At 75.2% G+C, this 57,076-nt stretch carries 53 protein-coding genes, 2 pseudogenes and 1 riboswitch (2 of these 56 only partly in view); of the genes and pseudogenes, 18 read left to right on the top strand and 37 right to left on the bottom strand.

All coding sequences use genetic code 11. The features are described 5' to 3' along the window. A protein-coding gene (locus tag ACI782_RS04850) for a SpoIIE family protein phosphatase (RefSeq protein ID WP_456906649.1) crosses the window boundary here: on the top strand, positions 1-680 show its end. Its footprint begins 1,012 nt before the window's first position; the window shows 680 of its 1,692 coding nt (coding positions 1,013-1,692); its start codon lies off the left edge, out of view; it ends in the stop codon at positions 678-680. Positions 681-807: 127 nt separating this feature from the next. After that, positions 808-1,266 carry an ATP-binding protein gene (locus ACI782_RS04845; RefSeq protein ID WP_456906647.1) on the top strand — a complete coding sequence of 153 codons (459 nt, stop codon included), beginning with the start codon at positions 808-810 and terminating at the stop codon, positions 1,264-1,266. 431 nt (positions 1,267-1,697) lie between these two features. Here the strand turns inward: ACI782_RS04845 and ACI782_RS04840 are convergent, their stop codons facing one another. The 6 genes from ACI782_RS04840 to ACI782_RS04815 form a co-directional block, all read right to left on the bottom strand. Further along, positions 1,698-2,189, bottom strand: a complete 492-nt coding sequence (locus tag ACI782_RS04840; RefSeq protein WP_456906645.1) for a hypothetical protein — start codon at positions 2,187-2,189, stop codon at positions 1,698-1,700. A 79-nt stretch (positions 2,190-2,268) separates the two neighbouring features. After that, on the bottom strand, positions 2,269-2,631 hold the full coding sequence (locus ACI782_RS04835) for a response regulator (RefSeq protein ID WP_456906643.1): 363 nt from the start codon (positions 2,629-2,631) through the stop codon (positions 2,269-2,271). A 17-nt stretch (positions 2,632-2,648) separates the two neighbouring features. Next, positions 2,649-3,116 carry a chemotaxis protein CheX gene (locus ACI782_RS04830; RefSeq protein ID WP_456906641.1) on the bottom strand — a complete coding sequence of 156 codons (468 nt, stop codon included), beginning with the start codon at positions 3,114-3,116 and terminating at the stop codon, positions 2,649-2,651. After that, entirely contained in the window at positions 3,113-3,496 is a 384-nt protein-coding gene (locus ACI782_RS04825; protein WP_456906639.1) for a response regulator, read from the bottom strand. The genes ACI782_RS04830 and ACI782_RS04825 overlap by 4 nt, the downstream gene beginning before the upstream one ends. A 1-nt stretch (position 3,497) precedes the next feature. Further along, positions 3,498-4,322: a CheR family methyltransferase gene (locus ACI782_RS04820; RefSeq protein WP_456906637.1), complete on the bottom strand. Its 825-nt coding sequence runs from the start codon at positions 4,320-4,322 to the stop codon at positions 3,498-3,500. Continuing rightward, a complete protein-coding gene (locus ACI782_RS04815) occupies positions 4,319-5,443 on the bottom strand; it encodes a protein-glutamate methylesterase/protein-glutamine glutaminase (RefSeq protein WP_456906635.1) in 1,125 nt (374 codons plus the stop codon). Before ACI782_RS04815 ends, ACI782_RS04820 begins: the two co-directional genes overlap by 4 nt. Before the next feature lie 382 nt (positions 5,444-5,825). Here ACI782_RS04815 and murJ point away from each other — a divergent pair, with 382 nt between their 5' ends. Both murJ and ACI782_RS04805 read left to right on the top strand, forming a co-directional pair. Next, entirely contained in the window at positions 5,826-7,349 is a 1,524-nt protein-coding gene (gene murJ, locus ACI782_RS04810; protein ID WP_456906632.1) for a murein biosynthesis integral membrane protein MurJ, read from the top strand. Positions 7,350-8,429: 1,080 nt separating this feature from the next. After that, positions 8,430-9,608, top strand: a complete 1,179-nt coding sequence (locus ACI782_RS04805; protein ID WP_456906630.1) for a glucose-1-phosphate adenylyltransferase family protein — start codon at positions 8,430-8,432, stop codon at positions 9,606-9,608. A gap of 146 nt (positions 9,609-9,754) precedes the next feature. On the opposite strand, the gene ACI782_RS04800 is transcribed toward ACI782_RS04805, so the two are convergent. The 11 genes from ACI782_RS04800 to ACI782_RS04750 all read right to left on the bottom strand — a co-directional run bounded on the left by ACI782_RS04800 (position 9,755) and on the right by ACI782_RS04750 (position 24,647). Then, positions 9,755-10,633, bottom strand: coding sequence for a hypothetical protein (locus ACI782_RS04800; RefSeq protein ID WP_456906628.1), 879 nt, complete (start codon positions 10,631-10,633; stop codon positions 9,755-9,757). 276 nt (positions 10,634-10,909) lie between these two features. Beyond that, entirely contained in the window at positions 10,910-11,356 is a 447-nt protein-coding gene (locus tag ACI782_RS04795) for a chemotaxis protein CheW (protein ID WP_456906626.1), read from the bottom strand. Between the two features lies 1 nt (position 11,357). Continuing rightward, positions 11,358-13,922, bottom strand: coding sequence for a chemotaxis protein CheA (locus ACI782_RS04790; RefSeq protein ID WP_456906624.1), 2,565 nt, complete (start codon positions 13,920-13,922; stop codon positions 11,358-11,360). Positions 13,923-14,032: 110 nt separating this feature from the next. Continuing rightward, positions 14,033-15,646 (bottom strand): methyl-accepting chemotaxis protein, encoded by a 1,614-nt coding sequence (locus ACI782_RS04785; RefSeq protein ID WP_456906622.1) that lies wholly within the window; start codon positions 15,644-15,646, stop codon positions 14,033-14,035. Positions 15,647-15,988: 342 nt separating this feature from the next. Continuing rightward, a complete protein-coding gene (locus tag ACI782_RS04780) occupies positions 15,989-17,596 on the bottom strand; it encodes a methyl-accepting chemotaxis protein (RefSeq protein ID WP_456906620.1) in 1,608 nt (535 codons plus the stop codon). Between the two features lie 460 nt (positions 17,597-18,056). After that, positions 18,057-18,800 (bottom strand): trehalose-phosphatase, encoded by a 744-nt coding sequence (gene otsB / locus ACI782_RS04775; protein ID WP_456906618.1) that lies wholly within the window; start codon positions 18,798-18,800, stop codon positions 18,057-18,059. Beyond that, positions 18,797-20,212: an alpha,alpha-trehalose-phosphate synthase (UDP-forming) gene (locus ACI782_RS04770; RefSeq protein WP_456906616.1), complete on the bottom strand. Its 1,416-nt coding sequence runs from the start codon at positions 20,210-20,212 to the stop codon at positions 18,797-18,799. The genes otsB and ACI782_RS04770 overlap by 4 nt, the downstream gene beginning before the upstream one ends. A gap of 51 nt (positions 20,213-20,263) precedes the next feature. After that, positions 20,264-20,617 (bottom strand): fluoride efflux transporter FluC, encoded by a 354-nt coding sequence (locus tag ACI782_RS04765; protein ID WP_456906614.1) that lies wholly within the window; start codon positions 20,615-20,617, stop codon positions 20,264-20,266. Beyond that, the gene (crcB, locus tag ACI782_RS04760; protein WP_456906612.1) at positions 20,614-21,036 is read right to left on the bottom strand and encodes a fluoride efflux transporter CrcB; all 423 of its coding nucleotides are present in this window, start codon (positions 21,034-21,036) and stop codon (positions 20,614-20,616) included. The genes ACI782_RS04765 and crcB overlap by 4 nt, the downstream gene beginning before the upstream one ends. Before the next feature lie 55 nt (positions 21,037-21,091). Continuing rightward, positions 21,092-22,849, bottom strand: a complete 1,758-nt coding sequence (gene ngg / locus ACI782_RS04755; RefSeq protein WP_456906610.1) for an N-acetylglutaminylglutamine synthetase — start codon at positions 22,847-22,849, stop codon at positions 21,092-21,094. Positions 22,850-22,853: 4 nt separating this feature from the next. Continuing rightward, positions 22,854-24,647 carry an N-acetylglutaminylglutamine amidotransferase gene (locus tag ACI782_RS04750; protein ID WP_456906608.1) on the bottom strand — a complete coding sequence of 598 codons (1,794 nt, stop codon included), beginning with the start codon at positions 24,645-24,647 and terminating at the stop codon, positions 22,854-22,856. A gap of 360 nt (positions 24,648-25,007) precedes the next feature. Between ACI782_RS04750 and ACI782_RS04745 the strand changes: the two genes are divergently transcribed. Then, positions 25,008-26,627: an alpha/beta hydrolase gene (locus ACI782_RS04745; protein WP_456906606.1), complete on the top strand. Its 1,620-nt coding sequence runs from the start codon at positions 25,008-25,010 to the stop codon at positions 26,625-26,627. Positions 26,628-26,658: 31 nt separating this feature from the next. Here the strand turns inward: ACI782_RS04745 and ACI782_RS04740 are convergent, their stop codons facing one another. From ACI782_RS04740 to ACI782_RS04725, 4 genes are read right to left on the bottom strand one after another with little or no spacing between them, the layout of a single operon-like run. Continuing rightward, a complete protein-coding gene (locus ACI782_RS04740; protein ID WP_456906604.1) occupies positions 26,659-27,417 on the bottom strand; it encodes an iron ABC transporter ATP-binding protein in 759 nt (252 codons plus the stop codon). Then, positions 27,414-28,412 carry an iron chelate uptake ABC transporter family permease subunit gene (locus ACI782_RS04735; protein WP_456906602.1) on the bottom strand — a complete coding sequence of 333 codons (999 nt, stop codon included), beginning with the start codon at positions 28,410-28,412 and terminating at the stop codon, positions 27,414-27,416. Before ACI782_RS04735 ends, ACI782_RS04740 begins: the two co-directional genes overlap by 4 nt. Further along, entirely contained in the window at positions 28,402-29,421 is a 1,020-nt protein-coding gene (locus ACI782_RS04730; protein ID WP_456906600.1) for an ABC transporter permease, read from the bottom strand. The genes ACI782_RS04735 and ACI782_RS04730 overlap by 11 nt, the downstream gene beginning before the upstream one ends. Before the next feature lie 37 nt (positions 29,422-29,458). After that, on the bottom strand, positions 29,459-30,475 hold the full coding sequence (locus tag ACI782_RS04725) for a siderophore ABC transporter substrate-binding protein (protein ID WP_456906598.1): 1,017 nt from the start codon (positions 30,473-30,475) through the stop codon (positions 29,459-29,461). Positions 30,476-30,600: 125 nt separating this feature from the next. Here ACI782_RS04725 and ACI782_RS04720 point away from each other — a divergent pair, with 125 nt between their 5' ends. Beyond that, positions 30,601-31,593, top strand: a complete 993-nt coding sequence (locus tag ACI782_RS04720; RefSeq protein ID WP_456906596.1) for an aldo/keto reductase — start codon at positions 30,601-30,603, stop codon at positions 31,591-31,593. Here the strand turns inward: ACI782_RS04720 and ACI782_RS04715 are convergent. Then, the gene (locus ACI782_RS04715) at positions 31,563-32,408 is read right to left on the bottom strand and encodes a PaaX family transcriptional regulator (protein ID WP_456906594.1); all 846 of its coding nucleotides are present in this window, start codon (positions 32,406-32,408) and stop codon (positions 31,563-31,565) included. The two genes, ACI782_RS04720 and ACI782_RS04715, sit on opposite strands and share 31 nt — an antisense overlap. 135 nt (positions 32,409-32,543) lie before the next feature. Between ACI782_RS04715 and ACI782_RS04710 the strand changes: the two genes are divergently transcribed. Both ACI782_RS04710 and ACI782_RS04705 read left to right on the top strand, forming a co-directional pair. Then, positions 32,544-32,909 carry a hypothetical protein gene (locus ACI782_RS04710; RefSeq protein ID WP_456906592.1) on the top strand — a complete coding sequence of 122 codons (366 nt, stop codon included), beginning with the start codon at positions 32,544-32,546 and terminating at the stop codon, positions 32,907-32,909. Further along, positions 32,902-33,357 (top strand): hypothetical protein, encoded by a 456-nt coding sequence (locus ACI782_RS04705; RefSeq protein ID WP_456906590.1) that lies wholly within the window; start codon positions 32,902-32,904, stop codon positions 33,355-33,357. The genes ACI782_RS04710 and ACI782_RS04705 overlap by 8 nt, the downstream gene beginning before the upstream one ends. Here the strand turns inward: ACI782_RS04705 and ACI782_RS04700 are convergent. Beyond that, a complete protein-coding gene (locus tag ACI782_RS04700; RefSeq protein WP_456906588.1) occupies positions 33,354-34,064 on the bottom strand; it encodes a hypothetical protein in 711 nt (236 codons plus the stop codon). The two genes, ACI782_RS04705 and ACI782_RS04700, sit on opposite strands and share 4 nt — an antisense overlap. Positions 34,065-34,210: 146 nt before the next feature. On the opposite strand from ACI782_RS04700, the gene ACI782_RS04695 reads away from it, so the two are divergent. Next, positions 34,211-36,487, top strand: coding sequence for a SpoIIE family protein phosphatase (locus ACI782_RS04695; RefSeq protein ID WP_456906585.1), 2,277 nt, complete (start codon positions 34,211-34,213; stop codon positions 36,485-36,487). A 34-nt stretch (positions 36,488-36,521) separates the two neighbouring features. On the opposite strand, the gene ACI782_RS04690 is transcribed toward ACI782_RS04695, so the two are convergent. Beyond that, positions 36,522-37,043: a flavin reductase family protein gene (locus ACI782_RS04690; RefSeq protein ID WP_456906583.1), complete on the bottom strand. Its 522-nt coding sequence runs from the start codon at positions 37,041-37,043 to the stop codon at positions 36,522-36,524. A 93-nt stretch (positions 37,044-37,136) separates the two neighbouring features. After that, a complete protein-coding gene (locus tag ACI782_RS04685; RefSeq protein WP_456906581.1) occupies positions 37,137-38,075 on the bottom strand; it encodes a hydroxymethylglutaryl-CoA lyase in 939 nt (312 codons plus the stop codon). A gap of 145 nt (positions 38,076-38,220) precedes the next feature. Here ACI782_RS04685 and ACI782_RS04680 point away from each other — a divergent pair, with 145 nt between their 5' ends. Then, on the top strand, positions 38,221-39,108 hold the full coding sequence (locus tag ACI782_RS04680; protein ID WP_456906579.1) for a diguanylate cyclase domain-containing protein: 888 nt from the start codon (positions 38,221-38,223) through the stop codon (positions 39,106-39,108). Between the two features lie 68 nt (positions 39,109-39,176). Here ACI782_RS04680 and ACI782_RS04675 read toward each other — a convergent pair whose 3' ends face one another. After that, positions 39,177-40,265 (bottom strand): M20 family metallopeptidase, encoded by a 1,089-nt coding sequence (locus ACI782_RS04675; protein WP_456906577.1) that lies wholly within the window; start codon positions 40,263-40,265, stop codon positions 39,177-39,179. A 15-nt stretch (positions 40,266-40,280) separates the two neighbouring features. Then, positions 40,281-41,915 carry a phosphoglucomutase (alpha-D-glucose-1,6-bisphosphate-dependent) gene (gene pgm, locus ACI782_RS04670; RefSeq protein WP_456906575.1) on the bottom strand — a complete coding sequence of 545 codons (1,635 nt, stop codon included), beginning with the start codon at positions 41,913-41,915 and terminating at the stop codon, positions 40,281-40,283. Positions 41,916-42,320: 405 nt separating this feature from the next. On the opposite strand from pgm, the gene ACI782_RS04665 reads away from it, so the two are divergent. Further along, entirely contained in the window at positions 42,321-42,809 is a 489-nt protein-coding gene (locus ACI782_RS04665) for a DUF222 domain-containing protein (RefSeq protein WP_456906573.1), read from the top strand. Positions 42,810-43,216: 407 nt separating this feature from the next. Continuing rightward, a complete protein-coding gene (locus tag ACI782_RS04660) occupies positions 43,217-43,390 on the top strand; it encodes a hypothetical protein (protein WP_456906571.1) in 174 nt (57 codons plus the stop codon). Positions 43,391-43,445: 55 nt separating this feature from the next. On the opposite strand, the pseudogene ACI782_RS04655 reads toward ACI782_RS04660, so the two are convergent. From ACI782_RS04655 to ACI782_RS04645, 3 genes and pseudogenes are all read right to left on the bottom strand, one after another. Further along, a pseudogene (locus ACI782_RS04655) lies at positions 43,446-44,225 on the bottom strand (alpha/beta fold hydrolase); the annotation flags it as partial. Positions 44,226-44,328: 103 nt separating this feature from the next. Next, positions 44,329-44,502: an LGFP repeat-containing protein gene (locus ACI782_RS04650; RefSeq protein ID WP_456906784.1), complete on the bottom strand. Its 174-nt coding sequence runs from the start codon at positions 44,500-44,502 to the stop codon at positions 44,329-44,331. Between the two features lie 254 nt (positions 44,503-44,756). Then, a pseudogene (locus tag ACI782_RS04645) lies at positions 44,757-45,248 on the bottom strand (DUF3152 domain-containing protein); the annotation flags it as partial. Between the two features lie 189 nt (positions 45,249-45,437). Here ACI782_RS04645 and ACI782_RS04640 point away from each other — a divergent pair. After that, positions 45,438-47,192, top strand: a complete 1,755-nt coding sequence (locus tag ACI782_RS04640) for a helicase (protein ID WP_456906569.1) — start codon at positions 45,438-45,440, stop codon at positions 47,190-47,192. Positions 47,193-47,405: 213 nt separating this feature from the next. Here ACI782_RS04640 and ACI782_RS04635 read toward each other — a convergent pair whose 3' ends face one another. Further along, positions 47,406-47,567: a hypothetical protein gene (locus ACI782_RS04635; protein ID WP_456906567.1), complete on the bottom strand. Its 162-nt coding sequence runs from the start codon at positions 47,565-47,567 to the stop codon at positions 47,406-47,408. A gap of 54 nt (positions 47,568-47,621) precedes the next feature. Continuing rightward, positions 47,622-47,716: riboswitch (TPP riboswitch) on the top strand. Position 47,717: 1 nt separating this feature from the next. Here ACI782_RS04635 and thiM point away from each other — a divergent pair. Genes thiM through ACI782_RS04615 form a run of 4 tightly spaced genes read left to right on the top strand, consistent with a single transcriptional unit; the run spans position 47,718 to position 50,759 of the window. Then, positions 47,718-48,506 (top strand): hydroxyethylthiazole kinase, encoded by a 789-nt coding sequence (thiM, locus tag ACI782_RS04630; protein WP_456906782.1) that lies wholly within the window; start codon positions 47,718-47,720, stop codon positions 48,504-48,506. Beyond that, positions 48,503-49,171: a thiamine phosphate synthase gene (thiE, locus tag ACI782_RS04625; RefSeq protein ID WP_456906565.1), complete on the top strand. Its 669-nt coding sequence runs from the start codon at positions 48,503-48,505 to the stop codon at positions 49,169-49,171. The genes thiM and thiE overlap by 4 nt, the downstream gene beginning before the upstream one ends. Further along, entirely contained in the window at positions 49,168-49,983 is an 816-nt protein-coding gene (gene thiD / locus ACI782_RS04620; protein WP_456906563.1) for a bifunctional hydroxymethylpyrimidine kinase/phosphomethylpyrimidine kinase, read from the top strand. Before thiE ends, thiD begins: the two co-directional genes overlap by 4 nt. Next, on the top strand, positions 49,980-50,759 hold the full coding sequence (locus ACI782_RS04615) for a TenA family protein (protein WP_456906561.1): 780 nt from the start codon (positions 49,980-49,982) through the stop codon (positions 50,757-50,759). The genes thiD and ACI782_RS04615 overlap by 4 nt, the downstream gene beginning before the upstream one ends. 5 nt (positions 50,760-50,764) lie before the next feature. On the opposite strand, the gene ACI782_RS04610 is transcribed toward ACI782_RS04615, so the two are convergent. Further along, complete coding sequence (locus ACI782_RS04610; RefSeq protein WP_456906559.1) at positions 50,765-52,303, bottom strand: flotillin family protein; 1,539 nt, start codon at positions 52,301-52,303, stop codon at positions 50,765-50,767. A 5-nt stretch (positions 52,304-52,308) separates the two neighbouring features. Then, complete coding sequence (locus ACI782_RS04605) at positions 52,309-52,845, bottom strand: NfeD family protein (protein ID WP_456906557.1); 537 nt, start codon at positions 52,843-52,845, stop codon at positions 52,309-52,311. Positions 52,846-52,997: 152 nt separating this feature from the next. Between ACI782_RS04605 and ACI782_RS04600 the strand changes: the two genes are divergently transcribed. Further along, positions 52,998-54,365: a DNA polymerase IV gene (locus ACI782_RS04600; protein WP_456906555.1), complete on the top strand. Its 1,368-nt coding sequence runs from the start codon at positions 52,998-53,000 to the stop codon at positions 54,363-54,365. A gap of 126 nt (positions 54,366-54,491) precedes the next feature. Here ACI782_RS04600 and ACI782_RS04595 read toward each other — a convergent pair whose 3' ends face one another. The 4 genes from ACI782_RS04595 to ACI782_RS04580 all read right to left on the bottom strand — a co-directional run. Next, complete coding sequence (locus ACI782_RS04595; protein WP_456906553.1) at positions 54,492-54,887, bottom strand: hypothetical protein; 396 nt, start codon at positions 54,885-54,887, stop codon at positions 54,492-54,494. Between the two features lie 308 nt (positions 54,888-55,195). Then, positions 55,196-56,479 carry a CoA transferase gene (locus ACI782_RS04590; RefSeq protein WP_456906551.1) on the bottom strand — a complete coding sequence of 428 codons (1,284 nt, stop codon included), beginning with the start codon at positions 56,477-56,479 and terminating at the stop codon, positions 55,196-55,198. Continuing rightward, positions 56,476-57,054 carry an RBBP9/YdeN family alpha/beta hydrolase gene (locus tag ACI782_RS04585; RefSeq protein ID WP_456906549.1) on the bottom strand — a complete coding sequence of 193 codons (579 nt, stop codon included), beginning with the start codon at positions 57,052-57,054 and terminating at the stop codon, positions 56,476-56,478. Before ACI782_RS04585 ends, ACI782_RS04590 begins: the two co-directional genes overlap by 4 nt. 21 nt (positions 57,055-57,075) lie before the next feature. Further along, a protein-coding gene (locus ACI782_RS04580; protein ID WP_456906547.1) for a PucR family transcriptional regulator crosses the window boundary here: on the bottom strand, position 57,076 shows a 1-nt sliver of it. Its footprint extends 1,187 nt past the window's final position; only 1 of the gene's 1,188 nt is visible here; its start codon lies off the right edge, out of view; only part of the stop codon is in view: it crosses the right edge, with 1 base visible at position 57,076.

Below are 57,076 nucleotides of genomic sequence, written 5' to 3'. Positions count from 1 at the left end.
GCAGCCTGCTCACCGACCCGCCGACGATCGGCGGCGCGCGTGTCGTGGTGCGGTACGTCCCGGCCACCGAGGCGGCGCAGGTCGGCGGGGACTGGTACGACGCGTTCCTCCAGCCCGGCGGCCACCCGGTCGTGGTGATCGGCGACGTCGCGGGGCACGACACCGCCGCGGCCGCCGAGATGGGCCAGCTGCGCGGCCTGCTGCGGGGCATCGCCCACTACAGCGGTGCCGGGCCGGCCGAGGTGCTGCGGGGGCTGGACGCGGCGATCGCGCACCTGCACACCGGCACGCTGGCCACCGCCGCCATCGCGCGCGTCGAGCGCGGCGGGACGCAGCTCCGGTACGCGAACGCCGGCCACCCGCCGCCGCTGGTGGTCGACCCCGACGGCACGGTCACCGTCCTCGGCGGCGACCTCGGCGACCTGCTGCTCGGGGTCGACCCGGCCACGGTGCGCCGCGAGACCGTCGTCCCGCTGCGGCCGGGGGCGACCGTGCTGCTCTACACCGACGGGCTGGTGGAGCGCCGCGCGTCCGGTGTCGACGAGGGGCTGGCCCGGCTGCGGCAGCACCTCGCCGAGCTCGCTCCCCTGCCGCTGGACCGGCTGTGCGACGAGCTGCTGACCCGGATGGTGGACGGCACGCCGGAGGACGACGTCGCCCTGGTGGCCCTCAGCGTGTGACCGGGGTGACCCGGCACCCGCGGCGTCGGTCACACGCGCCCCCCAGCGCAGCGCGGCACGGTTGAGGTCTGCGGCAGGTGGGCACCCTCCCTGGCGTCGGAGTAGACGACGGAACAGGAGAGGGACGGTGGGTCGACCGGCATGGCCGTTGCGCCCGCTCCCGGACGGGCGGGGGGAGGTGTGGCGCTGGGATCTGCAGTCGATCGCCGAGCTGCCGTCCGCGCGGGCCGGGCTCCGCTCGCGGCTGGGTGGGGTCGGCTTCCCCGCGGACGACGAGGACCACGCGGCCGAGCGACTGGTCCTCGCCTTCGACGAGCTCGCCTCGAACGCCCTGCGTCACGGGGTGGAGCCGGTGGTCGCCACCGTCATCGCGGGCAGTGGTGGCTGGCTGCTCGACGTCAGCGACCGGGACCCGGAGACGATGCCCACCCCGGCCGTCGACCGTGACCCGGCGAAGGGCGGGCTGGGCCTCCACCTGGTGGCGCGCCTGTCGGTGGCGCACGGGTGGTACGTCGACGCGGGCTGCAAGCACGTCTGGGCCTGCCTGCCGACCACGATCGAGGACCGGCAGCCGGCCCTGAGCTGAAAAGGACCCCGTCCTCCCCACCCTTCGCAGGCTCAGGGCGGGGCCCGGGACGGGGCCACGGCGGGCCCCTGCAGAAGGCCGGTGTTCCACGTGCAACGACGACGGGCCCCGGGCGGTCGCCCGGGGCCCGTCGTGTCGCGCTCTCGCGCTGTCGCGGCGAGTGGACCCGGAGGGCTCCGGGATGCCGTGACGAAGCGGCTCAGCGCCGGTCGGGGACGGCTCCTGGCCGCGGTGTCGGCCCGACGAGTGGGGGGCCGGAGGCCTCCCCGAGGAGGGCCGGACAGGGCTCAGCGCCGGTCGGGGACGGCTCCTGGCCGCGGTGTCGGCCCGACGAGTGGGGGGCCGGAGGCCTCCCCGAGGAGGGCCGGACAGGGCTCAGCGCCGGTCGGGGACGGCTCCTGGCCGCGGTGTCGTCCGGCAGGACGACGATGTCACGGCACCACCAGCGAGAGCCCCCCCTTGCCGTAGCCCGGGACGTCGACGGCGAGGTCGAGCCGGTTGAAGGCCGCGAGCATGCCGGCGATGTCGGTCGGCAGCTCGTCGCCGGGCGCGTACAGCGCGTACAGCCTCGAGTGCGGCGCACCCGGCACGTTGAACAGCGCCGACAGCACGTTGACGACCTCGTGCAGCGCCTCGGTGAGCATGGTGGTCAGCTCGCCGTCCTCCTCGACGGTGTCCTGGACGCCACCAGGGGGCAGCAGCGCGAGCGCGCCACCGGTCCAGGCCGACAGCGGCAGGTCCATGACGCACAGGGCGTTGACGTCCATCGACGGGGACACGTAGACCGCCACCGAGACCGGCTTCTTCTCGGTGGGGGTCACCGGGGCACCCGGCGTGACGCCGACCGGCTTGCCGACCAGGCCGGAGAGCATGTCCTTGACGGCCTTGGCGTCCGGCAGGACGACGGTCAGGGGCGCGGTCACTTCGTCTCCTCGCTGGCGCTCGTCGCCGGCGTGCCCGCCGGCGCGACTGTGTCCACTGCGGAGCTCGCACGCTCGCTCCTCATGCGATCACCCCGTCCAGGTTCTCGCGGAAGGTCTCCTCGGTGAACGGCTTGGCGATGAGGAACAGCGCGCCGGCGTCGGCGGCCTTCTCCCGCATCTCGGCCGAGCCCTCCGAGGTGACGAAACCGAAGGGGACGCCGGAACCGGCCGAGCGCAGCGCCTGCAGGCACTCCAGCCCGGACATGTTCGGCATGTTCCAGTCGGACAGGACCAGGTCCGGCTGCTCGCTCTGGACCTTGTCGTAGGCGTCGCGGCCGTCCTCGGCCTCGACGATGTCGTGGTCGTCGTAACCGGCCTGCCGCAGGGTGCGGATGACGATCTGCCGCATGACGCGGCTGTCGTCGGCGACCAGGATCTTCACAGGGGCACCTCGTTCTCTCAGGCGGCGTCCAGGACGGCGCCCTGGACGGAGATGGTCAGCGGCTGGCCGCGCCACTGGGCGTCGACGCGGCGGGTGTCGGCCGCCGAGCCGGCGCTCGGCGCGACACCGACCTCGGGCAGGCCGAGGACGGAGGGTCCGGGGAGGACGGCCTTGACGTTGCCGCCCACCACGTTGGCGAGCTCACCGAGGGCGTCGTCGACGTCCTCGGCCTCGAGCACGTCGGGGGCGTGCTCGCGCAGCAGGGCGCGGGCGAGCTCCTCGGCGGTGGCCCGGCCGCAGGTCAGCACGACCGTGCCGGTCCACGGGCCCACGATCTCGACCCAGGAGCTGCGCGTGTCGGCGGGCAGCTCGCCCGGCAGCGGCACGAGGACCTCGTCCTCGCCGACGAGGGCGGCCCACGCCTGGTCGGCGATCTCCTGGACGCTGGCCTCGTCGATCAGCTCGGTGATGGCAGACGCCGTCACAGCACGACCTCCTCGGGGAGCAGGCCGAGCAGCGCGAGCTTGTCGCGGATCGCGTCGGCGGTGAACGGCTTGAGGACGTACTCGTGCGCGCCGGCGGCCAGCGCACGGACGATCTGGGACTGCTCGCCCTCGGAGGTGACCATCATCAGGGTCACCGCCCGCCACGCGGGGTTGGCGCGGATGGCGGAGACGAACTGGAGGCCGTCCATCACCGGCATGTTCCAGTCGACCGTGCACAGCTCGGGCACCCAGCCCTCGTGCAGCACGTCGAGTGCCTCCTGGCCGTGTCCGGCCTGGCGGGTCTCGTAGCCGAAGCTCTCGAGCGTCCCGCTCACGATGCGCCGCATGGCGCGTGAGTCGTCGATCACCAGTGCACGCACGTCAGGTCCCCTTCAGCGGGCGGTAGGCGGAGCTGCGGCCGACGACGACCCGCTCCCAGGAGTCGTCGACGCCCAGCGTGGTCTCTGCGGCGCCGAGGAAGAGCCAACCGTCGGGGCGCACGAGGTCGCGCACCCGGCGGAGGATCGCCTGCTTGGTGGGCAGGTCGAAGTAGATGAGGACGTTGCGCAGGTAGACCACGTCGAACGGGCCCATCCGCGGCAGCGGGGCGGCCAGGTTGCACTCGCCGGCGGTCACCATGCGGCGCAGGGCCGGCGCGACCTCCCACTCGGTGCCGGCCCGCGTGAAGTGGCGGACCAGCATCGGCGCGGGCAGCCCTCGGTTGACCTCCAGCTGGCTGAAGCGGCCGGCGCGGGTGCGCTGCACCATCTCGCGGGAGATGTCGGTCGCGGTGATGGAGACCCGGGACGCCGCGTTGGGCAGCGCGTCCTCGAGCAGCATCGCGATCGTGTACGGCTCCTGCCCGCTGGAGCAGGCCGCCGACCAGATCTGCAGCCGCTCGGCCGGGCCGCGCGCGCCCAGCAGCGCGGGCAGCACCGTCGAGGTGAGTCCGGTGAACGGGTCGCCGTCCCGGAACCACGAGGTCTCGTTCGTGGTGAGCGCCTCGACGATCTTCCGGGTGGACTCCGAGCTCGGGCGGGTGCGCACCGAGTCGACCAGCTGGCCGACGTCCGGCAGGCCCATCTGGCGGGCGATCGGCAGCAGCCGGGCCTCCACCAGGTACTCCTTGCCGGGGGCGAGCACGATCGCGCTCTCCCGGTGCACCAGCTGGCGGACCCAGTCGAAGCCGGTCGCGGTCAGGGTCATCGCCGGCCTCCCGCGAGCGCCGGGGTGGAGACGGCGGGCCGGGCCGGGGTGAGCCGGCGGGTGATCGCATCGGCGATGCGGTCCAGCGGCAGGACCTCGTCGGCGAAGCCGGCCGAGGCGACGGCACCGGGCATGCCCCAGACGACGGAGGTCGCCTGGTCCTGGACGACGACCGAGCCGCCGGCCTCCCGGATGCGCCCGGCGCCGAGCCGGCCGTCGGAGCCCATGCCGGTGAGCACGAGGCCGAGGACGGCGCCGTCGAAGGCGTCGACCGCGGAGCGGAACAGCGGGTCGACGGCGGGCCGGCAGAAGTTCTCCGCCGGCCCCTGGCTCAGGGCGGTGACCAGGCCGCGGCCGGTGTTCCGGACGGTCAGGTGGTGGTCGCCGGGGGCCAGGTGCACCGTGCCGGGGGCCAGCGGCGTGCCGTCGACGGCCTCGACCACGCGCAGCGCGCACAGCCGGTCCAGCCGCTGGGCGAACTGGCGGGTGAACACCGGGGGCATGTGCTGCACCAGCAGCACCGGCACCGGCAGCGCGGAAGGCAGCTGCGGCATCAGCTTGGCCAGCGCCTCCGGACCGCCGGTGGACGAGCCGACGACGAGGACGGCGGGCTGCTTGACCGCGCCCTGGCGGGGGGCCGGCGGGGCGGCGCGGACCGGGGCCGGCGCGGCGGCGCGGGCCGGGCCGGGGGTGACCGGGCGGCCCGTCAGCGCCTTGATCTTGGGGATGAGCTGCTCGCGGACGCTCTCCATCGACGCCGCGACGCTGCCCACGTTGGCCGGCTTGGTGACGTAGTCGTTGGCGCCGGCGGACAGCGCGTCGAGGGTCGCCGCGGCACCGCGCTCGGTGAGCGTGCTGAACATGATGATCGGCACTCGGCTGTGCCCGGCTCCGCCCCGCCCGGTGCGGACGGCGCGGACTGCCTCGATGCCGTTCATCTCCGGCATCTCGATGTCCATGGTGACCAGGTCGGGCTCGAGCTGGGCGAGCTTGCCGACGGCGATCCGGCCGTTGACCGCGGTGCCGACCACCTCGATCGCCGGGTCCTGCGAGAGGACGTCGGTCACGATCTTCCGGACGACCACCGAGTCGTCGACGACCATCACCCGGATCCGGTTCATGCGTCCTCCGTCCCCCCGTGGATCGGTCCACCGGGGTTGCGCTGTCTGTCGTGGTACCGGCAGTCGCCGGGAGGCCGCGCTCGGCGCGGGGGCGCGCCACCGCTCCGGTGCGGTGGGCGTCCGAAGACGGTGCCTGTCCCCTCAGTTGTCGGCGGGACAACGCCTTTCCTTGAGCCCTTCCCGGCACATTCTCCCGACGATTCTTGGCGATCATGAATGGCGACGACCGGCCATTTCCCGCCATTTGTCGACACGTCCCCGGACCGGCGGGCGGTCACCGCACCACTCCCCTCCCCCGCCCGCCCGGTCCGCCGCCGGATCCCGGGCCGCCGCGCCGGACCCGACCTCGCCTCCGGCCCCGGCGCCGGGCAGGATGCGCCGGGTGAGTCGCGGAGGGCTGGCCCGTTCGACCGCGCTGGTGGCGGGGCTGACGCTCGGCAGCCAGCTGCTCGGCTTCCTGCGGGACGTCGTCCTCGCGGCGGTGTTCGGGGTGGGCTCGTCGCTGGACGCCTACTTCGTCGCCCAGGGGCTGATGAACCTGGTCCTGGCGCTCATGGCCGGCGCCGTGGCGAAGTCCGTCGTCCCCACGGTGGCGCGGGCGGTGGCCGACGGGCAGCCGGAGCGCGGGCACCACAGCGTGCGCGTCGCCCTCACCGTGACCGTGCTCGTGATGCTCGGCGCCTCCGTGCTGATGGCCGTGCTGGCCCGGCCGCTGGTGACGGTGCTCGCCCCGGGGTTCGACGCCGAGACCACCGACGAGGCCGTCCACCTCACCCGGCTGGTGGTCACGGCCACCGCGCTGATCGCCGCCACGAACGTGCTGGCGGGCTCGGCCCAGGGGCACCGGCGGTTCGGCTGGGCCGCCGCGGAGGGGATCCCGTTCAACCTCGCGCTGATCGTGGGCGCGCTGGCGTTCGGCCAGGTGTACGGGGTGACCGCGCTGGCGGTCGCGTTCGTCGTCGGCAGCGGACTGCGCCTGCTGATGCAGCTGCCACCGCTGCTGGCCGTCGGTCAGTCGCTGCGGCCCTCGCTCGACGTCCGCGACCGCGGTTTCCGCGAGATGCTCGCGCTGGTGCCGCCCCTCCTCGTGGGCAGCGCGGTCTCGCAGGTCAACACGCTGGTCGACCGCGCGGTCGGCTCGGCGGTCGGCGAGGGCACCATCACCGCGCTCAACTACGGGTGGCGGCTGGTCGGGCTGGCCGACACCCTCGTCATCGCCACGGTGGCCACCACCCTCTACCCCGCCCTCGCCGCGGCCGCCCGGCCCGGCCGGTCGCACCACCTCGAGGACCTGCTGCGGCGCAGCAGCGGCGTCCTGCTCGTCCTGGTGGCCCCGGTCGTCGTGGTCCTCACCGCGGCCGCCGAGCCGGTCGTGGCCCTGCTGTTCGAGCGCGGTGCGTTCGACGCCGAGGCGGTCCAGCTCACCGCGCTGGCCGTCACCGGCTACGCCGCCTCCCTGCTGGGCCTGGCCCTCCGCGAGCCGGCGACCCGCGCCTTCCTCTCCCTCGGCGACTCGCGGACGCCGGTGGCGCTGGGCCTGCTCGGCATGGCGGTCAACGTGGTCGGCGACCTCACCCTGGGGCTGCGGTTCGGCGTCCTCGGGCTCGCCGTGTCGACGTCGGCGTCGCTGCTGCTCGTGGCCGGCCTGTCGCTGTGGCGGCTGCGCAGTGCCGGCGAGGGCGTGTCACTGGCCGGCCTGGGCCGCTGCGGGGCCCAGGTCGCCGTCGCGGCGGCGTGCGCCGCGGTACCGACGGCCCTGCTGGCGCGGCACTGGGACGGCCTCGGCGGCGCGGCGGCCGCCGCGGCGAGCTGCCTGGCGGTGTACCTGCTGGTGCTGTGGGCCCTGCGCTGCCGCGAGCTGCGCGAGCTGGGGGACGCGGTCCGCGGGCTGGTCCGGCGCCGGTGACCGGCGGACGACGACGAAGGGCAGCCCCTCGTCGCCCTGGCCCATCGGGTTGTCCCGCAGCGCGGCCATCAGCTCGTCGGCGTCCAGCGCGCCCGCGGAGACCGCCCGCACCGAGCCGCCGCGGTCGTTGACGTCGACGATCGCGACCCCGACGCCCACCCGCTGCTCCAGCCGCTGGGCCAGCCGCCGGGCGGTCTCGGGGTCGAGGGGCGGGAAGAGCAGGTCGAAGTAGGGCGGCCGCATGCCGTCGAGGTCACGGGCGAAGTGCCCCGCCACCCGGTAGAAGGAGCCGTGCCGGCCCAGCGGCCGCATCACCAGGCAGCTGGCGGCCGCGGCGAGCACCCGAACGTGCCCCTGCCGCTCCAGGACCAGCTGCATCTTCTCCGGGATGGACAGCCCGCAGCTGCTCCCCACGGTCTGCACGTGCCGGGCGAGGAAGCGGGCCAGCCGCCCCGGGACGACCCGCTCGCGGGGGATGGCCCGCCCGGTCAGCAGCACGGCGACCTTCTCGCTGACCCCGATGGTGTCCCCCGGCTGCCGCAACCCCGCCGTGGCGACGTCGAGCTCCGTGGCGAGGTCGTCGCCGTAGGCCAGCCACCGCGTCGGCACGGGGTGGCGGGTCCACGTGGGGGTCGCCGTCGGGCAGGTGGACCGGGCGGTGCTGTCGGGCATGGGGGCCTCCGCTCCCTCGTCTCCTCGATCCGGAGGCGCCGAGGATGGTGCGGCGACTCGCGCGGCCCGCCGAGACACGCGTGAGCCGAGACACACCTCGTGGCCGTGCCGGGCGGCGCTCCGGCGCGGCGTGGCGCGCCGCCCGCGGCAGGTCACGGCACGTGTGCCGGTCGAGCGGCGTCTACGCCTCTCTAGCGTCGGAGCCAGAGACGTCCAGAGAAACCTCGATGGTCGCGGGGAGTTCGTCAGGGTGTTCCCCGTGCTGCTGACGCTCGCCACGGTGTGGTTCCTGCTCGGCCTGCTGGTCGCGGGCGCGGTCGCGACGCCGGGCCGGCCTGGACGAGGACCGCGCTCGCGGCTACGTCGACGACCGCGGGTGAAGGGCCGGATCACGGGTAGCCCGCGTGCATGGCGCTGCCCCGTGTCCTGGTCCTCGTCCTCGCCGGCGGCGCCGGTGGCCGCCTGGAGCTGCTGACCGAGCAGCGCGCCAAGCCCGCCGTCCCCTTCGCCGGGGTGTACCGGCTCATCGACTTCCCGCTGAGCAACTGCCAGCACTCGCACGTCGCCGACGTCTGGGTCTCGGTGCAGTTCCACCCGACGTCGCTGTCGCAGCACCTGGCCAACGGCCGGCCATGGGACCTGGACCGGACCGCCGGCGGGCTGCTCGTGCTGCCGCCCTACCAGGGGACCGAGCGCGCGGGCTGGGTGTCGGGGACGGCCAACTCGCTGTGGCGGTACGCGCCGCTGGTGCGCGACTTCGCCGCCGACGCGCTCGTCGTCGTGAGTGCCGACGCCGTCTACAAGCTCGACTACCGCGAGGTGGTCGAGGGGCACCTGGACTCCGAGGCCGAGGTCACGATGGTGACGACCGAGGTCGACGAGGACGACGCCGCGCGCTACGGGATCGTCGAGGTGGGTGACGGCGGGAAGGTCACCGACTACGCCTACAAGCCCGACGAGCCGCGCACCACCACCGCCACCAACGAGGTCTTCGTCTTCTCCCCCGGCCCCACCCTCGACCGGCTCGAGGCGCTCGCGGCCGAGCACGGCGAGGACGGCCTCGAGGACCTCGGCTCGCACCTGCTGCCCGCGCAGACGCGGGACGGGCTGGCCCGCGCCCACCCCTTCCCCGGCTACTGGCGCGACCTGGGGACCGTGCCCTCCTACTGGGCCGCCCACCAGGACTTCCTCGCCGATCCCCCGCTGGACCTCGACGACCCGCGCTGGCCGGTGCACACCCGCGGCGGCCGGCACAGCGCCGCGCGGGTGCTGCGGGGCGCGGAGGTCGAGGACAGCCTCGTCTCCGGGGGCACCCGCGTGGCCGGGTGCGTGCGCGGCTCGGTCCTCTCCCCCGGCGTCGTCGTCGAGGCCGGCGCCACCGTGGTCGGCTCGGTGCTGCTGCCGGGCGCGCGCGTGCGGGCCGGGGCCACCGTCACCCGCGCCGTGCTCGACGACGGGGTCGACGTCGGGAAGGGCGCCACGGTCGGCGGCGACGGCGACATCACCCTCGTCGGCCGGGAGGCGCGGGTGGCGGCGGACGACGAGATCCCCGCCGGAGCCCGCCTCCCCGACCCCGACGCCGACTGACCTCGCGCTCGTCGGGTCGGGAACGGCACCCAGCTACGAGTGGACCGGTCGCGGGGGCCCGGAGGGCCTCCTGGCCGGGACACGGGGAGGGCTCGGCGCAGGCCGGGACGACACGTGGTCGCGGTGCGGTCCGGAGGACCGCAGTGTCATCGCGGGGCGGTGAGCACGCCCAGCGCGTCGGCGCCGAGCAGGTCGCCCATGACGATCCCCTGCACGCAGCCGGCCACGGCGTTCCAGGTGCCGGCCGCGGCGGCGGCGGGGTCGAAGCCGCCGTCGAGGAACGCCTGGACGGCGAGCAGCTGGGCGGTGGCCAGGGTGCGGGTGCGCCCGGCGACGTGCGCCGCCCAGGAGGCCTCGTGCATCGCGGTGGCCCACGGGCGGCGCTCGGCGCGGGCGGCGTCGACGGCCGCCTGCCACCGCGCGCGGCCGGCGGCGTCCAGGCCGCGTAGGTCGTCGAGCAGCGCGGCGAGCTCGTCGGTGGCCGGGCCCAGGTCCGGCACGCGGCTGCCGACCACACCGGCGGCCGCGGCGAGCGAGAACGGGCCGGTCAGCCGGCGGCGCACCAGCGGCGGGAGGACGACGGCGGCCCACGAGCCGATCGCGGCGTCGGCCAGGACGTCGGCCGCGGCGGCGCGCGTGTCGTCGTCCACCAGGGCGACGGCGGGGTGCTCGGGGCCGAGGACGTCCTCGCGCAGGACCCGCTCCAGGGCCGCGGCATCGCCGATGGTGCTGCGCTGCAGCTGGTCGACCAGCACGGCGGTGCGGTCGGCGGCCGGCAGGTCGACGACGAAGTTGCGCACGTGCGGGATGCCCACGGCCATCTCGCGGGCCTTGCGGGCCCGGACGGCGAGCACCGCGCGCTCCTCGCGGTCGCGGCCGGCGGCGGGGTGCACCCCGGCCAGCTCCCTCAGGGTGGCGGCGTCGGCCGCGAGGCCGGCGAGCAGGACGTCGGCGACGTCCCGGCCGGCCGGCAGCCGGACCAGGTCGAAGCCGAGCGTGGCGGCACTGACCAGCGAGTACGGCACAGCAGCGCCTCCCTTTCCACGTCCCCCGAGGTGAGGTCGACCCATGCTGACCGTGATCACGCGGGAGCGCCACGTCACCGTCACCCGATCGTTCGACCTCGCCCGCGGCATCCCTGCGTGTCCGCGAAGGAACCGTGCGCGGACGACCCCGCAGCGTGAGCACACCCGGAACGCCGCGACCCCCGGTCGGGCGGCCCTCCGGAGAGAGGGGCCGCCCGACCGGGGGTCGGGGGTGGTCAGGCGTCGGCCGCCGGGGAAGTCCGGCCGACGCCCAGTTCAGGCGCTGACGGCCTTCTGCACGTCCAGGGCCAGCAGCAGCTGCCCGTCGAGCTTGAACGCCCCGCGGATCAGCTCCCGCGCCGAGCCGTCGAGCGTGTCCGGCGGCGCCTCGAAGTCGGCCGGGTCGACGTCCACGACGTCGGCGATCGCGTCGACGAGCAGGCTGACCGCCTCGCCGTGCAGCCGGACGACGATGACGACGGCGTCGGTGCCCCCCGGCCGCGGCGGCCGGCCGAGCCGCTCGCGCAGCTCGATCGCGGTCACCACCTGCCCGCGCAGGTTGATCAGACCGGCGACGGCGGCCGGCGCGAGCGGCACCCGGGTCAGGCCCTGGCTCTTCAGCACCTCCTGCACGTGCGCCACCTCGACGCCGTACAGGTCGCCGTCCAGCCAGAAGGTGGCCAGCTGGCCGCCGATGGCCGGCGCCGTGGTGTCGGTGGGCATCTCAGACCTCCAGGAGGGAGCCGGGGACGCCGTCCGGCGTCGCGGTGGCGGTGTAGAAGGCGGGGTCGGCGGCGAGGATGGCCGCGCGCACGTCGAGCAGCTCGGTGACCTTGTCGCCCAGGACGGCGGAGCCGAGCAGGCCCAGGTCGTCGATGTCGCTGCGCACCGCGGCCTCGCCGTCCACGATGTCGAGGATCTCCTCGACCACGATGGCCACGCTGCGGCCGTGGTCGGAGTAGACGATCACCTCGAGCACCTCGCTGTCGGTCCCGCCGTAGGCGCCCAGGTGCCGGTCGAGGCGGACGATCGGCAGGATCGCGCCGCGGTACTGCACGACCTCCCGGTTGCCGACGCGCTCCACCGACTCGGTGCGCACCTGCTCCAGGCGCGTGACGGTGTCCAGCGGGATCGCCACCCGGCGGCCACCGCCGATGGCGGCCAGCAGCATCCGCTGGCGCTCGGCATCGGTCGCCGCGGCCTGCAGCGCCGCCTCGCGGGACTCCTGCCGGTCGGTGGTCTCGGTGCGCAGGGCGCGGCGGGCCAGGGCCTGCACGTCGAGGATCAGCGCCACGGTGCCGTCGCCGAGGACGGTCGCGCCGGAGTAGAGGCCGATCGCCTTGAGCTGGCCGCCGACGGCCTTGACCACGATCTCCTCGGTGTTGATGACGCGGTCGACGACGAGGCCGAAGCGCCGGCCCTCCGAGCGGAGGACGGCGATGACCACGTGGCCGTCGTGCCGGTCGGAGGTCAGCCCGAGGACGTCGGTCAGCCGGACCAGCGGGAGCAGCTCGCCGCGCAGGCGGTACACCGGGGCGCCGCCGACCTCCTCGACGGCGTTGGCCGCCTTCTCGGCGTCGAGGGACACCAGCTCCTGCAGGCTGATCTGCGGGATGGCGTACCGGTCTCCGGCGCACTCCACGGTGAGCGCCGGGACGATCGCCAGCGTCAGCGGGATCCGGAGGCGGGTGCAGGTGCCCTTGCCGGGCACCGACTCGACCTCGATCGTGCCGCCGATCGCCTCGATGTTGGTCTTGACCACGTCCATGCCGACGCCGCGGCCGGAGACGTTCGTGACCGCCGCGGCCGTGGAGAAGCCGGGCAGGAAGATCAGCTGCAGGACGTCCTGCGGGTTCATCCGGTTGAGCGCGTCCTGCGTGATCAGCCCGCGCTCGACGGCCTTGGCCCCGACCCGGGCCGGGTCGATGCCGGCGCCGTCGTCGGCGACCTCGACCACGACCTGGCCGCTCTCGTGCCGGGCGCGCAGGGTGAGCACGCCCTCGGCCGGCTTGCCGATGCGGAGGCGGGTCTCGGCGTCCTCGACGCCGTGGTCGACGGAGTTGCGGACCAGGTGGGTCAGCGGGTCCTTGACGGCCTCGAGCAGCGTCTTGTCGAGCTCGGTCTCGCGACCCTCCATCTCCAGCCGGATCGCCTTCCGCAGCTGCAGGCCGAGGTCGCGGACGACGCGCGGCAGCTTCGACCAGATGTGGTCGATCGGCTGCATGCGCGTCTTCATGACGCCCTCCTGCAGCTCGCTGGCGATCAGGTTGAGCCGCTGCGAGGCGCGCACCAGGTCGGTGTCGTTGGAGCGGCCGACGTACTGGACGATCTGGTTGCGGGTCAGCACGAGCTCACCGACGAGCAGCATCAGCTCGTCGAGCAGGTCGACGTCCACGCGGATGGTGCTGTCGGCGACGGCCCGCCGGGCCTGGCCACCGCCGCTCTCGGCGGCGGGGGCGCCGTCACCCTCGGCGTCCCGCTCGGTGGCGGTCGGCTCGGCCGCGGGCCGGGGAGCGGGGACGGTCGCCTCGGCCACGGGGGCGGGCGCCTCCACGACCGGGGTCGGAGCGGGGACGGCGGGCTCGGCGGCCGGCGTCTCGACGTCGGCGACCAGCGCCTTGGCGGTCGCCTTGGTCGTCGTGCGCTTGGTCGCGCCGGCCTTGGTGATCACGCGCTCGGGAGCGCCGGTCTCGCCGGTTCCCCCCATGGTCTTGGTCCCGCCGGACTGGGCGGCCACCAGACCGGCCACCTGCGTGGCGGGCTCGTCCGCGGGCTCGGCGACGGCGTCGGCGACTTCCGCGGCGGACTCGGCGGTGGGCTCGGCGACGGCTGCGGCCGGCTCGGGGGCGGGCCCGTCCTCCATGGCGGCGCTGATGGCCGCGACGACCGCGGAGACGTCGACCGACCCCTCGCCGCCGGACGCCTCGATCGACGCCAGCAGCGAGCGGACGGTGTCGACCATCTGCAGCAGCACGCTGGTGCGGTGGGGAGTCAGCTCCAGAGCGCCGTCCCGCAGCCGGGACAGCATGTTCTCCCCGACGTGGGTGACCTCCTCGAGGCGGTGGAACGCCAGGAAGCCGCTGGTCCCCTTGATCGTGTGGATCGTGCGGAAGATGCTCGACAGCCGCTCGCGGGAGTCCGGCTCCTGCTCGAGGGCGACCAGGTCGGTGTCGAGCTGGTCGAGGTTCTCGTGGCTCTCGACCAGGAACTCCTCGACGATGTCGTCCAGACCGTCCACGTTGCTCTTCTCTCTCGTCTTCCGGCGCTGCACGCGCGTCGGAGGGGTCATCGGCCGGGGGTGCGCAGACTCAAGCCCAACGGCCGGGGCCGGTCTGGGGGTCGGATGCCGGGCTCCGGGGCCGGCGCGGCGGGGGAAGGCGCCGCGCCGGCCCCGGCGGGTCAGTAGGTGAAGCGGGCGACGCCGGTGCGCAGATCGGCGGCCATCCGGGACAGCTCGTCCACCGCGGTGCGGGTCTGCGTCAGGGCCTGGGTGGTCGAGTCGGCCGCGCTGGAGACCCCGCTGATGTTCTGCGCGATCTCCCCCGCCCCGCCGGCGGCCTCGATCACCGAGCGCGACATCTCGTTCGTGGTCGCCGTCTGCTCCTCCACCGCGCTGGCGATGGTGGTCTGCCGGTCGGAGATCTGGGCGACGATCTGGGAGATCTCCCCGATCGCGGTCACCGCGGCGGTGGTGTCGCCCTGGATGGCCTCCACCCGGCGGGCGATGTCCTCGGTCGCCTTGGCCGTCTCCTGCGCCAGCTCCTTGACCTCGTTGGCCACCACGGCGAAGCCCTTGCCCGCCTCCCCGGCCCGCGCCGCCTCGATGGTCGCGTTCAGCGCCAGCAGGTTGGTCTGCTCCGCGATGCTCGTGATGACCTTGACCACGTTGCCGATCTCGATCGAGGACTCCCCCAGCTTCGCGACGGTCGCGGTGGTGGTCTCCGCCGCGGTCACCGCGCGAGCAGCCACGTCGGAGGCCTCCGCGGCGTTGGTCGCGATCTCCCGGATCGACGCGCCCATCTGCTCGGCACCGGCCGCCACGGTCTGCACGTTGCGCGACACCTCCTCGGCCGCGCCGGCGACCGCGCCCGACTGCGCGGAGGTCTCCTCCGCCGACGCCGAGATCTGCGCCGACGACGCCGACAGCTCCTCCGAGCTGGCCGCCACCGCATCCGCCGACGCGGCCACCGAGGCGAGCACGCCGCGCAGGTTGTCCTGCGCCGTGGACAGCGCGCCCGCCATCCGGCCCAGCTCGTCCTGGCCCCGCACCTCCGGGGCGACGGTCAGGTCCCCCTCGGCGAGGGCCTCCACCGACTGCTGCACCGACCTGACGGTGGACACGATCCGTCGGACGACGAAGACGGTGAGCGCGCCGGCGACGGCGGTGCCCGCCGCGAGGGCGAGCCACAGCGTGGTGACGGCGGAGTCCGCGATGGCCGCGGCGTCGTCGGTGTCGGCCTGGCCGGCAGCGACCCGCCGCTCCTGCATGACGTTGTACTCGTCCATGAGCTCGTCGGAGGAGTCCTGCAGCGGGCCGGTGATCAGCGCGGTGGCGGTCCGCAGGTCACCCGCGTTCGCCGCCGGGACCAGCTGGTTGTCGGCGACCTCGTAGTAGTCCTCGACGTGCCCGCGGAAGACCTCGAACGCCTGCCGGTTGACGGTGACCTCGGCGTAGGCGTCGAGCTGCGCCTCGATGGTCTCCCGCCGCTCGGCCAGGTCGGCCAGGAGGGCGGCCCGGGTCTGCTGGTCGGCCAGCGGGTAGGTGTTGAACCGCGACCGGTCGCCCTGCCACGAGCGCTGGATGTTCGAGAGGTCCGCCAGGGTCACGACGTTCCCGTTGATCCGGTTCGCCGCCGCGTCGAGGGCGTTGATGCGGTTGACCGCGAGGACGGTCATGCCGATCGCGACCGCGGCCAGCACGGCCAGGGCCGCGCCGATCTTGACGCCGATCGGACGGTCGGCGAACCAGCCGCCGGACCGGCGGCCGGCGGCGGGCAGGGCGGGGGCGCTCATGCGGGTGCTCCTGTGCTCAGGTGACGTACTGCGAGGAATGGGGTCTCCGTTGACCCGGTCTGTGCTCTCGGCAGCGCCCGCAGCCATTCCGGGGACCTTGGTCCCGGCTTTCCCGAGGAATCCGGGAACCGTGCAGGAATGCGGGCGATGCGGAGCCGAGAATAGGGTGGCGCGGCGGCGCCGAACGGCATCCGGACCACTCGGCGCGTCGCGATTTCCGCACCGTCAGAAAATGCGCGGACATGTCGACAGAGGTCGGCCGGTGACCATTCCTGGAACTGTCGACACGATGACGGGCTCCCCGGCGCGGAGCCGGGGAGCCCGTGGGGGCACTGCTGTCCGTCAGAAGGTGAAGCGGGCGACGCCGGTGCGCAGGTCCTCCGCCATGCAAGAGAGCTCGTCCACGGCGGTGCGGGTCTGGGTCAGCGCCTGGGTGGTCGCCTCCGCCGCCGTCGACACGCTGCCGATGTTCTCGGCGATCTGCCCCGACCCGCCGGCGGCCTCGACCACCGATCGCGACATCTCGCTGGTCGTGGCGGTCTGCTCCTCCACCGCGGAGGCGATGGTCAGCTGGAAGTCGTTGATCCGGCCGATGACCTCGCTGATCCGGCCGATCGCCGCCACCGCGCCGGTCGTGTCGCCCTGGATGGCCTCCACCCGGCGGGCGATGTCCTCGGTCGCCTTGGCCGTCTCCTGCGCCAGCTCCTTGACCTCGTTGGCCACCACCGCGAAGCCCTTGCCCGCCTCCCCGGCCCGCGCCGCCTCGATGGTCGCGTTGAGCGCCAGCAGGTTGGTCTGCTCCGCGATCGAGGTGATCACCTTGACCACGTCGCCGATCTCGCGCGAGGAGTCGCCCAGCTTGGTGATGGTCGCGGTGGTGGCCTCCGCCTCGCTCACCGCGGCCGCGGCGACCTGCGCCGCCTCGTTGGCGCTCTGGCTGATCTCCCGGATGCTGGCGCCCATCTGCTCCGCGCCGGCGGCCACGGTGGCCACGCTGCGCGACACCTCGTCGGCGGCGCCGGCCACGACGCCGGACTGGGCCGAGGTCTCCTCGGCCGATGCCGCGATCTGCGCCGCCGACGCCGACAGCTCCTCCGAGCTCGCCGCGACCGCGTCCGCGGAACCCACGACGCCGGCCAGGACCTCGCGCAGGCTCGTCCGGGTGACGTCGAGCGCGGCGGCCATCCGGCCCAGCTCGTCATCCGACACCACCTCGGTGGAGACGGTCAGGTCACCGGCGGCCATCGCCTCGGCGGTGCGCTGCACGGAGCGGACCGTCCGGGTCATGCGGCGCACCACGAAGACGGTCAGGGCGGCCGCGACGGTCACCGACGCCAGCGCCGTGACCATGAACAGGACCACGGCGGAGTCGGCCGCGTCGGCCGCCTCGGCGTGGCGGGCCGCGGCCTGGGCGGACTGGGCGACCCCCTCCGCCTCGAGCTCGTCGGCGATCACCTGCAGCAGCGGCTGCAGCTGCTCGGTCTGCACCGCGGCGAATGCGGCCAGGTCACCACGGTCCGCGGCCGGGAACAGGTCGCTCTCCAGCAGCGCCAGGAACTCCTCCCGGGTGGCGGAGAAGGTCGCCACCGCGTCGGCGTCGACGACGTAGGGCTCGTAGGCGGCGAGGCCGGCGGCCAGGTCGGCGTTCTTGTCCGCCATCTCCTCCTCCAGCTCGGCGCGCCGCTCGGGGGAGGAGACCGCGTACTCCAGCGTCCGGGCGCGGTGCGCCGCGTGTGCCCGCTGGACCTCGGAGAGCGCGTTCAGCGGGAGGAGGTTCTCCGCGTAGATGGTCTCCTGACTGTCCCGCAGCTCCGAGATGCGCAGGACGGCCAGGAGGTTGGTCGCGAGGACCACCGCGGCCAGGAGGGCGACGACCGCCCCGATCTTCACGCCGATCGGTCGATCGGCGAACCAGCCGCCACGGCGGCCGGAGGTGGTGCTGAGGGACATGGCGGGAACTCCTGCTGTCACGCTCGAGGGGGGGTGGACGGAGCAGCCCGCCACCATTCCTCGGCCGCGGTCGCTACAGCCGGGAAAAGTAGTCGCGGCCACCTCTCCGACAACCGTCGTGATTCGTGTCGCAACCATTCCGATATGCGATCCCACGTGATTGTCGAATTGTCGACGCCGCGCCGCGGGCGACCGTTCTCGTCGATGTCGACTCGGGCGGCACACGGACGCGGCCCCGGTCGTGCGGCCCGCAGCAGGGACCGCGCGACCGGGACCGGCGCGGTGGGGAGAGACGCCGTGCCGGCCGGGTCCGTTTCGCGGGGAAGACCCGGCACGGACCCGGGGTGGCTCAGGTGCACGGTTGCCGAACCGTTCCCGAGATGGCGGTGGACCGCATCGCGGGTGGCGTCATGTCGACCGTTCCCGTCCATGGGGACGCCATCTCCGGAGGAACGGCGGATCAGGCCAGCAGGTCGGCCAGTTCCTCGAAGAACGGCACCACCGCGGCGGTGCCGGCGATGCGGAACCGGGCACCCGTCTCGCCGTCGCCGACCTTCACCGACACGTCGTCGGGGGAGAGGGCGCGGAAGGCGTCCTCGTCGGTGAGGTCGTCCCCGAGGTAGACGGCCGCGGCGGCGCCGAGCTCGTCCCGCAGCCGCCGGAGGGCCCGCCCCTTGTCGGCGTCGGTGACGGCGAGCTCGAGCACCTCCTTGCCGGGCTTCTTCGTCAGTGACGGATCCGCCGCGGCATCGGCCTGGGACAGCAACGCGGCGGCCGCCGCCCGGTCCGTCACCTGCCGCACGTGCACCGCCACGCTGGCCGGCTTGACCTCCAGCCGGGCACCGGGGACGGCGGCCACCAGCGGGGCCAGCCGCTCGGCGAGGGCGTCCCGCCGTCCGGCCAGCTCGCCGGTCAGCGGACCGTCGAACTCCGCACCGTGGCTGCCCACCCAGCGGTAGGGGCCGGTCAGCCCGCTGACCGCCTGGAGGTCGGCGACCCCGCGGCCGCTGACCAGCGCGACGACGACGCCGGGCCGGGCGGCCACGCGGGCCAGCGCCTCGGCGATCCCGGGGGAGGGGACCGCGGCCGAGGGGTCGCCCACGAGCGGGGCGAGCACACCGTCGTAGTCGCTGGCCACCAGCAGCGGCCGCCGTCCGGCGAGCTCCCGGAGCGCGGCGGTCAGCACGGCGGGCACGGCGCTCATGCCTGGGCGCGCAGCGCGTCGAAGAACGAGGTCGCCCAGTGCTCGAGGTCGTTCCTCGCCAGGTGACGGCGCATGGCCCGCATCCGCTTGGCCAGCTCGTCCGGCTCGGCGCGCAGGGCCCGCACCAGCTGGTTCTTCACGCCGGCGATGTCGTGCGGGTTGACCAGGAAGGCCTGCCTGAGCTCCGCGGCGGCCCCGGCGAACTCCGACAGCACCAGGGCCCCGCCGTGGTCGGTGCGGGCGGCGACGTACTCCTTGGCGACCAGGTTCATGCCGTCCCGGTACGGGGTGACGAGCATGACGTCGGCGGCGCGGTAGAGGGCGGCCAGCTCCTCCCTCGGCACCGACTGGTTGATGTAGTGGACCGCGGGGCCGCCGAGGGTGCCGAACACGCCGTTGATGTGCCCGACCTGCTGCTCGATGGTCTCCCGCATGTGCACGTAGTGCTCGACGCGCTCGCGGCTCGGCGTGGCCACCTGCACCATCACCGTCTGCGGGCTCTCCACGACGCCGTCCTCGAGCAGCTCCTGGAAGGCGTTGAGCCGGACGACGATGCCCTTGGTGTAGTCCAGCCGGTCCACGCCGAGGACGATCTTGTCGGGGTTGCCGAGCTCGGCACGGATCTCCGCGGAGCGCTTGACCACGTCGGGGGAGTCCGCGAGCTCCTCGAAGCCCTTGACGTCGATGGAGATCGGGAAGGCCCGGGCGGTGACCGTCCGGCCGTCGTACTCGATGGTCTGCCCGCGGGCGGGCAGGTCGTGCAGCCGCCGGGCCAGCTGGACGAAGTTCGCCGCCGCGTTGGGGCGCTGGAACCCGACGAGATCGGCGCCGAGCAGGCCCTCGACGATCGCCGACCGCCAGGGCAGCTGGGTGAACAGCTCGTAGGGCGGGAACGGGATATGCAGGAAGAAGCCGATGGTCAGGTCGGGCCGCCGCTGCCGGAGCATGGCCGGCACCAGCTGCAGCTGGTAGTCGTGGACCCACACGATCGCGCCCTCGGCGGCGACCTCCGCGGCCCGCTCGGCGAAGCGCTTGTTGACCTGGACGTAGGCGTCCCACCAGGTGCGGTGGTACTCGGGCTTCTCGACCACGTCGTGGTACAGCGGCCACAGCGAGGCGTTGGACATGCCCTCGTAGTAGCGGTCGACCTCCTCCTCGGAGAGCTCGACCGGGATGAGCGACATGCCCCCGGACTCGAACGGCTCCGGGGCCTCACCGGCCGACCCGGACCAGCCCACCCACGCGCCGCCACGGCCGGCGACGAAGGGTTCCAGGGCGGTCACCAGCCCGCCGGGGCTGCGCTGCCAGCGCGTCGTCCCGTCCGGGTCGGTCACCTGGTCGACCGGTAGCCGGTTGGCCACCACGACGACGGGGCTGTCCGCCCGCTCGCTGCCTGCCGATGTCCCAGCCATACCGCCTCCGACCCTACTGACCGCGGTTCCCCCTGGAGCCGCGGGTCCTCGTCACCGCACCAGCACGTAGGCCACGACGGCCGCGCCCAACCCCAGCAGGAGGGTGCCGCCCGCGTAGGCCAGCGCGCGCCCCAGCGCCCGCTCCTCGACCAGCCGGACGACGTCGTTGCCGTACGTCGAGAAGGTCGTCAGCGTGCCGCAGAAGCCGGTGCCGACCAGCACCACGACGGCCGGGGGGACCGACCGCAGCCCGAGCACGACGCCGAGCACCGCGCTGCCGGCGACGTTGACCGCCAGGGTCCCCACGACGCTGCCCCGGCCGCGCCGGGTGACGGCGACCCGCTCGGCGAGCAGCCGCAGCGGCGCCCCCACGAGAGCGCCGGCCGCCACCAGCAGCGCGGTCACGCGATCTCCTCCTCGGCCCCGACCTCGGCGGCCACGGGTGCCGGCCGCGGGACCAGGGCCCGGCCGAGCACCACCCCGGCGGCGGCGGCGAGCACCCCGCCGAGCACGCTCGCCGCCGCGTACGCGACCGCGGTCGCCCACGCCCCGACGTCGGCCAGCTCGACGGTCTCGACGGCGAAGGTCGAGAACGTCGTGTACCCGCCGAGGACCCCGGTGCCCAGGAACGGCCACAGCCAGGGACGGTCCGGGTGGACGGCGAAGACGGCGCCGAGCAGGACCCCGAGCACCAGGCAGCCGGTGAGGTTGACCAGCAGCGTGGCCCACGGCCAGGTGCCGGGGGAGTGGGGGAGGGCCTCGGCGACCCCCCACCGCGCCAGGGCGCCCAGGACACCCCCGAGCGCCGCCATCAGGTAGGCCACGAGCTCATTCTCACGGAGGGAGCCACGCCTGTCGGCACCCTGCAGGGGGCCTTCTTCAGCGGCGGCGGGTCTCGGGGAAGAGCAGGTCGACGAAGCGCTCCACGGTGGGCTGCGGCTCGTGGTTGGCCAGCCCGGGCCGCTCGTTGGCCTCGATGAACACGTGGTCGGGGCCTTCGACGTCGGGCACCAGGAAGTCCAGCCCGGTCACCGGGATGCCGACCGCCCGGCTGGCCCGGACGGCGGCCTGCGCGATCGCCGGGTGCAGCCGGTCGGTGACGTCCTCGATGGTGCCGCCGGTGTGCAGGTTCGCCGTCCGCCGGACCCGGATCCGCTCGCCCGACGGCGGGACGTCGTCCATCGCGTACCCGGACTCGGCGACCACCTCGGCGGTCGTGTCGTCCAGCGGGATCGACGACTCCCCGCCGGTGGCCCGCTCCCGGCGGCGGCTGGTCGACTCCACCAGCGCGGTCACCGGGCTGCGGCCGTCCCCGACCACCTCCGCCGGACGGCGGACCGCGGCGGCGACCACCTCGTGGTCGATGACGACCACGCGCAGGTCGTCGCCCTCGACCAGCTCCTCGACGAGCACGTCCGGGCAGAACTGGACGGCGAGGCCGACCGCGCGCTCGAGCGACTCGGGGGAGGTCACCCCGACCGTGATCCCCCGGCCCTGCTCGCCGCGGGCGGGCTTGACGACGACCTCCCCGCACTCGCCGAGCAGCCGGCGGGCGTCGTCCAGCTCGCCCTCCGCGGCCCGGACGCCCCGCGGCACCCGGACGCCGGCGCGCTCCATGATCCGGCGGGTCACCCGCTTGTCGTCGCAGCGGCTCATGGCCACCGCGGTGGTGAACTCCGACAGCGACTCGCGGGTGAGCACGCTCCGGCCGCCGAGGGACAGCCGCATCTCGCCCCACTCGGCGTCGGTCACCTCGACGCGGATGCCGCGCTCCAGCGCCTCCTCGGCGATGATCCGGGCGTAGGGGTTGAGCTCCTCCAGGCCCGGCGGGCGGGAGGCGAACAGCGGGGTGTTGATCGGGTTCTTCCGCTTGACGCACAGCGCGGGGACCCGGTGGAACCCGAGCTTGCGGTAGAGCGCGATCGCGCCGGTGTTGTCGTGCATGACCGAGAGGTCGAGGTACGCCCGGCCCCGCCCCACGTAGCGCTCGGCGAGCACCCGCACCAGCGCCTCGCCGGTGCCGGGCGGGGCGTCCTGGGCGTGCACGGCCAGGCACCACAGGCTCGTCCCACCCTCGGGGTCGTCGAACGCGAGCACGTGGTCGACGCCGGTGACCGTGCCGACGACCCGCCCGGTGCGGCGGTCCTCGGCGACCAGGTAGGTGAACGTGCGGGTGCGGTGGTTGGCCCACATCGTCTCCGGGTCGCCGGTGACCATGCTGTTGCGGGCGTAGATCTGGTTGATCGTCTCCATCTCGGCCAGCGAGGTCACCGTGCGCACGAAGACGCCGCGGATGAGCTCGGCGCGCGGACGGTAGCGGTGCAGGTCCAGCCGGTAGGTGTAGCTCGGGTCGACGAACAGCTCGGCCGGGGCCAGCCCGACGAGCACGTGCGGGTCCCGCGCGTAGATGCAGATGTCGCGGCGGCCGCTCTCCTCGGCGCGCAGCGCGTCCACGATGCCGCTCAGGTCCGCGAAGGTCTGCCCGAAGACCAGCCGCCCCCAGCCCAGGTCGAGGACGACGTCGGTGCCCATGCCCTGCCGCTGGTGCTCCGAGGGCTGCTGCCAGGAGCGACTGGTGAACGACGGGGTGTCGGCGACCGCCGTCCGGCGCCGGTGGCCGGCGAGTCGAGGACTCACCGGCTCACACCCCGTGGGTCTGCAGCCAGAGCTCGAGCAGGCCCAGCTGCCACAGCTTGTTGCCGCGCAGGGGAGTGAGCTCACCGTTCGGGTCCGCCAGCAGCGCGCGGACGTACTCCGGACGGAACAGGCCGCGGTCGCGGGCGGCCTCGCCGGTGAGCGCGTCGCGCACCAGGTCGAGCACCTTGCCCTCGAGGTGGGTGATCGCCGGGACCGGGAAGTAGCCCTTGGGGCGGTCGATGACCTCCGGCGGGATGATCCGGCGGCCGATCGCCTTGAGCACGCCCTTGCCCCCGTCTGCCAGCTTCAGCTCCGGCGGGCACATCGCGGCCAGCTCGACCAGGTCGTGGTCGAGGAAGGGCACCCGGGCCTCCAGGCCCCACGCCATGGACATGTTGTCGACCCGCTTGACCGGGTCGTCGACCAGCATGACCTCGCTGTCCAGGCGCAGCGCGGCGTCCACCGCCGTCTCGGCGCCGGGCATGGCCATGTGCCGGCGGACGAACTCCCGGCTGGGGTCGCCGTCCAGCGCGTAGCGGTCGGCCACCAGGCGGGCCATGTCGGCGGCGTCGCGGTCGAAGAACGCGGCGGCGTACCGCTCGACCGCCTCCTCCCGGCCGACCTCGGCCAGCGGCGGGTACCAGTGGTAGCCGGCGAAGACCTCGTCGGCGCCCTGGCCGGACTGCACGACCCGGATCGACTGGCTCACCCGCTCCGAGAGCAGGTCGAAGGCGACGACGTCGTGGCTGACCATCGGCTCGGCCATCGCGCCGATGGCGTGCCCGAGCGCGGCGGCGAGCTCGTCGGAGGCCACCCGGATCCGGTGGTGGTCGGTGCCGAACCGCTCGGCGATGACGTCGGAGTACTGGAACTCGTCGCCCTCGCGGCCGCCCACCGCCTCGAAGCCGATGGAGTAGGTGGCCAGCCCGGTCTGCCCCTCCTCCGCGAGCAGACCCACGATCAGGCTGGAGTCCAGCCCGCCGGAGAGCAGCACACCGACCGGGATGTCGGCCACCAGCCGCCGGCGGACGGCGACCCGCAGCGCCTCCTCGATGGCGTCCTCCCAGTCGCGGGCCGACCAGGAGGCGTGCTCGGGACGGCGCTCGTAGGTCGCCTCCCAGTAGCGGTGCTCGCGGCTGGTGCCGTCGGCCTCCACCACCCGCACGGTCGCCGGCGGCAGCTTCCGGACGCCGTTCAGGATCGTCCGCGGCGCCGGGACGACGGCGTGCCAGGTCAGGTAGTGGTGCAGCGCGACCGGGTCGATGGAGGTGTCCAGGTCTCCGGAGCGGCCACCCGCCCGCAGCAGCGCCGGCAGCGAGGAGGCGAACCGCAGCCGGCCCGGGGACTCCGCCAGGTAGAGCGGCTTGATGCCCAGCCGGTCGCGGGCCAGGACGACCCGGCCGGTGTCCCGCTCGTGGATGACGAAGGCGAACATGCCGTGCAGGTGCGAGACGACGTCGGTGCCCCAGTGGTGGTAGCCCTTGAGGATCACCTCGGTGTCGCTGGTGGAGAAGAAGCGATAGCCGTGGCCCTCCAGCTCGGCGCGCAGCTCCTGGTAGTCGTAGACGCAGCCGTTGAAGACCGCGGTGAGCCCCAGCTCGCTGTCCACCATCGGCTGCGAGCCGTGCGGGGACAGGTCGATCACCGAGAGCCGCCGGTGCCCGAACGCCACCCGCCCGTTGCTCCACGTCCCCTGCCCGTCAGGGCCGCGGGGGACGAGGGCGTCCACCATCCGCGCCACGGCGGTGGTGTCGGCCAGGGTGCCGTCGAACCGGATCTCGCCGGAGAGGCCGCACATGCCTCGATCCAACCCCAGGCGTCCGGGCCCCGCGACGGGGCCGGGAGAACGTCACACCGATGCAACAGCGGCGCCGTTCCACGTGGAACAGAGGGGCGCGGGGTATCGCCGCTGGCCGCGGTCGGGGCGGCACCGCGACGCCGTCGGGGGCGGTCCGGTGTCCCGGCGGATCGGGCGTCCCGACCCCTTCCACGCTCGGTGGAGCCACCGGCACAGTTCGAGGCGGACGGGCCGGACGGGGCCGGAGCGGCCCAGGTCCCGAGCCGGTCCGGGCGGAGCCCGGCGTCGATCCCGGAGGGCCCCGTGCCGACCACCTCCCCGCGTCGCCTCCGCCGCCGTGCCGCAGCCGCCGTCTGCGCGGTGGCGACGTCCCTCGCGCTGGTCGGGGTCCCGCTCGGCGGCGTCGCGGCCGCCGCTCCCGGCGCGCCGGCGACTCCGGAGGGGCAGGGCGAGCCACCACCGGGGGGCGTCCCGGGCGTGCCGGTGCCGTCGATCCCCTGGGTCGACGCGGGGGAGGGCTTCCAGCAGGCCGACGTCGAGGTCCCGTACGACTACGCCGACCCGACCGGCCGTACGTTCCGCCTCCACGTGGTGCGGCTGCCCGCGGGCGATCCGGCGAACCGGATCGGCGCACTGTTCGTCAACTTCGGCGGTCCGGGCGGAGGGGCGGCGGCGACCCTGCGCGCGATCGGCCGGTTCGTGTTCCCGCCCGAGGTGCTCGCGCGCTACGACCTGGTCGGCGTCGACCCGCGGGGGACCGGCGAGAGTCAGCCGGTGCGCTGCACGGGCAGCACCGCCGAGCAGGCCGCCCTGCCCTACGCCACGCTCGCCGACTTCCCCACCGACCCGGTCCAGGAGGAGCAGGCGATCGCGCAGGTGCGCGCGTTCGCGGAGGAGTGCCGGGCGCGCAACGGGGACCTGCTCGACCACGTCGGCACGCTCCCGTTCGCCCGCGACCTCGACGTGCTGCGCGCTGCGATGGGCGACGAACGGATCAACCTGTACGGCTTCTCCTACGGCACCTTCCTGGGCCAGGTGGTCGCCAACACCTTCCCGACGCGCGTCGGCGCGCTGGTGCTCGACGGCGCGGTGGACCCCGCCTGGGCCGGCGGCCCGCCCGGCACGATCAGCTGGATCCGCCAGCGCGGTGAGGTGGGGAGCACCGAGACCCTGGACCGGTTCCTCGACCTGTGCGGGCAAGCCGGACCGCAGCGGTGCGCCTTCGCCGCCGACGGCAGTCGGGAGCCGAAGTACGCCGAGCTCACCGCCCGGCTGCGGACCGCTCCGCTGCCGGTCCCGGTGCCCGACCGGCCGGCGCGGCCGCTGACCTACTCCGCGGTGGTCACGGCGACCGTGGGCCTGCTCTACCGGCCGGAGACGTGGCCGGTGCTCGGCGAGCTGCTGCAGGCGGCGTACAGGGGCGACGGCGCCGCGGTCGCCGCCGTGCAGGAGAGCCTCGCGCCGCCGCCGACGCCGGAGGGCTACGTCAACTACCCCGACGCGAACGTCGCCGTCACCTGCGCCGACACCGACAACCCGGCCGACCCCTTCCGCTACGGCGAGGTGGGGCGCGAACTGGACGCCACGACCGCGCCCTACGTCGGCTCCCGGTGGGCCCACCTCGCGCTCGCCTGTGCGGCGTGGTCCGGTCGGTCGACCGAGCGGTACACCGGCCCGTGGGACAGCTGGACGCGCAACCCGGTGCTCGTCATCGGCACGCGGTACGACCCCGCCACCCCCTACCGCAACGCGGTGGTGGTGGACGACCTGCTGCCCAACAGCACCCTGCTGACCGTCGACGGCGCCGGGCACACCTCCCTCGGCCTGAGCTCCTGCGCGGTCTCGGTGACCGCGCAGTACCTGCTGACCGGGGCCACCCCGCCCGCGGGGACGGTGTGCGTCCAGGACAGCGGGGCGTTCGACCCGGTGCCGGCGTCCGCCCTCACCGGCTCCCTCCGGCCACTCGCGGCAGGCGGATGAGGCCGTTCCGCCGGAGGACCCGGCGGAACGGTCAGCCGTAGTACAGGGCGACGGGCCTGCCGTCGATCTCCCGGACGTCGACGGTCGTGTCGTACACGGCCGCGAGCACCTCGGGTCGCACGACCTCCCGGGACGACGCGTCGGCCACGACCCTGCCGTCGCGCAGAGCGACGATCCGGTCGGACCAGGTCGCCGCGAAGTTGATGTCGTGCAGCACGGTGAGGACCCGCTTGCCGAGCTCGTCGGCCATCGTCCGCACCAGCCGCATGATCTCGGTCATGTGCCGCAGGTCGAGGTTGTTCAGCGGTTCGTCGAGCAGGACGTACCTGGTGTCCTGCGCGAGCACCATCGCGATGAAGGCCCGCTGGCGCTGGCCGCCCGAGAGCTCGTCGAGGAACCGGCTCCGGTAGGGGTCGAGACCGAGGTAGTCGATCGCGCGCTCGATGTGGTCGCGGTCCTCCACCGTGAGCCGCCCCCCAGAGTGCGGGAAGCGGCCGAACTCCACCAGGTCGTGCACGGTCAGCCGCGCGGCGACGTGGTTGTCCTGGCGCAGCACGGCGAGGGTCCTGGCGAGCTCCCTCGACGACGCCGTCGCGACGTCCGTCCCGTCCACCGTCACCCGGCCGGCATCGGGCTGGACCAGCCGGCCGACGAGGCCGAACAGGGTCGACTTGCCCGCGCCGTTCGGACCGATGAGGGCCGTGACACCCTCCTCGCCGAAGCCGATCGTGACGTCGTCGACCACCGGCTGGCCGCCGTAGCGCTTGGTGACGCCCTCGAGCGCGATCACCGCGCCCCCTTTCGCAGCACGAGGTACAGGAAGAACAGCCCGCCGGCGAAGTCGATCACCGTCGAGAGGGTGCCGCCGAAGTCGAGCAGCCGCTCGAGGACCAGCTGGCCGCCCAGCAGGCAGACCACGCCGATCAGCACGGCGGTGGGCACCGTCCACACGTGGCGGAAGGACCCCGCGTAGGAGTAGGCGAGGTTCGCGACGATCAGGCCGAGGAACAGGATCGGCCCGACCAGCGCCGTCGACGCGGCGATCATCAGGGAGACGATCGCGAAGAGGGTCATCACCACGCGCCGGTGGTCGACCCCCAGGCCCACGGCCGCCGGCTCGCCCAACGTCAGCACGTCGAGCGTGCGCAGCAGCGGCACGACCGCGGCACAGCCGAGGACGACGAGGACGCCGGTGAGCAGCAGCAGCGTCTCGTCGGGCCGGGTGAGGGAGGCGAACACCGCGTCGGACAGCACCTGGAAGTCCAGCGGGTCCAGCATCCGCTGCATCCACTCGGTGAAGGCGCGGAAGAAGGTGCCCAGCACGATGCCGACCAGCAGCACGAGGTGGATCGACCGCCGCTTCCCGCCGAACAGCCAGGTGAACAGCACGGCGCTGAAGGCCACCATGACGACGACCTGGACGAGCCACAGGGTGAGCGGGTCGACGTCCAGGAACGACGCCGATCCGGCGGAGAACACGAGGACGGTCGAGATCAGCACGTAGAACGCGTCGAACCCCATGATCGACGGCGTCAGGATGCGGTTCTGCGTGATCGTGTGGAAGACCACCGTCGACACCCCGACCGCGGCCGCGACGACGAGCATCGCGAGCACCGTGAGGCTGCGGATCTCCAGCGCGAAGGCCAGCGAGCCGGGGACGTCGGTGAAGCAGTAGAGCGCGGTGAGGCCCAGGACGGCGACGCCGAGCGCGGCCAGGCGGACCCGGGGGCGGGGGAGGCGGCCGGTCACCGGCCGGGACGTCGGGGGAGCGGGGTCAGTGAGCACGGCTCCGCCTCCGCAGGAGCAGCCAGAGGAACAGCGCCGCGCCGACGACGCCGACGACGACCGACAGCGGGATCTCGTAGGGGGAGCGCACGACCCGCGCGACGATGTCGCAGGCCAGGACGAACAGCGCCCCGAGCCCGGCGACCCACGGGATGGCGCGGCGCACGTTGTCGCCGATGAGCAGGCTGACGACGTTCGGCACGACGAGCCCCAGGAAGGGGATCAGCCCGGCCGTGACGAGCACCACCGCCGTGATCACCGCGATGAGGACCATGCCGACCGTCACCCACCGGCGGTGGTCCAGCCCCAGGTTGGTCGCGAACTCCTCCCCGAGGCCGATCACGCTGAAGCGGTCGGCGGCCACCCAGGCGACGACGACCATGACCGCCGCGATCCACACGAGCTCGTAGCGCCCCTGCATGACGCTGGCGAAGCTGCCCTGCGACCACTGCCCGAGGGACTGCAGCAGGTCCAGGCGGTAGGCGAAGAACGTCGTTCCCGCGCCCACGACCCCGCCGAGCATGATGCCGACCAGCGGGACGAGCACCAGCTGGCGCACGGGCACGACCCTGACCACCCGGAGGAACACCCAGGTGCCGACCAGGCCGAAGACGGCGGCGACGGCCATCTTCCCCATCACGGCCATGCCTGGGACGAGGACCGTCGTGACCAGCATGCCGAGCATCGCGAACTCGCTGACGCCGGTGGTGCCGGGCTCCACGAACTTGTTGCGCACGAGCACCTGCATGATGAGGCCGGCGATGCCCAGGGAGGCGCCGACGAGGACCACGGCGACGGTCCGCGGGATCCGGCTCACTCCCAGCAGGAAGGCCGCCGTGCTCTCGGGCCCGCCGGCGAGCAGCGACGCCGGGGACACGTCGGAGACGCCGACGAACAGGCTCGCGACCGCGAGGACCGCGAGGAGGATGCCGACGAGCACCCCCACCCAGGTGCGGCGGGGCCGCACGCGGGCGGGGGTGCTCGGCGAGGTGGTGTCGAGCGCCGTCACGGACGACGGGGGAGGCGCTCGGCCGGGTCCACGCCGGTCACCCGGCGATCTGCAGGACGTCGTCGATCATGATCCGCGCGGTGTCGATGCCACCGAAGACGACGTACCAGGCGACCGGGTCGAGGTAGACGATCTGGTCGTCCCGGTAGGCGGTCGTCCGCCGGACGATGTCGTTGTCGAGGACCGCCGACGCGGCCTGCGCGCCCTCGGCACCGGTGGCGGCGTCCCGGTCGACGACCCAGAGGTGGTCGGGATCGGTCTCGAGCAGGAACTCGAAGGAGACCGGCTCGCCGTGGGTGGCGGCCTCGATGTCGTCCACCACCGGGGTCACGCCGAAGGTGTCGTAGATCAGGCCGCCGCGCGCGCCGCGTCCGGACGCGTCGTCGCCGGCCGGTGCCATCGCGCTGAGCTCGCCGCCCGAGACCATGAGGCCCAGACCCGTCCCGGCGTCGGCGGTGGCGGCCTGCGCCTCCTCGATGCCCGTCTCGATCTCCTCGATCGCCGCGGCGGCCTCGTCCTCGGCGCCGAGCACCTCGCCGAGGAACGTGGCGTTGCGCTCCAGGGTCTCGGTGAACGAGCCGCGCAGGCTCAGGTCGACGGTCGGCGCGATCTCGGAGAGGTCCTCGTACAGCGCCGACGAACGACCGCCGATGACGATCAGGTCGGGCTGCTGCGACTCGATCTCGACGAGGTCGGCCTCGAAGAGCGTGCCCGAGTTGAAGGCGTCGTCGGCCAGGTACTGCTGGAGGTACTCCGGCACCGAGTCCAGCGGGGCGCCCGCGACCTCGCCGCCCAGCGCGCCGATCGTGTCGAGGCTGGCCATGTCGAGGACGACGATCCGCTCGGGGTCCTTGGGGACCTCGACGGTGGTCTCCTCGAGGACCGGGTCCTGGTCCTCGGCGGCGGTGTTCCGGTCCCACGTCCACGGAACGGTCCCGGCCTCGGCGGGAGCCGCGGCTTCGGCGGTGTCCTCACCCTCCCCGCACGCGGTCAGGGCGAGGGCGGTGGCCACGGTGAGGGAGAGGGCGGCCAGCGGCCGGGCGGCGGTGGGCATGGTGCTCCTGAGGTAAGGCTGGGCTAACTGAGGGCGCCCTAACCTGCCACACCACCTGCGGCTCCCGTCAACCGGGGTCCCGGACCGCGGGTTGAGGGACGGATCCCGGGGGCAGGGGGAGCGGCATGGAGAGACGCACCATCGGAGACCTGACCGTGTCCGCCCAGGGGCTGGGCTGCATGGGGATGAGCGAGTTCTACGGCACGGGCGACCAGGCCGAGGCGGAGCGGACCATCCAGCGGGCACTGGACCTCGGCGTGACGTTCCTCGACACCGCCGACATGTACGGCCCCTTCACCAACGAGCGCCTCGTCGGCCGGGCGATCGCCGGCCGCCGCGACGAGGTCGTGCTGGCCACCAAGTTCGGCAACGAGCGCGGGGAGGACGGCTCCTTCCGCGGCATCAACGGCCGGCCCGACTACGTCCGCCGCGCCTGCGACGCCTCGCTGCAGCGGCTCGGCGTCGACGTCCTCGACCTCTACTACCAGCACCGGGTCGACACCGCCGTGCCGGTCGAGGACACCTGGGGCGCGCTGCGCGAGCTGGTCGAGGCCGGCAAGGTCCGGCACGTCGGCATCTCCGAGGCCTCCCCCGAGACGATCCGCCGGGCACACGCGGTGCAGCCGGTGACGGCCGTCCAGACCGAGTACTCGCTGTGGACTCGCGACCCCGAGGACGACGGCGTGCTGGCCACGTGCGCCGAGCTCGGCATCGGCTTCGTCGCCTACTCACCGATCGGCCGCGGCTTCCTCTCCGGGCAGATCCGCAGCCTCGACGACCTCGCACCCGACGACTTCCGCCGGCGCAACCCGCGGTTCCGGGGCGAGAACTTCGCCCGCAACCTCGAGCTGGTCGACCGGGTCCGCGAGATCGCCGACGAGAAGGGCGTCACCGCCACCCAGCTGGCGCTGGCGTGGGTGATGGCGCAGGGCGACCGCGGGAGGAACCCGGCGATCGTGCCGATCCCCGGGACCAAGCGGGTGGCCTACCTGGAGGAGAACGCCGCGGCCGCCGACGTCCGGCTGTCCGACGACGACCTGCGGCGGCTGGACGAGGCCGCCCCCGCCGGTGCGACCGCGGGCGACCGCTACCCGGACATGTCCACCGTGCACCGCTGAGCCGGACGAGGACGGTCCGGCTGCGCGAGCACGGTGCTCACGTGGTCGCGCGCCGGACCGTGCAGCCGGGCACAGAGCTCGTCCCAGGCCTCCCGCAGCTCCCCGCCCGGCCAGCCCGGGGGCCGCAGCGCGTCGGGCAGCATCGGGTCGCTGACGCCCACCCGCCGGATCTCGGCGAGCACCCGCAGGTGGGTCACCAGCGCCGTCCGCCCGTCGGGCTCCGGGGCGGCGAGCACCGCGCGGATCGCGTCGATCACCCGGTGGTAGGCCGCGGCGACCCCCTGCAGGTCCCAGCACCGGGCGGCCAGCTCGGTGTCCGAGCCGCCGGTCTCCTGGGTCACCTGCGCGGTGAGCAGGTCCAGCCGGCTCAGCGGCTCCCGGGCGAGCGCGGTCCGGACGTCGTCCAGCGCCACCTTGTGGGGGGACAGCCAGGTCGCGGGGGCCAGCGGGCCGAACCCGTGCCGGGTGAGCGTGCGCCGCACCCGCTCGCGGGCCGACCGGTCGCTCTCGGGCACCGTGTAGATGACCATCCGCCAGCGGCCGTCCCACGGCCCGAGCCGCTCGTCCAGCCGGGCCCACCGGGCGCGGACGGCGGCCCGCAGGTCCTCGGTCGGCGTGTAGAGCGTCTCCCGGCCGCGGCGGGTGGCGGCCAGCCAGCCGGACCGGCGCAGCGCGGCGGTCGTCATGCGCGTGGTCGGCTCCGCGACCGCGAACGCCTCGAGCAGGGTGACCAGGGCCTGGAGGCGCACCGGCTGCTCGGTGACGACGTCCAGGTGCTCGGAGAAGAGGTCGACGACGAGGTCGCGGACGGTCATGGCTGTCCTTTCGGCACGCCCGTCGCTGAGCGCGCCCCCGTGGTGTCCGTCCCGGCCCAGGGCGATGACCGGGACGTTCCCCCTACGCGGGAGGATGACATCCGTGCGCACCGTCGTCCCACCGAGGTCCCCCAGGTGAGCCCGGTGCTGGTCGTGGCGGTGACCGTCCTCGCCGCCGCGGTGGCCGCCGCAGGCCTGGCCTCGACCGTCGCCCGCCGCCGGATCGGCCTGCTGCACCTGTGGGGGGCGGGGCTGCTGGAGGCGGTGCTGCTGGTCCAGGCGGGGATCGCCGTGGCCGCGCTGGTGGGCGGGCAGCACCCCGCCGACACCGCCACCTTCCTCGGCTACCTGGGCGGCATCGTGCTGCTGCCGGTGGCCGGCGCGCTGTGGGCCCGCTCCGAGCCGACCCGCTGGGCCGGCACCGTGCTGGCAGTGGCGGCCGGCGCGGTGGGGGTCATGATCTGGCGGTTGCTGCAGCTGTGGGAGGCGACGGGTGGCTGATCCGGGACGACGGGACGTCGACGACGCGGGGGAGCGGACGGCGGCCGCGACCGGGGGCGGCCCGGGGCGGGTGCTGGTCGCCGTCTACGGCGTCTTCACGCTCGCCGCGGGGGCGCGGGCCGCCGTCCAGCTGGCGACGCGGTTCGCCGACGCACCGGTGGCCTACCTGCTCTCCGCGCTGGCCGCGGTGGTCTACCTCGTGGCGACGGTGGCCCTGGCCCGCGGCGGGCGGCGCACCGCCCTGACCGCCATCTCGATCGAGCTCGCGGGGGTGCTCGTGGTGGGCACGCTGTCCCTGCTGGACCCGGCCGCCTTCCCCGACGAGACCGTCTGGTCGGCCTACGGCAGGGGCTACCTGTTCATCCCGCTGGTGCTGCCGGTGGTCGGCCTGCTGTGGTTGCGGCGCAGTGGTCGGCGCCCCGCGGACCGCCCGACCCCGGACCGCTAGAACTCGCCCCCGCCGCCGAAGTCCCCACCGAAGTCGCCGCCGCCGAAGTCCCCGCCGGAGGCGCCCCAACCGCCCTCGGCACCGCTGGCGAAGTCGCCGCCCGGGTCGCCGGCGTCGGCTCCGTCGGCGTACCCCTCGGCGTAGGCCTCCTCGTCCCCGCCGCCGAACAGGCCGCCGTCGCCGAGGCCGGTGTCGAACAGGGCGTCGGCGACCGCGGTCCCCACGACCAGGCCGCCCACGGTGCCCAGCAGGCTGGCGCCCATCATGCTGCCGAAGCTCGGCCCGCCGAACCCGCCGCCGCCGTACCCCGGCCCGTAGCCGCCCCGCCCGTAGCCGCCCCGCCCGTAGCCGCCGCCGTACCCGCCGAAGGCGCGCTCGAGGGTGCCGGGCCGGCGCATCTCCGCCCGGGTGGCGGCGCGGGCGAGGCTGCGCGGGTCGTCGCCGCGCGCCCGCTCGCCCGCGGCGGCCAGCTGGTCGAGGACCTGGCGCCGCTGTTCCGGGGTGAGCTGCGCGAACGCCTCGGCGTGCGCCTCCTCGATCTTGTCCGGCGGCGCGGTCCGCAGCAGGTAGCGGTAGCGCTCGATGGCCCGCTCGTCGTCCGAGCGGCCCTGGGGTGGTGGCGCTGGCGCGTCGTACGCGTGCGCGCGCCCGTACTCGTCGTCGTAGGCCGGCCGGCGGCGGCCGAAGAGCCGGTCGAGCAGTCCCATGGTGATCGTCTCCCTCCACCTGGAGCACGTCGCGTCCCGCCGCTGGGTTCCCGCGCGGCGCCCGTCCACACCTGCGCGGGTGGAACCCCAGGTCAGCGCCGTCCCGAGGCTGGCCGCGAGCGACGCGCCGCGGTTACTGTCGTGTCGTGCCGGCCGACCGGGACGCCCTTCCCGAGGCGCCTCCCCTCCCACCAGACGACCTCGGCGACCAGGGGCAGGCCGGCATCGTGACCGCCGCGACCGCCGTCGTCTCGCGGCACGGGTCCACCGGCACCGCCTCGGCGGCGCTGCCCGGCGTCCTGGCCGACGTGCCGGTCGCCGTCCTCGTCATCGACCAGCGCGCCGGGGCGGTCACCTACGCCAACACCGCCGCGGTGGAGATGGCCGGCAACGTCGCGCTGCCCGTGGACATCGACACCTGGGGTGCCGCGGCCTGCCTCACCGACCTCGGTGGCCGGCCGCTGGCCAGCACCTCCGGCCCGCTGTCCCTCGTGGCCCAGGGCCAGCCGGTGTCCGGCGAGGCGGTGCGGCGCGCGTCGGGCGGGGATCCCGACGGGCTCGGCCAGCTGCTGTGGGTGACCGGGTTCCCGCTCTCCGACCCCGCCGACCACCAGCAGCTGGCCCTGGTCGTGTTCCTGGAGGTCGACCCCGGCGGGCCGGCGGCCGACCCCGACCGGTACCTGCAGGCGCTGCGGGAACGGGCCGTCATCGCCACCGACATCGCCTTCACGATCACCGACCCGCGCCAGCCGGACAACCCGCTCATCTGGGTCAACCCGTCCTTCACCCGGATCACCGGCTACGAGTACGGCGAGGTCGTCGGGCGCAACTGCCGGTTCCTCCAGGGCCCGGCGACCGACGCGGCGGCGGTCCGGGGGATCCGGGCGGCCCTCGACGACCGCCGCACCGTCACGACGACGCTGCTGAACCACCGCAAGGACGGCACGGCCTTCTGGAACCAGCTGTCGATCAGCCCGGTCTTCGACGGCGAGGGGGCCCTCGTCAGCTTCGTGGGGGTGCAGACCGACGTCACCGAGCGCGTGCGGGTCGAGCAGGAGCGCGAGGCCGCCTTCGCGGCGGAGCAGACCGCCCGCCAGGAGGCCGAGCTCGCCCGCGCGACCGCCGAGCAGTCGCGGGCCGACGCCGAGCGGGCGCGCGCCGAGGCGGAGCGGGCGCAGACCCGGCTGGCGCTCATGGCCGAGGCGACCGGCACGCTGATCGCCACCCTCGACCTGGGCGACCTCCTCGACCGGCTGGCCCGGCTGTGCGTGCCCCTGGTGGCCGACTGGGTGTTCGTCACCCTGGTCGACGACTCCGGCGCGGTCGTGCGCACCGCGTGGCGGCATCGCGAGGGCCGCGAGGAGGAGCTGCAGCTGCTCAGCTCGACGCACGCCACGCACCTGCCCGAGGAGTCACCGACCCGCCGGAGCATCTCCACCGGCCGCCCGGTCGTGGTGCAACGGGCCGACGAGTCGCTGGCGGGGCTGTTCGCCAGCGACGCCGCCCGGCAGGCCTTCGCCCGGGTGGGCGCGGCCTCGCTGCTGGCCGTGCCGATGGTCGCCCGCCGGCGCACCCGCGGCGCGATCGTGCTCGGCCGGACGACCCCCGACCGGCCGTTCACCCAGGACGACGTCGACCTCGCCGAGGACCTCGCCCGCCGCGCGGCGCTGGCCATGGACAACGTGCGCCTCTACGAGCAGGAGCACACGGTGGCCGACACGCTGCAGCGCTCGCTGCTGCCGCAGCTGCCGGAGATCCCGGCCGTCGAGTCGGCCGCGCACTACGTCAGCGCTTCCGAGGCCGCCGACGTGGGCGGCGACTTCTACGACCTGCTGCACCTGCCCGACGGGTCGATCGGCGTGGTCATCGGGGACGTCGTCGGGCACGACATCGCCGCGGCGGCGGCGATGGGGCACCTGCGCGGGCTCATCCGGGCCTGCGTGTGGGAGGCGCCCGACCCCGACCCGGGCGTCGTCCTCGCCCGGGTCGACCGGCTGGTGCAGGGGCTGGGCGTGGCCTCCATGGCCACGCTGGTGTACGCGCGGGCGGTGCCGCCGGCCACGCCCGGAGCGCCGTGGCGGGTGCACCTGGCCAGCGCCGGCCACCCGCCCCCGCTGCTGCGCACGCCGGACGGCAGGGTGCGGGTCCTCGACGAGGTGACCGGGCTGCTGATCGGCGCCGACGGCGGTGCGCGACGGCGGTCGACGACCCTCGACGTCCCTTCCGGCGCCACGCTGCTCGGCTACACCGACGGGCTGATCGAGCGGCCGGGCGCGGACCTCGACGACGGGTTGGAGGAGCTGGTCACGCGCGTGGCCGCCGCTGCGCCGGACGCCGCGCCCCGGCAGCTGTGCGACGCGGCGGTCGCCGGTTCCCTCGACGGCCGGGACGACGTCGCGCTGATCGCCGTCCGGTTCTGCTGACGTCCGGCGCCGGTCCGGTTCGCGTCGGCGCCGGTCAGCCGTCGGTACCGGCGAGCAGACCGTAGGAGCCGCGGTGGAACAGCAGCGGGCGCCGTCCCTCGTCGGCGCCCAGGTCGAGCACGCGGGCGGCCACCAGGGTGTGGTCGCCGCCGTCGTACTCGGCCCACAGCTCGCAGTCGATCCAGGCCACGACGTCGTCGAGCACCGGCTGCCCCTGGCGGCTCGGACGCCAGTGCACGCCGGCGAACTTGTCCACGCCCGAGCGGGCGAAGGCGCCGGAGAGGTCGTGCTGGTCCTCGGCGAGCACGTTGACGCAGAACCGGCCGATCTCCCGCAGCTGCGGCCAGGTGCGCGAGGTTCGGGCGGGCGCGAACAGGACCAGCGGCGGATCCAGCGACAGGGAGCTGAACGACTGGCAGGTGAAACCGATCGGGCCGTCCTCGGCCATCGCGGTGACCACGGTGACCCCGGAGGCGAAGTGCCCGAGCACCTCGCGCATCACCTTCGGGTCGATGACCTCGACCGCTCCCTCCGTCCCGGGCCCCGCGTCGCTCATGGCCTCAGCCAACCACGGCGGCCACGAACCGGCCCCCGCTCTCCCGCCGGGCGCCGGCCGACGGCGTCCTCGGTCGGCTCTCCTCGTTCGGCGTCAGCCGACCGGCGCGGCGTTCCGCGGCACCGAGCGGCCGCCGGCCCGGTAGAGCGAGCTGGGCAGCTCGTGCCCGACGACGTCCTCGGTCACCCGCGCGGCGGCCAGGACGGCCTCGAGGTCCAGCCCGGTGCGCACGCCGGACTCCTCGAGCATGTAGACCAGCTCCTCGGTGGCGATGTTGCCGCTCGCCCCGGGCGCGAACGGGCAGCCACCGAGGCCGCCGACCGAGGAGTCCAGCTGGGTGACCCCGGCCTGGACGGCGGCCAGCGCGTTGGCCTGGCCGGTGCCGCGGGTGTCGTGGAAGTGGACGCCGACGGGGACCCCGGGGCAGGCGCGGCGGACGGCGTCGAGCAGCTGGACCACCCGCAGCGGCGTCGTCGTCCCGATGGTGTCGCCGAGGCAGAGCTGGTCGGCGCCGGCGGTGACCGCGGCCCGGGCGACGTCGACCGTGCGGGCCATCGGGGTGCGACCGTCGAACGGGCAGTCCCAGGCGGTGGCGATGATGACCTCGAGCGAGCCCCCCGCGCCGTGGGCGAGGCCGGCGATCTCGGCCACGGCGCCGACCGCCTCGGCGGTGGAGCGCCCCGCGTTGGCCCGGCTGTGCCCGTCGGAGGCCGAGACGACGTACTCCAGGTTCGGTACGCCGGCGTCCACCGCCCGGGTCGCGCCGCGCGGGTTGGCGACGAGGGCCGACCAGTGGACCGCCCCCCACCGGGAGAGCTCGGCCGCGACCGCGTCCGCGTCGGCCAGCGCGGGGACCGCCTTCGGCGAGACGAACGAGGTCGCCTCGATCCGCCGCACCCCGGTGGCCACCAGGGCCTCCAGCATCCGCAGCTTGGCCTCCAGCGGAACCGGCGCCTCGAGCTGCAGCCCGTCGCGCATGCCGACCTCGCGGACGTCCACGGCGGCCGGCAGCACCAGGTCGAAGTCGTTCACGGCAGCCCCCTCCTCGCGTGATCGGGTGCACATCCATCCTGCCCTGCGGCGAGGTTCCACGTGGAACTGCGCGGGGCACTCCAGGCTGAGAACCTGCAGCGTTTGGCCCATGATCTGCGCAGAATGTCCCGCACGGAGGTGGGATGTGACGAAGGCAGCCGGCACGCTGCCCCCGGCGGACCGCCGGAGTGCGTTCGCCAATGCCCCGATGGGCATCGTCCTCGCCACGCCGTCCGGCCTGCTGGTGGATGCCAACCCCGCCTTCGCCGCGATGCTCGGCCGCGACACCGACGACCTCTACGGCCGCTCGGTGCTCGAGCTCATCCACCCCGATGACGCGCCGTCCACGGCCGAGGCCTACTCCGAGCTGGTCGCGCGGCGCCGGACGATGCGCCACGAGACCCGGCTGGTCCGCCAGGACGGCAGCACCGTCCCGGTGCAGGTCACGTCGTCCTGGGTGGCGGCGACGCCGGAGGGCGATCCGCCGCACGTCGTGGCCATCGTCGAGGACATCACCGAGCGCAAGGCGCTGGAGGCGGCGCTGGTCCACCGCTCGCTGCACGACCCGCTCACCGGCCTGCCCAACCGCATCCTGTTCGGCGACCGGCTGCGCCACGCCCTGGAGCGCGGACACCGGGAGCGCACCCCCACCTGCGTGCTGGGCATCGACCTCGACGGGTTCAAGGAGATCAACGACGAGTACGGCCACCCGGTCGGCGACGCGGTCCTCATCGCCTTCGCCGAGCGCCTGACGTCGGTGCTGCGGGCCAGCGACACCGCGGCCCGCGTGGGCGGTGACGAGTTCAGCATCGTCTGCGAGAACAGCGAGCGGGCCGACGCCGAGGCGCTGGCCGACCGGCTGCGGCACACCGTGACCGAGCCCCTGGAGGTGGAGGAGGTGACGATCCCGCTGGCCATGAGCATCGGGATCGGCACCGTGGCCGGCGGCACCGACCCGGAGCTGGCCTTCGAGCTGCTGGTGCGGGAGGCCGACGAGGCCATGTACGCCGACAAGGCCGCCCGGCGACGCTGACCTCCTCCGTCGCGTACGCGCCGTCGCACGGAGGGGTGCAGCGGTCGGGGGCACCGGCGGTCGGGGGCTCAGCCCTGCCAGCGGGCGACGACGTCGGAGAAGGCGGCGGCTGCCTGCTCGAGCTCGGCGAGTTCCACGTACTCGTCGACGGCGTGCATCACCGCCGGCGTGCCCGGCCCCCACACGACGATGGGCGCGCCGCCGACCACCTGGCCCAGTACCGACGCGTCGGTGAAGTAGGTGGCCGGCGTGGGCAGCACGGGCGCGGGCAGCGCGGCCACCCACGGGTCGTCGGCGGGGGTGCCGACCGGTGGCAGGTCCACCCGGACGTCGACGTCGGCCACCTCGGGCTGGTCGCGCCACCACGCCAGCAGCGGGGCCCCGTCGGCGACCGTGCGCATGTCGACGACGGCCTCGGCACGGTCGGGGACGACGTTGGGCACGGTGCCGCCCGCGACCACACCCGGGTTCCACGTCTCGGTGCCGAGGAAGTCGTCGCTGCGCAGCGGCAGCGCGCCCCCGGCCCGCCCCAGCACCGCCACGAGGTCCAGGACGGCGTTGTGGCCGCGCTCGGGTGTGCTGCCGTGTGCGGCCCGTCCCGCCGTCCGGACGGCCAGCCAGAGCGCCCCCTTGTGCCCGAGGACGACCCGGTTGCCGGTCGCCTCGGGCACGATGACCGCCCCGACCGACAGGTCGGCGACCGCGGCGGCCGCGGCGGCGGCTCCCTTCGAGCCGATCTCCTCGTCACTGGTGAGCAGCAGCGCCACCGGCGTCCGGGGGTCGGCGGCTGCCAGGGCCGCGGCCGCCGCGACCACCCCGGCCTTCATGTCGCTGCCACCACGGCCCCACACCCGGCCCTGGTCGAGGTCGGCGCCGAAGGGGTCGCGCTGCCAGGCACCGGGGTCGGGCACCGGCACGGTGTCGACGTGGCAGGCGAGCAGCAGGTTCCGGCGGTCGGGGTCGGCCGGCGTCCGCAGGAGGGTCCACGGGTGGTCGGGGTCGCGCCCCTCGGTCACCTGCAGGTGAGGGCCGCGCTCGCGGAGGACGTCGGTCAGCGCGCCGAGGACGTCCCGCTGCGCGACCGCGTCCCCGGAGACCGTCGCGCGCCCCACCAGTTCCCGTACCAGGCCCACCAGGTCGAGGGCGTCCGCAGCCATCCCGCCGTCCTCCGATCAGCCGCCGAGGGAGGCGGACACGACGGCGCGGGCCTCCTCCTGCACCTGCGCCAGGTGGTCGGGGCCCTTGAACGACTCCGCGTACACCTTGTAGACGTCCTCGGTGCCCGAGGGCCGGGCGGCGAACCAGGCGTTCTCGGTGACCACCTTGAGCCCGCCGATCGCGGCGTCGTTGCCGGGGGCCCGGGTGAGCTTGGCGGTGATCGGCTCGCCGGCCAGCTCGGTCGCGGTGACGTCCTCGGGCGACAGCTTGCCCAGCTTGGCCTTCTCCTCGCGGGACGCCGGGGCGTCGACCCGGGCGTAGGCGGACTCGCCGTACTCCGCGGTCAGCTCGGCGTGCAGCTGCGACGGCGAGCGGCCGGTCACCGCCTGGATCTCGCTGGCCAGCAGCGCGAGCAGGATGCCGTCCTTGTCCGTCGTCCAGACGCGGCCGTCGCGGCGGAGGAACGACGCGCCGGCCGACTCCTCGCCGCCGAACCCGACGGACCCGTCGAGCAGGCCGGGGACGAACCACTTGAACCCGACCGGCACCTCGACCAGCCGCCGGCCCAGACCCGCGACGACCCGGTCGATGAGGGACGACGACACGAGCGTCTTCCCGACGGCGGTGTCCTGCCCCCACTCGGGCCGGTGGGAGAACAGGTAGGAGATCGCCACGGCGAGGAAGTGGTTGGGGTTCATGAGCCCGCCGTCGGGGGTGACGATGCCGTGCCGGTCGGCGTCGGCGTCGTTGCCCGTGGCGATCTGGAACTGCTCGCGCTTGCCGATCAGCGAGGCCATGGCGCTCGGCGAGGAGCAGTCCATGCGGATCTTGCCGTCCCAGTCGAGGGTCATGAACCGCCAGGTGGGGTCGACCAGCGGGTTGACCACGGTGAGGTCGAGGCGGTGCCGCTCGGCGATCGCGCCCCAGTAGTCCACGCTGGCCCCACCGAGCGGGTCGGCACCGATCCGCACCCCCGCGTCCCGGACGGCGTCGAGGTCGAGCACGTTCGGCAGGTCCTCGACGTAGGAGCCGAGGAAGTCGTGGCTCTGCGCCGCCGCCCGCGCCCGCGAGAAGGGGACTCTCGAGACGCCGTCCAGCCCGGCGCGGAGCAGCTCGTTGGCGCGGTCGGCGATGGTCTTCGTCGCGTCGGTGTCCGCGGGGCCGCCGGACGGCGGGTTGTACTTGAAGCCGCCGTCGCGGGGCGGGTTGTGCGACGGCGTGACCACGATGCCGTCGGCCAGGCCGGAGGTGCGGCCGGCGTTGGCCGTGAGGATGGCGTGGCTCAGCGCCGGCGTGGGCGTGTACCGGTCGTCGGCGTCGACCAGGACCGTCACGTCGTTGGCGACGAGCACCTCCAGGGCGCTGGCCCAGGCCGGCTCCGACAGCGCGTGGGTGTCCCGGCCGAGGAACAGGGGACCGTCGTAGCCCTGGGCCGCGCGGTACTCGCAGATCGCCTGCGTCGTGGCGAGGATGTGCGCCTCGTTGAACGCGGCGTCGAAAGACGAGCCGCGGTGGCCGGAGGTGCCGAACGCCACCTGCTGCGCCGGGTCGGTCGGATCCGGTTCCCGGGTGTAGTAGGCGGTGAACAGCGAGGCCACGTCGATGAGGTCGCTCGGCCGGGCCGGCTGCCCGGCGCGGGGGTCGGTCATGCGCCGATCTTGGCCCGTCAGGCACTCCGAGCGCGACCGGTGCTGGAGCCACGCACGTCAACGTGCGGGGACGGGCGCGCTCGGTCGTCCGGTACTCGGTCACCTCGGCTCCTCTCACTGGCCCGATCCCACCAGGCGGAGCACCCTGGGCGCGGCTCGCCGTCCACAGGGGACAGCGCTGTCCACGACCTCCCTGACCGGCGGTTTCCGTCGTACCGCGGCCCTGTTCTCGACCCGTCGGACCGGTACCGGGCTGCGGGACGAGGGCGAGGTGTCCGAGCTCCACCCCGCCCTCGACGGCCTGGCCGAGGTCGACCTCGCCGAGCTGTCCGACGACGCGCTGCTGGACCTGGTGGGGGAGCTGAGCACCGCGGCGAACCGGGTGGTCGCGCGCTCACCTCGGCGGTGCGGGCGGCCGACCGCCGGGAGTGCCACCGGCGCGACGGCGCGGTGTCGATGCAGAGCTGGTTGCGCGGCAGCTGCCGCCTGGCTCCGGCAGAGGCCACCGCGATGGTGTCGGCGGGACGACGGCTCGAGCAGCTGCCGGCCACGGCGGAGGCGTTCGCCGCCGGCGAGATCACGGCGACCCACGCTCGCCTGATCACCCGTGCCGTGAGCCCGCGCCGAGTGGCCAAGGCCGCCGAGGCGGGGATCGAGCTGGCGGAGACCAACCGCATCCTGGCCGAGCTCGCCCGGCAGACGAACCCGGCCGAGACGGCTCGCGGCGTGGCCCGCTGGGTGTCGGGGGTGGTCCCGACGGTGCCCTCGACGACGCGGCCGACACCCGCCGGCGGTTCACCATGGCCCGCGGCCTCGACGGCCGGGTGCACCTGCGCGGTCACCTGGACGCCGTCGGCGGGGACCTCCTGCACACCGCGCTGGCCGCGCTCGTGAACGGCGACCGCCCGGCAGGTGACACCCGCTACCACGCCGGGCAGCAGGCCGACGCCCTGGCCCGTGGCGCACTCGACGGTGGTGCACTGCCCCGCCGTGCGCGGGGAGCACCCGCACGTGCGGGTCACCATCGACTGGCAGGCCCTCTGCGCCGCCCGCGGCGCACCCGGAGTGGCCGGCGGCGAGCTGGCCCGGGCCGGTCCCATCACCCCCGAGACCGCGCGGCGGCTGGCCTGCGACGCCGGCGTCGCCCGGGTCATCACCGGCCCCGACGGGCTGCCGCTCGACCTGGGCCGCGCCCGGCGGACGGCCGACGCGGCGATCCGGCGGGCCGTCGAGGTCCGCGACGGGCACTGCGTCTTCGCCGGCTGCGACGCCCGCCCGAGTGGTGCGACGTCCACCACGTCGTGCACTGGGCCTTCGGCGGCCCGACGACCTGCGAGAACGGCGCGCTGCCCTGCGAGCGGCACCACACCGCCTGCCACGAGGGCGGCTTCTCGGTCAGCCGCGACCCCGGCACCAGCCGCTGGCACACCTGGCGCCCGGACGGCACGGAGGTCCTCGGCCGCGCCGGCCCCTGAGGCCGACGGTGGGTGCGGATGCCGGCCGACGAGCAGGCCTGCGCGGCCTGGACCGTCAGCCCTCGACGCGCTCCAGGAACCGCTTCAGCGTCTCGAGGAAGACCTGCGGCTGCTCCGAGTGGACCCAGTGGCCGGCGTTCTTGACCCGCACCAGCCGGGTGCCGGGGAACAGCTGCTCCATCCGGTCGCGGTCCCCGGGCAGCACGTAGTGCGAGTTCACGCCAGCGATCCACAGCACCGGACCGTCGTACCGGGCGCCCGGGGGCGGCTCGGGGAAGCCGCGCAGCTCACCGAGGTCGCGCTCCAGCAGTTCCAGGTTCAGCCGCCAGCGCCAGCCACCGTCCGCACCGAGCCCCTCCCGGACCAGGCTCTGCAACAGGAACGAGCGGACCATCCGGCTCGGGACGACGGTGCGCAGCGCGGCGTCGGCGTCCTCGCGGCTGGTGAGCGCGCCGAGGTCCATCGCCCGCATGGCGGCGATGTAGGCGGCGAAGGGGGAGGCCTCCTCGTCGGGGTCGTCGGTACGGCCCCCGGACACCGGGTACTCCGTGGGGGAGATGTCGACGACGACCAGCGCGCGCAGCAGGTCCGGGTGCCGCAGCGCGACCTGCATCGCGACCTTGCCCCCCATCGAGTGCCCGACGAGGGTGACCGGCTCCCCGAACGACCGCAGCTCGGCGGCGACCAGCTCGGCCATGTCGAGGTAGTCGACCCGCTCGGTCCACGGCGAGTGCCCGTGGTTGGGCAGGTCGAGGAGGGTCACCCGGTGCTCGCCGGAGAGCCCCTTGGCGATCGTCGTCCAGTTCTTGCCCTGACCGAACAGCCCGTGCACGAAGACCACCCGCGGTCCGTCCTCGCCCAGGGTGCGGGCGTGCAGCCGTTCGTCGGGGTTCTCCGTCACGGACGCGATTCCACCAGAGCCGGGGGAGCGGCCGCACTCAGCCGGGAACGTGGACCTCGGTCTGCCCGGTGCCGCGGTCCCAGCGGATCCAGCCGTGCTCGAAGTCGCTGCGGCGTCCGCCGTCGACCTCGTACTCGTCGGACACCGGGTAGCCGAGGCCGCTGCGCTCCCAGCCCAGCTCCGCCCACCGGGCGCGGATGGCGCCGTACACGTCGTGGGCGCCGGTGGCCGGGGTCCAGTAGATCGACGCGCCCCAGCCCCGCTGTGGTGCTGGTACCGCCCGACGCCGTCCGGGGCGACCGACTCCCAGGTCACCGGCGCACCGAGGTGACTGCCCTCCGGGCCCACCTCGCGGTAGTGCTGCTCGACCCCCGACCAGTTCACCGGCACGCCCAACCGCTGCCCGACCCGCTCCCGCTCGGCGAGAACCGGCCAGACGTTGGCCAGGCAGCCCTGCAGCGCGATCGACTGCTGCTGCATCACCTGTGCCGTCCGGCCGGGGGAGGGGCAGCCGGCGTGCGGGACCCCGAGCCAGTGACCGACCTCGTGCAGGACGACGTACCGCTGGTACAGCGCCAGGGAGTGCGGCCACGAGGCGGTGGCGGTCCGCCACCGCTCGTCGTTGACGAGGACGGTGCGCCCCACCCGGCAGCTCCAGGTGGCGCTGCAGCCGGCAGAGGCGGCGGCCACCACGTCGGGGGCGGCCAGGACCAGGTCGAGGTCGCCCCCCGACGGCACGGGGACGAACGCCAGCGTGCCGCCTAGGCTCCAGCCGCGGGGGTCGGTCAGCGCGTCCTGGGCGACCGCGCCGAACTCGACGAGGTCGCCGAGGACCTCGCCACGTGCGGACACCGTGTAGGTGACGGCCTGGTCCGCGGCCTCGGCGGACGAGGCCGGGACGAGCGCGGCCGCTGCCGCGACCAGTGCGGTGAGGACCGCCTGCGGGGCCTTCGTCATCGCGCACCTCGGAGCACGGGCGCCGAACCCGCGCGTCGGTCGACGTCGTGGCGACGGCCCGCACGGCACGGTCCGCCGGTCTGCCGCCGCGACCGTGACGGCGATCGGCGGACGACGTGCCGGGCGGCCTGCCGAGGCCGGCGGCAGCGGCGACCTACCGTCGTCGGACGACGAAGGGGGAGCACACCCATGCCCGGACGGCGCCGCCGGACAGCCCGGTCGACGAGCCAGAGCCGCTCGACCAGCACCCGCGCCAGCACCACCCGCAGCACGACCGCCGCACGCCGCACGCCGGCCCGGCGGGCCGCGAAGCCGGCCCCGGACCGCCCGGTCGCGGGCCCGGGGGAGCGGGTGTGGGTGCTCGCCGTGCCGTTCCGCGCTCCGGCACCGGGGACCCAGTGGCGCCCCGACCTGCAGGCCCACGTGTACGTCGGCCAGGAGCTGCCGCCGGAGCTCGCGCCCTACGACCCGCCGCCGTACACGTTCGAGCGCTTCCTCGAGGACGAGCTCAACGCCACGCCGCGCCCGGTCCCCGCCGCCCGCCCCCTGCAGCCGCGCGACGAGCAGCTGACCGGGGCGGCCGCGATCGCCGCCTCGGCGAAGGCGGGGCACCGGGTCTTCCTGCTGGGGGACGACCCCGGTGTGGGCAAGACCGGCACCGCCGTCCTGGCCGCCCGGGAGGTCGCGGCGCAGCGCGGCGGCCGCACGGTCCTCGTCGTCGCCGACCGGCCGGCGGCCATCACCATCCCGCACTGGACCCGGTCGATCGCCGGCTTCGGCGACGGCGGCCTGCGCTGGTGCGTGACCACCTGGGACCGCCTGGCGAAGGTCAGCAAGCTCCGGTTCGACGTGGTCATCGCCGACGAGGCGCACATGGTCCGGCACACGACGACGCAGCGGTGGAAGCACTGGAAGGCGGTCTCGGGCGCCGGCCGGGTCAAGGACGCCCCGTTCGTCATCGCGGCCACCGCCACCCCGGCGCACACACCGCTGGAGCTGTCCTACCTGGCCCCGCAGTTCGCGCAGCGGCACGGCGAGCCGCTGCGCGCGTGGGGCGACCTGCCGGCGAGGCTCGCCGAGCACGGGTTCCACGTGGAACGGGGCCGGTACGGCTGGGCCTGGACCGAGGACGCCGACCGCCGCCGCGCCGACCTCGCCCGCCTGCAGGGCTGGTTGGCCGACGAGCACCCGCCGGCGACCCTGCACCGCCCGGCGCCGTGGGGCCCGGTGTCGGTCACCGGGACGCCGGTGTCGCTGACCCCGGCCGAGCGCGCCGCCTACGAGTCGGAGTGGCAGGAGTTCCGCGCCGAGATGCAGCTGGCCCGCCGCGGCCGGCAGACCGCGCGAGGGCGGGCGGCGCTGCTGCGCTTCCGGCAGAAGGCCGGGCTGATCCGCGCCCAGGCGACCGTCGACTGGGTCAAGGCGCAGGTCGAGGCCGAACGGCAGGTCGCCGTCTCGGTGGAGTTCGTGGAGACGGCGGCCGACCCGATCCGCGAGTCCCTCCTCGACTCCGGGATCGCCGTCGCGGCCGTCTACGGCCGCGACCGGTTCGACGTCGAGGCCGAGCGGCTGCGGTTCCAGACCGGGGCGGCACCGGTGTGCGTGTTCACGGTGACCGCGTCGATCAGCCTGCACGCCGGCGAGCTGCTGCCGGACGGGTCCGCCGCCTCGGCCGCGCCGCGGGTCGGGCTGTTCCACCAGCCGCGATTCTCCGGCATCCAGGCCCGGCAGGTCACCGGCCGCACCCACCGCGACGGGCAGGTCTCCCCCTGGCGGGTGGCGTTCGCCGAGGACACCGTCGAGGAGCAGGTCGCCCGGGTGATGGTCGAGCGGCTCGCGGTCAGCGGCTCCACCGCGGGTGCGGACACGTCGTCCCTCCAGGAGATCGCCGAGCTGCTGGACGCCGACTGGCTCCCGTCGACCGCGCTCACCGGCACCGACTGACCGGACTCCCACCGGCGCCGGTCAGCCGAGCCGGGAGTGCCGCCGCAGCACCTCGAGGACGGCCGGGAGGTGCACCAGCGGGTCCGTGTCGAGCTCGAACGCGACCGACGCGTGGCCGGCTGCGAGCGGGACCACCAGCTGGTGGGAGTTGCCGTACCCGACGACGAGGTAGCGCAGGCCCGCAGTCGATGTCGCCGCGCTGCCGGGCCAGCGTCAGCAGGGTCGGGTTGACCAGCAGCTCCTCGTACCCTTCTCCGCGCTCGAGGCGCCGACCAGACCGGCCCGCGAGCGCGTCTCGACCTGCTGGCCGTGGCCGAGCGCCACGGAGCGCACCGTGGGGGAGACGCCGAACAGCTCGTCGTGGAGGTCCGCCACGGGCCGCACCGTAGCGGGGCCGTGCTCCCCGGCGGGCTTGTTAGGTTCGGGACCGCAAGTGGCACGGGGTGCCCCCGCCCGGGGCTGAGAGGACACCCGTCGAACCTGCTCCAGTTCGTACTGGCGAAGGGATGTCACGGCGTGGGAGCCATGGACCTGCGCGCGGCCCGCGAGGCGCTGCGCACCGCTGCACCGCTGGTGCACTGCCTGACCAACACCGTCGTCCAGACGATGACCGCCAACGCCCTGCTGGCCGCCGGCGCGGCGCCGGCGATGGTCGACGCGCCGCAGGAGGCCGGGGACTTCGCCGCGGTCGCCTCGGCGGTGCTGGTCAACGTCGGCACGGTGCACGCGCGCACCGCCGAGGCGATGCGGTTGGCGGCCCGCTCCGCCGGCGCGGCCGGGACACCGTGGGTGCTCGACCCGGTGGCGGTCGGCCCGCTGGCCTACCGGACGGCGCTGGCCGCCGAGCTGGTCGAGCTGCGCCCCACCGCGGTCCGGGGCAACGCCTCGGAGGTGATGGCGCTGACCGGGGCCGGTGCCGGCGGCCGCGGCGTGGACAGCACGCACAGCACGGACGCGGCCGCCGAGGCCGCCGCCGACCTGGCCCGGCGCACCGGCGGGGTGGTCGCGGTCAGCGGCGAGGTCGACCTGGTCACCGACGGACGGCGGACCGTGCGGGTGGGCGGCGGATCGGTCCTGCTCACCCGCACCACCGGCGCCGGGTGCGCGCTCGGCGCCCTGGTCGCCGCCTACCTCGCCGTCTGCGACGACCCGCTGACCGGCGTCGTGGCCGCGCACGCCCACGTGGCGCTCGCCGCGGAGGTGGCCGCCGACGTCGCCGACGGGCCCGGCACCTTCGCCCCGGCCTGGCTGGACGCGCTCGACGCGCTCGACGGGGACTCGCTGACCCGGGCCGACGTCCGGGAGGCGGCGTGAGCGCGCTCGACCCGACCCTCTACCTGGTCACCGACACGGGGCTGTCCCGGCCCCGGCCGGTCGCCGACGTCGTCCGGGCCGCGGTCGCCGGCGGGGTCAGCGCCGTCCAGGTGCGCGACAAGACCGCGTCCCGGCGCGATCTGCTGGCCCTGACCCGGGCGGTCCAGGCGGCGCTGGCCGACCGCCCGGACGTCGCGGTGGTGGTGAACGACGCCGTCGACGTCGCCCTGCTGGCCGGCGCCGGGGTGCACGTCGGCCAGGACGACCTGCCGCCGGCCGAGGTGCGGCGGCTGCTGGGCCCCGGTGCGCCGCTGGGCCTGAGCGTGACCTCCGCCGCGGACCTCGACGCCGCACTGGCCCTGCCGCCGGGCACCGTGGACCTGGTCGGCATCGGCCCGGTGTGGGCGACGCCGACCAAGCCCGACGCCGCACCTGGCCTCGGCCTGGCGGGCACACGGGCACTCGCCGCGAGCGCCCGCGCCGCAGGGCTGGTCGCGGTCGCGATCGGCGGGATCGACGCCGGGCGGGCCGCGGCGGTGGCCGCGACCGGGGTGGACGGGGTCTGCGTCGTCTCGGCGGTCTGCGCGGCGGCCGACCCCGCGGCCGCCGCCCGCGAGCTCCGGGCGCGGATCGACGCGGGGCGCTCGGTAGGTGCGCCACGGTGAGCGGCGTCCCGGTCACGCTCACCGTGGCCGGTAGCGATCCCAGCGGCGGTGCCGGCGTCCAGGCCGACCTGAAGACCTTCAGCGCCCTCGGCACCTACGGGACGGCGGTGCTCACCGCCCTCACCGCGCAGAACACCCGCGGCGTCACCGGCGTCCACCCGGTGCCGGCGGAGTTCGTCACCGCGCAGCTCGAGACGCTGCTGGACGACGTCGAGGTGCACGCCACCAAGACCGGCATGCTGGGCAGCGCGGAGGTGGTCCGGGCCGTTGCGGCAGCGCTGGGCGGCCGCCGGGCGGGCCCGGTCGTCTGCGACCCGGTGATGGTCGCGACCAGCGGCGACCGGCTCATCGACGAGGCCGCGGTGGACGCCGTCCGCACCCACCTGCTGCCCGTGGCCGACCTCGTCACGCCCAACGTCCCCGAGGCGGCGGTGCTGCTCGGCGGGGCGCCGGCGACGAGCGTGGCCGAGCTGCCCGGCCAAGCCACCGCGCTGCTGGCACTCGGCCCGCGCGCGGTGCTGCTCAAGGGCGGTCACCTCGGCGGGGAGGAGAGCGTGGACGTGCTGGCCACCGCGGACGGCGTCACCGTGACCCGCCGCCCCCGGGTGCGGACGACGGCGACGCACGGCACCGGCTGCACGCTGTCCTCGGCCCTCGCCGCGCTCGCCGCCCGGCGCCGCACCGACGACTGGACGCGGCTGGTCGACCCGGCGCGCGACTACCTGCAGGCCGCGCTGGTCGCCGGGAGCGGCCTGGGCGTCGGGTCGGGGCACGGCCCGGTGCACCACTTCGCCGGCATCTGGCCGTCGTGAGCGCCACGGGGGACGACGCCGTGCGCGCCGCCGGGGACGACAGCTCCGAGCCGGGCAGCGCCGTGCGCGCCGCCGGGGACACCCGCGGAGGAGCCGGGGACGCCTCGTTCACCGCGCGCGCCTGGGCCGCGACCGCCGGCCTGCGGGCGGCCATCGACGACCTGCCGTTTCTCGCCGAGCTGGGCTCCGGCGCCCTGGACCCGGCGACGTTCCGGCACTACCTGGAGCAGGACACGCTCTACCTCGCCGACTACGCCCGGGCGCTCACCCTGCTCGCCGCCCGCGCCCCGGACTCCGCCGCCGCGTCCTTCTGGGCGACGTCCGCGGCCGCGACCGCGACGGTCGAGCGGCAGCTGCACGCCGACCTGCTGGCCGCGGAGCTGCCTGCGGCGGACCGGCCGGCCGGCGACCCGGTGCCCTCACCGACCTGCCTGGCCTACGTCTCCTACCTGGTGGCCACGGCGGCGACGGCGCCGTACGCGGTGGGGGCCGCCGCCGCGCTGCCCTGCTACTGGGTGTACGCCGACGTCGGCGGGCGGCTGGCGCGGACCGCCGCGCTGGTCCCCGGGCACCCGTACCTGCGCTGGGTCGCCGCCTACGGCTCCGCGGAGTTCCAGGAGGCCGCCCGCGAGGCCCGGGCGCTGGTCGACGCGGCGGCCCGGGACAGTCCCGGCGCCGAGCCGGCGATGCTGCGCGCGTTCACCGTCGCCACCCGCTACGAGCTGGAGTTCTGGCGCGCCGCCCACGCGCGGGAGAGCTGGCCGGACCACGTCTGAGCCCCTCAGCGCGCCTGGGGCTCGCCGTCGACGACCGGGACGCGGGTGGGCCCGTCGCCGGCGGCCGGTGCCCCGCCGCTGGCGCCCCCGAGACGGCGCAGCAGCGCCGCGACGTCCACGCCGGTGAGGTCGCCGGACAGCTGCAGCCCCTGCGCCACGTTGGCGGCGACCGACCGGCCGAGGGAGCCGGCGCCGTCGGCGGAGATGACGGTCATCTTGTCCACGCTCGACAGCGGGGCCGCGGCCGCCTGCACCACGTCGGGCAGCACCGTCACCAGCATCTCCAGGATCGCCGCCTCGCCGTACTTGGCGAACGCCTCCGAGCGGGCGTCGAGCGCCTCGGCCTCCGCCTGGCCGCGGGCGAGGATGGCCGCCGCCTCGGCCGCGCCCTCCCGCTCGACGGCGTCGGCGATCGCCTGCCGGCGCAGCCGCTCGGCCTCACCGCGCTTGGCACCTTCGATCGCCTCGGCCTCGGCCAACGCCGACCGGCGGGCCCGCTCACCCTCACCGGAGAGCTTGGCCTGCTCGGCGCTGGCCTGGGCGCCGGCGATCGTGGCCTGCCGCTGCGCCTCCGCGGCGAGGATCGCGGCGTTCTTTCGGCCCTCGGCCTCCTGCTCGACGCGGTACCGCTCGGCGTCCGCGGGACGGCGCACCTGGGTGTCGAGCTGCCGCTCGGTCAGCGCGGCGGTGCGGACGGCGACCTTCTCCTGCTCGGTGAGAACGGCCTGGTCCTGCGCGGCCTGCGCCAGCGGCCCCGCCGCGGCCGCCCGGGCCTTGGCCGCGTCGATCTCGGCGTCGATCTCCGCCTGGCGCAGCGCGAGCTGCCGCTGGGCGACGGCGATCGCCTCGTCGGCGAGCAGCTTCTCCTGCTCGGCGGCCTGCCGGGCCCGGGCCTCGGCGATGCTCGCCTCCTTGAGCACCCGCGCGGCCTCGGGGCGGCCCAGGTCGGCCAGGTAGCTGCCCTCGGCCTGGATGTCCTGCAGCTGGAACGTGTCGAGCACCAGCCCCTGCCCCGTGAGCGAGGACTCGGCCTCCTCGGCGACGGCGGAGGCGAACGCGGCCCGGTCCCGGATGATCTCCTCGATCGTCAGCCGGCCCACGATCGAGCGCAGCGCACCGGCGAGCACCTCCGAGGTGAAGGTGTCGATGCCCTCCTGCTGGTTGAGGAACCGCTGCGCGGCGGCGCGGATGGAGTCCTCGCTGCCGCCGACCTTGACGATGGCCACGCCCTCCAGGTCGCACTTGACGCCCTGCTTGGACACCGCGCCGCGGATGCCGACCGGGATGCGCCGGCTGGAGAGGTCCATCGTGTGCAGCTTCTGCACGACCGGGACGACGAAGACGCTGGCCCCCATGACCACCTTCTGGCCCGACGCGTCGCGGGAGGTGATCCCCGATGCGCTGGTGACCTCGCGCCCCTGCCGGCCGGTGACGATGAACGCCTGGTTCGGGCCGGCCACCTTGATGCGGGACAGCACGAACAGCACCAGCACCAGGACGAGGGCGACGATGCCGCCGACGGCGATGAGCAGGGTCAGGTCCACGGGCGTCAGCCTCCGGTCTCGGGCAGGGGGTCGGGCGCGGTGGAGACGACCTGGACGGCGGTCTCGCTGAGGGCCTCGACGACGTACACGGGCGTACCGGCGGGCAGCGGGACGTCACTGCGCGCGGCGTACTTCAGCTGCTGGCCGGCGAGGGTCAGCCGCACCTCGCCGAAGCCGGCGCTCGGGACGGCGGACACCACGACGCCCTGCGTGCCGACGAGGTGGTGCCGGGTGAGGGTCTCGGTGGTGGGCATGTCCCGCAGCGCGCGGGCGAGCCGGACCGCGCCCCACGCGAGCGGCACCGCGACCGCCAGCCCGACGCCCAGGGCGGCGAGGAGCCGGCCGGCGTCCGGGAGCCCGTGGGGCAGCACGCTCGCGGCGGCGGCACCGCCGAAGCCCACACCGCCGACGAGCGCCGCGATGGCGGGGACGGAGAACGGGCCGTCGGCGTCCCCGGCGAGGTCGCCGATCTCTCCGACGAGCAGGGACAGCAGGAGGACGCCGAGGGCGATGGCGCCGACGACGAGGAGGACTCCCTCCACACGGCTCCTCCCTGTCGGCCCGTCGGTGGGGGACCCGACACTCGCAGCCGCGCCGGAGGTGATCAACCTGTTCCGGCCCCGGGGCGTCCGTCCTCACCCGCACGGAGGACCGGCGACCATGGGGAGGGCCGGCGACAGCGAGGAGGTGGGGCGTGCGGCGGGAGGCGAGCATCCTCCACCTGGACCTCGACGCCTTCTTCGCCGCGGTCGAGCAGCGCGACAAGCCGTCCCTGCGCGGGCGGCCGGTCGTCGTCGGCGGGGTGGGCGGGCGCGGCGTCGTGGCGACGGCGTCCTACGAGGCGCGCGCCTACGGGGCCCGGTCGGCGATGTCGACCGCCGAGGCCCGGCGCCGCTGCCCGCCCGGGACGGCGTTCCTCGGCGGCCGGTTCGCCGCCTACCGCCGCACGTCCGACGTCGTCATGGAGCTGCTGCGGGAGCTCTCCCCGCTGGTGGAGCCGGCCTCCCTGGACGAGGCCTACGTCGACCTGGCCGCCGGCCCCGGGCACGACCTCTCGGTGGACGGCGTGACCGCGCTCGGGCGGCGGCTCAAGGAGCGGATCGCCGCGGCCACCGGCGGGGTGACCGGGTCGGTGGGCATCGGCTCGTCGAAGCTCATGGCCAAGATCGGCTCGGACCTGGACAAGCCGGACGGGCTGGTCGTCGTCCCCCCGGGCGGCGAGCTCGCCGTGCTGCACCCGCTGCCGGTGACCCGGCTGGGCGGCGTGGGCCCGGCGACGGCGGAGCGGCTGCGGCAGGTCGGGGTGCGGACCGTGGCCGACCTCGCCGCGAAGTCGCTGCCGGACCTGGTCGCGCTGGCCGGCCGGGCGCACGGGGCGGGGCTGTACGCGCTGGCCCGCGCCGAGGACGCCCGTCCGGTGGTCGCCGAGCGCGAGGCCAAGTCGGTCTCGCAGGAGGAGACCTTCGAGCGGGACCTCACCGACCTCGCCGTCCTGGGCCGGGAGATCGACGTGATGGCCGCGCGGGTGGCCGCCCGGCTGCGCGCGTCGGCCTACGCCGGGCGGACGGTCACGCTGAAGATGCGCCGCTACGACTTCACCACGCAGACCCGCTCGCAGACGCTGCCGCAGCCGACCGACGACGTCCGGGTGATCTCCTCCATCGCGCGCCGGCTGCTCACCGAGGCGGGGACCGGCGGCGGGCTGCGGCTGCTCGGCGTCGGGGTCTCGGGGCTGTCGCTCTACGCCCAGGGCGACCTGTTCGCGGCCGACGACGGGCCCGCCGAGGCCGCCGAGGACGTCGCCGTCGAGGACCCCTCGACCGCCGAGCCGCCGCCGTCCGCCGAGACGCGGTGGTGGCCCGGGCAGGACGTGCGGCACGACGACCTGGGCCCCGGCTGGGTGTGGGGCCGGGGACTGGGGCGGGTGACGGTCCGCTTCGAGGGCCCGCTCACCCCGCCCGGTCCGGTGCGCACGCTGGCCGCCGACGACCCGGCCCTGCACCCGGCCGACCCGCCGGAGTGGCGGGTCGGCGCGGGAACGCCGGCCGGCCCGGGACCGTGAGGTCCTCGTCGACGTCGACGACCCCGCGTCGTCCGGCCCCTCGGCGAGCCGCTCGAGGCCGAGCCTCGGCCGCGCCGCTGTGGGGAGCCCGGGTCCCGGGTGCCGGTCCGATCGGGACCGGTGCGGTCAGCGGCCGCGTCGCTCCACCCCGGTGACGGCGAAGTCCTCGCCGACCTCGACGGTCACCCGCTCGCCGTCGCTGGTCACGAGGTGGGCCTCGTAGACCCCGTCGGAGTCGGTCTCGACCCGCCGGATCGTGGCGCCCGGGTACTCCGCCAGCGCCACGTCGGTGACCCGCTCCGCGGTCTCCCCGGTCAGCGGCTGCTCGTCGCGGTGGCCGCGGTCGTCGTCCCGGCTGACCGACGGGCCGTCCCGCCCGCCGTCCGAGGCGGCGTTGGCGACCAGTCCCGCGGCGACGACGGCGCCGGCGAGGACGCCGCCCGCCACCAGCGCGGCGGACCTGCCCCACCCGCGCGAGCGGGTCCGGGGCGGTGGATCGGACTGCAGAACGTCGTCGGGCACGACGACCTCCCGTGTGCTCTGTCGGCTGGACGAGCCCCCGCGGGCGGAGCGTGCCGGGTGCACCTGTGAGGGACCTGTGGCGGAGCTGTCAGTCCGGGCGTTGTTCCACGTGGCACACGGCTCCGGAGGGGGAACGCGGGCCCGGCGCCACGGGGAAGACCGGGCTCCGCGTTCCCGGTGGGACCGACGCCCTCGAGCCGGTCTCCGGGCGCCGGGGGTGTCAGAACGGGTGCTCCTTGCCCGTCCCCCGGCGACCACCAGCGTGGCCGCGCTCCCTGTGAGGGAGCTGGGCGGCGCCTGCCCGTCGCCTACGTCCGCCAGGCCGGGAGCGCACCGAACTCCGCGGCGGTCCGCCACGGGGGTGACCCGGGCGGGGAGACCACCGTCACGGTGCCCCCGGCCGAGGGCAGCGACAGCAGGTACCGCGCCGGGTCGGCGGGCTCGCCGTCCTCGGGCGCCCGCCGCGGCGCGCCGAGCAGCCAATGCGCCGTCCTGGCGAGGGAGAGCTCGCCGTGCCAGCCGCCGCCCTCGTCCCGGCGGCGGGCCACGGCGGCGAGCACGGTCGCCGCGGCCAGGTGCCCGGTGGCGTGGTCCAGCGCCTGGGCGGGCAGCACGCCCGGCTCGTCGGGGGAGCCGCACGCGAGCGCGATGCCGGTCGCGGCCTGCACCAGGGAGTCGAAGCCCCGCCGGCCTGCCCACGGGCCCGCCGTGCCCCACGCCGAGAGGCTGACCACCACCAGGTGCGGGTGCCGCTCGGCCAGCGCGGCGGGGTCCAGTCCGAAGGCGGCCAGCGCCCCGGGCCGGTAGCCCTGGACGACGACGTCGGCGGTGGCGAGCAGGTCCTCGACGATGCGCCGGTCGGCGGCGGCCGCCAGGTCCAGCACCGCGTGCCGCTTGCCCGGTCCGGTGTCGACCAGCGAGCCGGGGTCGTCGGGCAGCCGCGGGCCGTCGATCCGCAGGACGTCGGCGCCGTGCGAGGCCAGCGTCCGGGTGGCGACCGGGCCGGCGATCACCCGGGTCAGGTCGAGGACCCGCAGCCCGCGCGCCGACGCCGCCCGCGCGGGCCCGTCGGCGCTCCGCCGCAGCCGGACCAGCGGCGCGGCCGCGACCGCCCGGCCCTGCGGGGACCCGGCCCACGCCGCCGCGGTCCGGACCGCGCCCGCCGCTCCACCGGCCGCGACGACGGCGGACTCGAGCTCCTCCGCCGTCCGGCGCCGGGCCGCCGACCCGACGTCCTCCCCGAGCACCCGCAGCGCCGCGGCCCGGTGGTGCGGGAAGTTCGCGTGCAGGCGCAGCCAGCCCTCAGAGGTGGGCCAGAACCGGGACAGCGGGTGGAACCCCGGCCCGACCGGCCGGCCGTCGACCGCGGCGTACCGCTCGCTGCGGAAGGCCGGCCCCACGTGCGCGGCGTCCACCCGCACCGGGTCGCCCGGCTCCAGCAGCCGGGCCGCGAGCAGCTGCGCCGCGACCGCGCCCACGGCGAGGTCGGGCACCGGGAGCGGGCCGTCGAGACCGGTCGTGCCGGTCACCGGGACCTCCGGGGCGGGGACGCCGGTCAGCAGCGGCCAGACGTCGGCCAGCAGGGGGTTCACCGCCCGGTGACCCGCACGGACGGGTCGGTGCACCAGCGCAGCACCGCGGGCCAGGGGCCGTAGCCGTCGTCCATGGCCAGGTGGCCGCCACCGGGGACGACGTCGACGTCCAGGCCGTGCGGCCGCGCGAACACGGCGAGCGCCCCGCCCGGGCAGTACGGGTCGTCGTCCGAGGCGACCATCCGCACCCGCGGCCGGACGTCGTCCGGGAGCGGGGGGAGCCCGTCCGCCACGAACGCGGCCACCGCGGGCTCACCGCGCAGCCGCTCGGCCGACGGCGGGGCGACCAGCAGCACGCGGTCGGGCTGCAGCTCGCCCAGCGACGCGGCGGCCCGCCACCACAGCAGCACGCCCAGGCTGTGGCAGACCAGCACCCGCTCGCCGGCCGGGTCGAGCGCGGCCAGGTGCCGGCGCAGCTCGGCCAGCCACTCCTCCAGCACCGGCTCGTCTGGGGAGGGGAACTGCGGGTAGGTGACCTCGTGGCCGGCGGCGGCCAGCTCGCCGGCCAACCAGTGCTGCCAGTGCCCCGCCGGACGGCGGTTCTCCCACCCGTGCGCCACCAGGAAGCTGATCACGGCCGCGATCGTAGGAAGGGCT

The organism is Geodermatophilus sp. SYSU D00703 (assembly GCF_054050155.1).
This window is presented reverse-complemented; position numbering and strand designations above follow the sequence as displayed.

What these genes read in the sequence shown, in the direction of transcription:
- ACI782_RS04795 (WP_456906626.1), bottom strand. Translation starts at nt 11,356, where the DNA reads ATGCCCACCGACACCACGGCGCCGGCCATCGGCGGCCAGCTGGCCACC.
- ACI782_RS04720 (WP_456906596.1), top strand. Translation starts at nt 30,601, where the DNA reads ATGGAGAGACGCACCATCGGAGACCTGACCGTGTCCGCCCAGGGGCTG.
- ACI782_RS04750 (WP_456906608.1), bottom strand. Translation starts at nt 24,647, where the DNA reads ATGTGCGGCCTCTCCGGCGAGATCCGGTTCGACGGCACCCTGGCCGAC.
- ACI782_RS04805 (WP_456906630.1), top strand. Translation starts at nt 8,430, where the DNA reads ATGGCGCTGCCCCGTGTCCTGGTCCTCGTCCTCGCCGGCGGCGCCGGT.
- ACI782_RS04725 (WP_456906598.1), bottom strand. Translation starts at nt 30,475, where the DNA reads ATGCCCACCGCCGCCCGGCCGCTGGCCGCCCTCTCCCTCACCGTGGCC.
- ACI782_RS04785 (WP_456906622.1), bottom strand. Translation starts at nt 15,646, where the DNA reads ATGAGCGCCCCCGCCCTGCCCGCCGCCGGCCGCCGGTCCGGCGGCTGG.
- thiM (WP_456906782.1), top strand. Translation starts at nt 47,718, where the DNA reads ATGGACCTGCGCGCGGCCCGCGAGGCGCTGCGCACCGCTGCACCGCTG.
- ACI782_RS04820 (WP_456906637.1), bottom strand. Translation starts at nt 4,322, where the DNA reads ATGACCCTGACCGCGACCGGCTTCGACTGGGTCCGCCAGCTGGTGCAC.
- ACI782_RS04640 (WP_456906569.1), top strand. Translation starts at nt 45,438, where the DNA reads ATGCCCGGACGGCGCCGCCGGACAGCCCGGTCGACGAGCCAGAGCCGC.
- ACI782_RS04770 (WP_456906616.1), bottom strand. Translation starts at nt 20,212, where the DNA reads ATGGCTGGGACATCGGCAGGCAGCGAGCGGGCGGACAGCCCCGTCGTC.
- ACI782_RS04715 (WP_456906594.1), bottom strand. Translation starts at nt 32,408, where the DNA reads ATGACCGTCCGCGACCTCGTCGTCGACCTCTTCTCCGAGCACCTGGAC.
- ACI782_RS04675 (WP_456906577.1), bottom strand. Translation starts at nt 40,265, where the DNA reads ATGGCTGCGGACGCCCTCGACCTGGTGGGCCTGGTACGGGAACTGGTG.
- pgm (WP_456906575.1), bottom strand. Translation starts at nt 41,915, where the DNA reads ATGACCGACCCCCGCGCCGGGCAGCCGGCCCGGCCGAGCGACCTCATC.
- ACI782_RS04815 (WP_456906635.1), bottom strand. Translation starts at nt 5,443, where the DNA reads ATGAACCGGATCCGGGTGATGGTCGTCGACGACTCGGTGGTCGTCCGG.
- ACI782_RS04690 (WP_456906583.1), bottom strand. Translation starts at nt 37,043, where the DNA reads ATGAGCGACGCGGGGCCCGGGACGGAGGGAGCGGTCGAGGTCATCGAC.
- ACI782_RS04700 (WP_456906588.1), bottom strand. Translation starts at nt 34,064, where the DNA reads ATGGGACTGCTCGACCGGCTCTTCGGCCGCCGCCGGCCGGCCTACGAC.
- ACI782_RS04790 (WP_456906624.1), bottom strand. Translation starts at nt 13,922, where the DNA reads ATGACCCCTCCGACGCGCGTGCAGCGCCGGAAGACGAGAGAGAAGAGC.
- ACI782_RS04780 (WP_456906620.1), bottom strand. Translation starts at nt 17,596, where the DNA reads ATGTCCCTCAGCACCACCTCCGGCCGCCGTGGCGGCTGGTTCGCCGAT.
- otsB (WP_456906618.1), bottom strand. Translation starts at nt 18,800, where the DNA reads ATGAGCGCCGTGCCCGCCGTGCTGACCGCCGCGCTCCGGGAGCTCGCC.